Below are 56,310 nucleotides of genomic sequence, written 5' to 3' on the forward strand. Positions count from 1 at the left end.
GTGTGGGGGGTCGTCCCTCCACGGGGAGCAGGGATGAGCGAAGCGAACCGGGGGGTGTGGGGGGTCGTCCCTCCACGGGGAGCAGGGATGAGCGAAGCGAACCGGGGGGTGTGGGGGGTCGTCCCTCCACGGGGAGACAGGGATGAGCGAAGCGAACCGGGGGTGTGGGGGCGTCCTCCACATGAACTCTTGTAAGCAAGCGCTTGTATGGGCATGGTGGAGCGGGCAGGCCAACGCTCCGCAAGGGAGTCATGATGTCTTACGTCCTCCTCGCCATGGGCCTCCTGTTCGCCCTGACGGCCGCCAACGCGTACGCCCCGCGGCGCAGCCCCGTCCTCCTGGCGGCGAGCTTCTTCGTGGGCTGGCTCACGATCGAGCTGGCGCCGCACGTCCTGGTCGCCTGGGCCGCCGCCACGGCCCTGCTCGCGGCCTTCGGGGGACTGGACGGCTGGGCGGGCTGGACCGGGCTCGTCCTGGCGGTCCTCGGCATCGCGGGCGTCGCGGCCACCCTCGCTGCCTCCCGCCGGACGGTGGTCACCCTGCGCGACAGCGGCGCTCCCCTCGAACTGGACCCGGAGGGCGCGCCGCGCTACCCGCTCGGGCACCTGATCGTTCCCCCGCTGTGCCTGGTGCCCCGCAAGGGCGTGCGGGTCGAACGCAACGTCGTGTACCGGCAGGAGGGCCGCCTGCGCCTGAAACTGGACGTCTTCCGGCCCGCCGGCGAACGCGCGGACGGGGAGCTGCGCCCGGGGCTCATGCAGATCCACGGCGGAGCCTGGGTGATCGGCGACAAGCGCGAGCAGGGGCTGCCGCTGCTCAACCACATGGCCGTCCAGGGATGGGCCGGCTTCAACGTCAACTACCGGCTCAGCCCGCGCGCCACCTGGCCGGAGCACCTGATCGACCTGAAACACTTCGTCGCCTGGTACAAGGAGCACGCCGAGGAGTACGGGGCGGACCCCGACTTCCTCTGCGTGACCGGCGGTTCGGCCGGCGGGCACCTCACCGCGATGGTGGCGCTGACCGCGAACGTCCCCGAGTTCCAGCCGGGCTTCGAGGACGCGGACACCACCGTCCAGGGCGCGGTCCCGTTCTACGGCTTCTACAACTTCTTCGAGCCGGGCACCTTTCCCCGCCCGTTCGGCACCACCCGCCTCATGGAACGGATGGTCGTCAAGCAGCCCTTCGCGGAGAACCAGGAGACGTACGCCAAGGCGTCCCCGGTCACCTACCTCCGCGAGGACGCACCCCCCTTCTTCGTCATCCACGGCAGCCGCGACTCGCTCATCCCCGCGGTCGAGGCCCGCCGGTTCGTCGAGCGGCTCCGGGAGGTCTCCGGCTCGCCCGTCCTCTACGCCGAGATGCAGGGCGCCCAGCACGGGTTCGACGTCTTCCCCTCCTACCGGACCGCCCGGGTCATCGAAGGCGTCGAACGGTACCTGACGGGCCTGCACCGCCAGTACCGCCAGGGCCGCACCCCCGAGGTCCCCGACGAGGTGACGCGGTCCTTGGGAGAGCCATCCGTCGGATAGCGTGGGACACGTGCGGCTAACACTCTTCTGGGATCGGATGAACCAGCAGTTCGGCGAGCACTACGCCGAGAGCGTGGCCAAGGACTACGTCATGGCCGAACTCGGCGGCCGCACCATCGACCAGGCCCTCGCCGACGGCGAATCCGCCAAGCAGGTCTGGCAGGCCGTCGTCGCCACCTTCGACGTCCCCGCGACCCTGCAGTAGGGGTCCCGCTACATCGGGATGCGGTGCGGGACGAAGGACGACGTGTCGTCGGTGATGAGTCCGGACGTCTCCCTGATGCCGATCCCGGCGGCCCCGTCGTGGACCACCCACGCGCCGAGCACGGGGTGCTCGCCGTCGAACTCCGGTAGCGCGCAGAACTCCTGGAAGACGTACCCCTCCGCGCCGTAGTCGCCCTGGGTCCGCTGCTCGGAACCGTCCGGCGTGACGATGCGCATGCTCGCGCCCTCCCGCCCGAGCAACGGCTTCTGCACATAGGACGTCAGGTTCGACGGGGTGTTCAGGTAGGTGGGCAGCAGATTGGGGTGGCCCGGGAACAGCTCCCAGAGCAGGACGAGCAGCGCCTTGTTGGAGAGCACCATCTTCCAGATCGGCTCTATCCAGGACGTGGGCGTCCCCGGGATGCTGCGCCCGAACGGCTCGGCGACGATCCACTCCCAGGGGTAGAGCTTGCAGAGCGTCCCGATCTCCCGCTCGTCGAGGTCGACGAACCGCCCGCGCGCGGCGTCCCAGCCGATGTCCTCCATGGCGATCGCCACACCCGGCAGGCCCGCCTCCTCGGCGGTCTCCTGCATGTAGGCGATCGTCATGACCTCCTCGCCGGTCTCGTCACCGGTCGTCCAGGCGAAGTGGACGGGCCCGCCGTCCACGGTGGGCGCCATCTCCTTCCAGCGCGCCACGAACCGCTCATGGATGGAGTTCCACTGGTCGTCCTCAGGATGGGTGTCCTGGAGCCAGTACCACTGGACGACGGCGCTCTCCACCAGCGCGGTCGGCGTATCGGCGTTGTACTCCAGGAGCTTGGCGGGCCCCTGGCCGTCGTAGCGCAGGTCGAACCGCCCGTACAGGTGCGGGTCGCCGCGTCGCCACGACTCCTCGATCAGGGGCGCCACCCAGTCGGGGATGCCGAGGACGTGGTAGCGACCGGTGGACACGACGTGCTCCACCACGTCCAGGCACATCCGGTGCAGTTCCTCGACGACGCCTTCGAGGGCCAGTACCTCGTCCATGTCGAAGACGTAGTGCACCGACTCGTCCCAGTACGGCCGGGTCAGATGCTCGGGGTGCGCGGTGCGGTGGAAGGCCAGGCCGTGCGCCTCGACCTTCTCCGCCCAGCCCTCACGCGGTGTGGAACGGACACGGCGCACGGGTCAGCTCCCGCCCCGGCCGCCGCCGCCGAACCCGCCCCGGCTCAGCGTCCGCCCGCCACTCGACTTGATCTTCCCCTCGGGCCGGTACTGGCTGCCGCCGGACACGAAGCCGGACCGGCTCTTCCCGCCGTAGTACCAGAAGTAGCGGCCGTAGGAGGTGGAGGACCCGCCGTCGATGTCGCCGGTGTCGCAGTTGCCGTCCGAGACGACCTTGTACCCGCCCTTGCCTTTGGCGGGCGCGTTACGGTCCACGCATCTCGCCGTCGTCGAACCGGAACCGCAGGCGACGAGTGTCAACGACAGGGCGCTCACCATCCCCACCTTCACGGCGCGGGAGCTGAGCCGGCGAGTGGGCTCCTGAGGGGGCAAGAGAGCACGTCCTTCTCACGCAGGGATCGATCGGCGGCCGGGGGCCACAGATCATGAGACGGTGAAGACCCCGATCCGGTTCGATCACACCACATCCCCCGTGCGGACGTTATTCCGGCACGGGGAGATGCGCGTAGAGGTCCATCGCGTCCACCGACGTCGGCAGGTCGCTGACCTGGCCGTCGCCGACCTCCACGACACGCCAGGCGCCGTCCGTGCGGCGGGCCAGGTCGGTGGTGATGAACCGGCAGCCCAGCGCGCGGACGGCGGGAGCCACCGCGCCCAGATCCGGATCGAGCTCCACGCCGGGGCTGTCAGGGTGCGGGCCGACCAGCGCGGGTTCGCCGTCCACCCACCACACGCGCGCCTCGCCCTCCTCGTCGTACTGCTCGAACTCCCGTACGACGAGACCGCCGGCCAGGTGGTCGTCGCGCAGCGCGACCATCTTCGCCGCGATGTCGTGCAGCTGCGCGAGGTTCTTCAGGTCGGGGACGAAGCACGCCTCCTCCCACTCGTGCTTGCACGACTTCACGTAGTCCTTGACCACGCCGGGCCCGCCGCGCAGCGGCTTGACGAGCTCGCCCAGCTCGCTCAGGGGGCCGGGATCCTGGCCGGTGCCGAGAGACCGCCACACGCTGTGCGGGGTCAGCCCGGCGAACGTGTCGTGCCATCCCGGCAGCTCGTGCGCGCGGCGGTAGTCGTCCGGGTGCGTCAGGAGCACCGTTCCGCGCCGCTTCAGGGCGGCGGCCATCGCGCCGTACTCCTCCGCCGAGAGCATCCATCCGCGGTACCAGACCGGGCCCAGGTCGGAGGGCGCCGCGTCGACCGCGTCCTCGACGTCCCCGCGGCGCAGCGCGTCGTGGTCGATCAGGGCGATCTCGCCGTAGTGGTCCCGCACGGCGGCCGCCTCGCGGGCGAAGTGGGGGTCAACGCGCCGGGGATGGAGCGGATCGACGCAGAAGAGGACGGTCAGCGTCATGATTGGAACCCTCCGTCAACTCCGCCAGGTTACGGGGTCGGGACCATCGATCGCACGGAGATTCCACCGCAAATCGGTGGGCGGGACGATGATCGAACGAATGTTCGGTAAGCTGGCCCCGCCCCGCGGCGACGTCCTCGGACCGCGCCGGGGGTGAAAGTGTCGGTGGCCCGCCGTAACGTCGCCCTCGACATCGCAAGCAGCGGCCGAGAGCCGACACATCTCAACGAGAAGGACATCTCAATGGCAGCGAACGACCGGGAGAAGGCTCTCGAGACCGCACTGGCCCAGATCGAGCGGCAGTTCGGCAAGGGATCGGTCATGCGGATGGGCGAGGAGGCGCGGGCCCCCGTCGAGGTGGTCCCCACCGGCGCGATCTCCCTCGACATCGCCCTCGGCATCGGCGGCCTGCCGCGCGGCCGCGTCGTCGAGGTGTACGGCCCCGAGGGGTCCGGCAAGACCTCCATCGCGCTCCACGCCGTCGCCAGCGTCCAGAAGCAGGGCGGCATCGCCGCCTTCGTCGACGCCGAGCACGCCCTCGACCCCGAGTACGCCACCAAGCTCGGCGTCGACATCGACGCCCTGCTGGTCTCGCAACCCGACACCGGCGAGCAGGCCCTGGAGATCACCGACATGCTGATCCGCTCCGGCGCGATCGACATCGTCGTCATCGACTCCGTCGCCGCGCTGGTGCCCCGCGCCGAGATCGAGGGCGAGATGGGCGACAGCCACGTCGGCCTCCAGGCCCGCCTCATGTCGCAGGCCCTGCGCAAGCTCACCGGGGCGATCAACCAGACCAAGACCACCGTCCTGTTCATCAACCAGCTCCGCGAGAAGGTCGGCGTCATGTTCGGCTCGCCGGAGACCACCACCGGCGGCCGCGCGCTGAAGTTCTACGCCTCCGTCCGCCTCGACGTCCGCCGCATCGAGACGCTCAAGGACGGCACCGAGGCCGTCGGCAACCGCGTCCGCGTCAAGGTCGTCAAGAACAAGATGGCCCCGCCGTTCCGCGTCGCCGACTTCGACCTCCTCTACGGCCAGGGCATCAGCCGCGAGGGCGGCCTGATCGACCTCGGCGTGGAGCACGGCTTCGTCCGCAAGTCCGGCGCCTGGTACACCTACGACGGCGACCAGCTCGGCCAGGGCAAGGAGAACGCCCGCAACTTCCTCAAGGCCAACCCCGACCTGGCCGACGGCATCGAGAAGAAGATCAAGGAGAAGCTCGGCATCGGCCCGAAGGTCGACAAGGAGGCCGAGCCCGCCGCCGCTCCGGGCGCCGCGCCCGAGCCCTCCGCCCCCGCCCCGGTCAAGGCCCCCGCCGCGAAGCGGGGTGCCAAGGCCGCCAAGGCAGGTGACTCCTGACAAGGAATCTCCTGAGACGGGTGACTCTCGACGAAGAGTGAGCGATGATCTCGTATGCAGGGCGGCGGCGCCCTACCCGGCACCGCACGACCGGTGCCCGGAACTTCCCCGACGGCGCCGCCGCTCCCACGGCTCCCGCCCCCGCGCGGGCCGGCTCCCCATGACGGCCGCGCGCGAGAGCGACCCTGAGGCGAGGGCCCGCGAGATCTGCCTGCGCCTCCTGTCCTCCTCCCCCCGCACGCGGGCCCAACTGGCGGACGCCCTGCGGCGCAAGCACATCCCCGAGGACGTCGCCGAACGCGTGCTGAGCCGCTTCACCGACGTCGGCCTCATCGACGACGAGGCCTTCGCCCAGGCATGGGTCCAGTCCAGGCACGCTGGCCGAGGCCTGGCCAAGCGGGCCCTGGCCGCCGAACTCCGCCGCCGCGGCGTCCCCGGCGAGACCGTCAACGACGCGGTGGAGACCCTGGACCCCGGCCAGGAGGAACAGACGGCCCGCGCCCTGGTCACCCGCAAGCTCCCCGCCACCCGAGGCGTCGACCCCGCCAAACGCATGCGCCGCCTGGTCGGCATGCTCGCCCGCAAGGGCTACTCGCCCTCCCTGTCCTACCGGGTGGTCAAGGAGGCCCTGGCCGAAGAGGGCGCCGACCCGGGAGACCTCCCCGCTCTGCTCGACTGACCGGCACGCCCCGTCCCACCGGTGGTCAGGAGTCCTTGGCCGAGAGGCACCGACCTGAGGCCATCCCGTCCCCTCGACAGAACCGCCGCGTTCGAAACGGGAAGCGGCGCCGGGGGCCGGATCGGTGGGGTAGCAGCTGGGGGGTGGGGTGGCAATGTGGCGTTGTCGTGAGAGACGGGTGGCGACACGCCGGAGTCGCGGGGACGGCGACCGGCGGGCGGTCGGGTCCGCGCTGTGGCGGGGGCGTGATGGTGCAGGTCGGAGCAGGGTCCGGGGGTCAGGGGAGGCGGTAAGGAAGGAGTCACGTCGACGTTCGGTTAGTCCGGAATGCCGGTCGTTTGCTTGCTCATTACCTCTGTGCCGCTTACCGTTACGGCAGTGAGGAGTTACTCCGCGTCTCGCGGATTGCCATACGACCGAGCACGTTCCAGCAGCTGAGAGGCATAAAGGACACGTTCGTCGACCGGATTCGGCCGGGTCGCCGGGGGCGCGCCGCTGCGCGGTCCCGCGATGTCGTGCATCCGCGCGCGAGTAAATCCTCGCTAGGCAGGGCCCCGTACTCCGGACGGGCCCGCGGCGAGGAAGGATCTGCCTCATGGAGAGCGTCCTGCTGGGTGCAGCGCTGCTGGTGACCCTGGTCGCTCTCGTGATCGTCCTGGTACGGCGTCCCGGCACGCCCGGCAGGGCCGCGGCCGAGATGGCCCGGGCGCAGGGCGAGGCGGACGAGATCAGGGCGAAGGCCGCGAAGGACGCGCGGGCCGCCCTGGACAAGGCCGAGCGGGAGGCGCAGCAGGCCACCGCCACTGGACGCGCGGAGCTCGACGAGGAAGGCCGGACCCTGCGGGACGACCTCCGCACCGTCCGGGAGGACCTGGAGCGCCGGGAGGCGCGCCTCGCGGAGCGGGAGCAGCGGCTGGACGCCGAGGTGCGCCGCCTGGAGGAGTGGCAGGGACGGCTCGCCGAGACCAAGAAGGAGCTGGAGGCCCGCGGGCGGGAGCTCGACGGCGTCGCCGACGAGCGGCGCAAGGTCCTGGAGCAGGCGGCCGGGCTGACCGCCGAGCAGGCCAAGGGCGAACTGGTCGCGGCGATCGAGAACCAGGCGAAACGGGAGTCCATCCCGATCGTGCGGGAGATCGAGAACGCGGCGAAGGCGGAGGGCGACAAGCGCGCCCGCAAGATCGTGACACTGGCGATCCAGCGGGTCGCCAGCGAGCAGACGGCCGAGTCGGTGGTGTCGGTCCTGCACCTGCCGAGCGACGAGATGAAGGGCCGCATCATCGGCCGCGAGGGGCGCAACATCCGCGCCTTCGAGACGACCACGGGCGTGAACCTCATCATCGACGACACGCCCGAGGCGGTGCTGCTGAGCTGCTTCGATCCCGTGCGGCGCGAGGTCGGGCGGCTGACGCTGGAGAAGCTCGTCCTGGACGGCCGGATCCACCCCCAGCGGATCGAGGAGATCTACGAGCGCAGCCGCAGCGACGTCGAGCAGCTGTGCGTCCGCGCCGGCGAGGACGCCCTGGTCGAGGTCGGCATCGCCGACATGCACCCGGAGCTCATCGCGCTGCTCGGGCAGCTGCGGTACCGGACGTCCTACGGGCAGAACGTGCTCAAGCACCTGATCGAGTCCGCGCACATCGCGGGCATCATGGCGGGCGAGCTGCGGCTGCCGGTGGAGGTCGCCAAGCGGTGCACGCTGCTGCACGACATCGGCAAGGCGCTCACGCACGAGGTGGAGGGCAGCCACGCGCTGATCGGCGCCGAGATCGCCCGCCGCTACGGCGAGCACGAGGACGTCGTCCACGCGATCGAGGCGCACCACAACGAGGTCGAGGTCCGGACCGTGGAGGCCGTGCTCACCCAGGCCGCCGACGCGGTGAGCGGCAGCCGGCCGGGGGCGCGCCGCGAGTCGCTGGAGGCCTACGTCAAGCGGCTGGAACGGCTGGAGGAGATCGCCCGCGACAGGCACGAGGGCGTGGAGAAGGTCTTCGCGATGCAGGCGGGCCGCGAGATCCGGGTGATGGTGAAGCCCGACGCGGTCGACGACATCCAGGCACAGGTGATCGCCCGCGACATCGCCAAGCAGGTCGAGGACGAGCTGACCTATCCCGGCCAGATCCGGGTCACCGTCGTCCGGGAGTCCCGGGCGATCGAGTTCGCCCGCTGACCGGCGCGAACGAGCGACCGAGCGGTTTGTTGGGGTTCGGGGGAAATTAAGCGGTTGGTCTGGTGTTCGCAAGCTTCCGCGGTGATGATCAAGTCATTTCCAGGCGGGAGGATCTCGTGAACAGGATCGCCATGATCGGGTGCGGGGCCGTGCTGGCGGCCGTCGCCTTCGCGGGCAGCGCCCAGGCCGCGCCGCAGGCCGCGGGGAAGCGGACGCACGCGGTGATCGTCGGGCATCGCGGGTCGCCGGGGCAGGCCCCCGAGGAGACGCTCGCGTCCTACCGCGACGGGGTCCGCGACCGGGCCGACGTGCTGGAAGGCGACGTGCAGCTCACGGCCGACAAACAGATCGTGCTCCTGCACGACGACACGCTCGCCCGGACCACCGACGTGGAGCAGGTCTTCCCCGACCGGGCGCCGTGGAGGGTGGGCCAGTTCACGCTGGCCGAGATCAAGAGGCTGGACGCCGGGTCCTGGTTCGACGCCCGGTACGCGGGCCAGCGGGTGCCCACCTTGAAGGAGCTGCTCGCCGCCAGGGACAGGGGGACCGGGCTCAGCCTGGAACTGAAGGCGCCCGCCAACAGCCCCGGGATCGCCACGCTCCTCGCCGAGGAGCTGAACGCGGCCGGCGTCACCGACGGCGGGACGCTCAAGTCGGGGGCCTACCGGGTGCAGGTCCACTCGCGCGACCAGGCGGCGCTCAAGGAGTTCCACGCGTCCGCGCCCAAGGTCCAGCTCTCCTACCTGACCGGGGGCGCGATGCTCTCCGACGACGAGCTGGCCGGGCTGGCGGGCTGGACGGTCAGCGTGTACGCGCATCCCAGGGCGACCAGTGCCGGCGATGTCAGGCGTGCGCACGACAAGGGGCTGAAGGTGTTCAGCGACCCGGTGGACAGCCCGGCCGAGGTGTCCATGGGGGCGAACCAGGGCTACGACTGGCTCGCGACGAACTTCCCCGCCACGACGCGGCGGATCCTGGACGGCCGGACGCCCTTCCCCGGCGCGAACGGCGTCGTCATCGACAGCGTCTTCCCCGACCCGGGCGGCGACGACGCCCAGCCGGAGAAGAGCGAGCACGTGGTGCTGCGGAACACGACGTCCAGGCCGGTCGACGTGAGCGGCGGCTACCTGCGCGACCAGGCGAGCAACCTGATGCGGATCGGCTCTGGATACGTGATCCCGCCGGGAAGCCTGCTGCGCGTCTACGTCGGCCCAGGCACGAACCGTCCCGACGCCTTCTACAACGGCCTGACGGCCGGCTTCCTGAACAACACCTCAGGAGACACGGTGTCGTTCTTCCGAGCCGACCACACGCTGCTCGACATCTCCTCCTACATCGTCCCCTGATCAGCCGATCGTGAGGTTGACGGGTTCGACGCCGCGCGGCTCGAACCCGAGGGTCTGGCCGTAGAACGCCAGCTCCGCCTCCAGGCAGCGGATGACCGTGTCGGCCTTGCGGAAGCCGTGCGACTCGCCCTCGAAGGTGAGGTAGGCGTACGGCATCTTCTTCTCGGCCAGCGCCTGCGCGAACCGCTCGGACTGGTCCGGCGGCACGATCGGGTCGCTCAGACCCTGCAGGAGCAGGACGGGGCAGGCCGTCCGGTCGGCGCGGTTGATCGGCGAGCGCTCCTCGTAGGCGCGCTCGAACCCGGGGAGGGGGCCGATGAGGCCGAACAGGTAGTGGGACTCGAAGTCGTGGGTGCTCTCGGCGAAGCGCTGCAGGTCGCTGATCCCGAAGTAGGACGTGGCGGCCTTGAACACGTCGGTCTGCGTGATCGCCGCGAGCGTCGTCCAGCCGCCGGCCGAGCCGCCGCGGATCGCCAGCCGCGCCGGGTCGGCGATGCCGCCGTCGACGAGGGCACGGGCGGCGGCGACGGCGTCCTCGACGTCGACCACGCCCCACTGGCGGCGCAGCCGCTCCCGGTAGGCGCGGCCGTAGCCGGCCGATCCGCCGTAGTTGACGTCGATCACGCCGATGCCGCGGCTGGTGAAGTACGCGCGCTCCATGTCGAGGACCGTGGACACCCGTCCGGTGGGCCCGCCGTGCACGAACACGACGTAGGGCGGCAGCTCGTCGTCCGGCCCGGCCGCCTCAGGGTTGGTCGGCGGGAACACGTAGGCGTGGACGGGACGCCCGAACGGCCCCTCCAGCTGCTCGGCGCGCGGCCTGGACAGGTACGCGACGTCGGGCAGCTCGGCCCGCTCCCGGCGCAGCCCCTCGACGCGCCCGGTCGTGGTGTCGACGCGCACCACCGACGCCGGCAGGTCCGGGCCGCCGGCGATCCCCACGATCGTCGTGCCGTCCGTGGACAGCTGCGGCGCCCAGTGCTCGTAGGGGACCTCCAGGTCGACGAGGTCGAGGGTGTCGGTGTCGTAGACGCCGAGCCGCATGTCGCCCTCGCCGTGCAGGACGGCGAGGCGCCCGTCGCCGAGCAGCGCGTACGGCATGCCGCCGAGCTGCCACAGCGGCGCGGCGAACTCCTCCTCGGCCGGGTAGAGCGCCTGGGCGGACTCCCCGTGCAGGCCGACCTGGTAGATGTTCCACCAGCCGGGCCAGTCGGAGATCACGTACAGGGACTCGTCGTCGCGCCACAACGGCGCCAGGGCGGACTCGGTGAGGCCGCCCTTGACCGTGCGGGGAGCGACCACCTCGCCGTCCTCGATCGCCGCCACGCGCACCTCGGTGCCGTCCCACGGCATGCGGGGGTGGTTCCACTGGACCCACGCCAGGTGCCCTCCGCCAGGGGACGCCACAGGGCCCGCGTAGAACTGCGCGCCCGACACCAGCTCGCGGATCGCGCCGGCGTCCCCTGCGGCGCTGCCGTCCAGAGGGATGGCGACAATGGCGCGCCGGATGCCCGTGGCGGGCTGCTCGTCCGCGCTCTGCTCATCCTCGGGGCCCGCAGGCTCGGCGATGTGGCCCTCGCAGACGCACCAGACCTCAGTCCCGTCCGGGGAAAGGACGTAGTCGGCGTACCGCAATCCCGCCGGGACGGCCGGCTCGGGCGTCAGCGGGTACGGCTTCGGGTCGCCCTCGTCGAGGCGGTGCAGCCGCTGGTCCTCGTAGTTGGAGAACACGACCGACCAGCCCGCCCCGGTGCGGATCGGCAGGTACGACCGCCCGCCGTACTCGTGGACGCGGGTACGCGCATCCCACGGCGCCTGCAGCAGCTCGGTGCGATGACCGTCCTTCAGATGGATGACCGTGGCCCGTCCGCCCTCCTCGGGTCGCGTCTCCTGCCACCACACGTCGTCGCCCATGACGGTGGGGAAGCTGAGGCGCAGCCGGGCGCGGGCGACATCGGCCGCAGAGATGGGTGAAGGCCATGAGCCGTAGGGAAGGGTCGCACGAGCGGTCATAACAGGAATCGTCCCGCATACGGGGATCGGTTGGGGCCATGACGGGCCGTTTGAGGTCGGAAAGATACAAGCTCTTGGCCTGGAAACCCACCGGTAACACAGGGGTTCGCCCCTGGCGGGGACGGCGAAGGGCGCCGCCGGAACCGGCGGCGCCCTTCGCGGACGAGCGGACCGTCAGATGGTCTGCTGGGTCACCCCGACCCCGGCCACGGGGGGCGGGCCGCCCGAGCCCATGGTCTTGGCCTCGGTCTTGCGGCTGCGGCGGCTGCGCCCCTCCAGCCAGGTGGCCACACGGCTCAGCGACATGTTGATCGCGATGTAGATGACCGCGACGACGATGCCGGCCTGCAGCACGTTGTTGCTGTAGTTCGCCGGCACCTGCTTGAAGCCGGCCTGCAGGAACTCGCCGTAGGCGATGATGAACCCGAGCGCGGTGTCCTTGAGCAGGACGACGATCTGGCTCACGATCGCCGGCATCATCACCGTGATGGCCTGCGGCAGCAGCACCAGCCGCATGACGCCGTTCTTGCGGAGCCCGATGGAGTAGGCGGCCTCCGACTGCCCCTTCGGGATCGACAGGACGCCCGCGCGCACCACCTCGGCGAGCACGGAGCCGTTGTACATCGTCAGGCCGAACACGACCGCGGCGAACGCGGGCACGGTGACCACACCGGCGTTGATCTCCACCCCGAAGATCGAGAAGAAGTAGTCCACCGACACCCGCTGCAGGGTGCCGAACTGCGACTCGGCGATGGCGGGGCTGATCTTGTTGGGGACGAAGAACGCCAGGAAGATCAGGATCAGCAGCGGGATGCCGCGGAAGAACTCCACCACGGCGCCGGCCGGGACGCGGACCCACCAGTGGTCCGACAGCCGTGCCAGCCCGAACACGACGCCGAACAGCAGGGCCAGCACCGTGGCGAGGGCGGCGGCCTTCAGCGTGTTGATCAGGCCGGGCAGGAGCAGGTGCCTCCAGACCGTCCACTTCAGGAACGGCGTCCAGAGCTTCTCCTCGAACTGGCCCTTGTCGCTGAGGCGCCAGATCAGCGCGGCCAGGACGGCGGCGAGCAGGATCGACACGACGGCGGTCAGGAGCGCGTTGCGCGCCCTGGCCCGGGGGCCGGGGATGTCGAAGAGAACGGTCGCTTCCTTGCTCATCGCGCCACCGCCATCCGCTTGGCGAGCCAGCCGAAGAAGTATCCGGTCGGCAGGGTGAGGATCAGGAAGCCGATCGACACGCCGAGGAAGAGGGGGATGACCCCGTTGGCGAACGTGGGCTTGTCGATGATGGTCTTGGTGACCAGCGCGACCTCGGCGTAGCTCGCGGCCGCGGCCACCGTCGTGTTCTTGATCATCGCGATCAGCACGCTGCCCAGCGGGGCGATGATCGCCCGGAACGCCTGCGGCAGGATGATCATGCGGAGGGACTGGGTGAAGGTCAGCCCGATCGAACGGGCGGCCTCGGCCTGGCCCAGCGGGACGGTGTTGATGCCCGAGCGCAGGGTCTCGCACACGAAGGCCCCGGTGTAGGCCGACAGGCCGAGGACCGCCCACCAGTAGTAGGTCGTCGAGGAGTTCTCGGAGAACTTCAGCGCGAGGATGTCGTTCAGGCCCAGGCTGCACATCAGCAGTACCAGGGTGAGGGGCGTGTTGCGCACGATGTTGACGTAGCCCGTGCCGAACGCGCGGAGCACCGGAACCGGCGAGACCCGGAAGCTCGCCAGAAAGGTCCCGATGATCAGGGAGAGCACCGCCGCGGCGGCCGCGAGGCGCAGGGTCGCCCAGAATCCCTGGAGGATCTCGTCGAAGTTGTCGAAGAACGGGCTGAAGTCAAACATTGCTCAGCTGTTTCATCACGTTCCAGCGGGTGTCAGGCCATGCCGGCGCGCCCCCGGGCGATGTCTGTCGGGGACGCGCCGGCGTGACGGGCGTCAGTCGAGGCCCTGGGTCAGGCGCAGCCTTCCATCTGCGGGGCGGTCGTGACGAGCTTGAGCCCGGTGCCCGCGAAGTGCTTCTCCAGCAGGGTCTTGGCCGTGCCGTCGGAGTACATCTGGCTGACGGCCTTGTTGACGGCCTCGCAGGTCTCGGTGTCGCCCTTCTTGAGGCCGACGCCGTACTTCTCGTCGGTGAAGGGGTCGTTGATGACCTTGAAGGCGCCCTTCTGCTGGTTGGCGAAGCCGGCCAGGATCAGGTCGTCGGTGCTGACCGCGTCCAGGGCGCCGGACTTCAGCTTGCTCACGCACTCGGAGTAGCTGGAGGCGTCCACGAGCGTGACGCCCTTGATGTTCAGCTTGCCGTCCGGCGGGCCCTCGGTGATGCGGCGGAAGGAGTTGGACCCGGCCGCCTTGCAGAGCTTCTTGCCCTTGAGGTCGGTGGCCTTCTTGATGCTGCCGTTGTCGGCCTTGACCATCGTGTCCTGGTGGGCGACGTAGTACGGCCCGCCGAAGGTCACCTGCGACTTGCGCGCGTCGGTGATGGAGTAGGTGGCGACCACGAGGTCGACCTGCCCGCCGCCGAGGAACGACTCGCGGTTGGCGGAGGTCGTCTCCTTGAACGTGATGCCGTTCTCGGGGACGCCGAGCGACTTGGCGATGTACTTGGCGACGTCGACGTCGAAACCGTCGAAGCTGCCGTCGGGCTTCTTCAGCCCGAGCGCCGGCTGGTCGAACTTGATGCCGATGGTCAGCTTCTTGTCGTCCTTGGCCTTCTGGACGACCGTCTTGGCCTCGGTCTTCTCGGTGTCACTGCCGCACGCGCTGAGCGCCAGCGACAGCGCCATCCCCGCCCCGATGAGGGCGCCGAAACGACGTACTCGCATTCTCGTCCTACCTCTGCTCTCTGCCGGAGCCCCGCGGCTCAGTGCGTGAGGATCTTGGAAAGGAAGTCCTTCGCGCGCTCGGTCCGCGCGTTGGTGAAGAACTCGTCGGGGGTGTTCTCCTCGACGATCTGGCCGTCCGCCATGAACACGACCTTCTGCGCGGCCCGGCGGGCGAAGCCCATCTCGTGCGTGACGACGATCATCGTCATGCCCTCGCGGGCCAGCCCCGTCATGACGTCCAGGACCTCGTTGACCATCTCCGGGTCCAGCGCCGACGTGGGCTCGTCGAAGAGCATCACCTTGGGCCGCATCGCGAGGGAGCGCGCGATCGCCGCGCGCTGCTGCTGCCCGCCGGACAGCTGCGCGGGGTACTTGTGCGCCTGGTTGGCGATGCCGACCCGGTCGAGCAGTTCCATCGCGTGCTTCTGCGACTCCTGCTTGCCCTGCCTGCGGACCTTCACCGGCCCGAGCATGACGTTCTCGAGGATCGTCTTGTGGGCGAACAGGTTGAACGACTGGAACACCATGCCCACGTCGGCGCGGAGCTTCGCCAGATCCTTGCCCTCTTTGGGCAGCTCCTTGCCGTCCACGAGGATCGTGCCGTCGTCGATCGGCTCCAGCCGGTTGATCGACCGGCACAGGGTCGACTTCCCGCCGCCGGACGGGCCGATGACGACGACCACCTCGCCGGAGTTCACGGTGAGGTTGATGTCCTTGAGGACGTGCAGCTCGCCGAAGTGCTTGTTGACGTGCTCGACTACGACGAGCGGCCGGTCACCTGCGGCGGCCGGCTCCGGGGTGGAGTCCTCCGGCCCGGTCTCGGTGATCTCGGGCTCGCTTTCGCTGTCCGTCATGGGCACGGACTTTATGTCATCGCCGGTACTGACCGAGTTGCCGGGCGGTACCGATACGATCACGAATACCCACGTCGGACGGGGTTCGGTCGTGGCGGAGAGTGATCATAAAAGGCGGTGGCGGGGTGCGCCGCCCGTTCCGCCATGTCACGCCGGGCCCGTAACCTGGATGACTGTCATGAGTGCGCCAATGGAGACGGCTCCCCGTACGTACGAGATCCGTACCTACGGGTGCCAGATGAACGTCCATGACTCCGAGCGGCTGTCGGGGCTGCTGGAGTCGGCCGGGTACGTCCGCGCGGTGGAGGCCGAGCCCGACATCGTGGTGTTCAACACCTGCGCGGTGCGGGAGAACGCCGACAACCGCCTCTACGGCAACCTCGGCCATCTGCGGCCCGTCAAGGACGGCCATCCCGGCATGCAGATCGCCGTCGGCGGCTGCCTGGCCCAGAAGGACCGCGACACCATCGTCAAGCGCGCCCCCTGGGTGGACGTGGTGTTCGGCACGCACAACATCGGGTCGCTGCCCGCGCTGCTCGAACGCGCACGCGTCCGGAGCGAGGCGCAGGTCGAGATCGAAGAGTCCCTGGTGACCTTCCCCTCGACGCTGCCGACGCGCCGCGAGTCGCCCTACGCCGCCTGGGTGTCGATCTCCGTGGGGTGCAACAACACCTGCACGTTCTGCATCGTCCCGTCCCTGCGCGGCAAGGAGCGCGACCGCCGGCCGGGGGAGATCCTCGCCGAGGTCGAGGCGCTGGTCGCCGAGGGCGCCCTGGAGATCACGCTGCTCGGGCAGAACGTCAACGCCTACGGCTCGGGCTTCGGCGCCCTGTCCGGCGCGCCGGAGGAGGTCCGCGCGATGACCGGGGACGGGCAGTCGGCGTTCGCGGGGCTGCTGCGGGCCTGCGGCGGCGTCGAGGGCCTGGAGCGGGTCCGGTTCACCTCGCCGCACCCCAAGGACTTCACCGACGACGTGATCGCCGCGATGGCTGAGACGCCGAACGTGATGCCCTCCCTGCACATGCCGCTGCAGTCCGGGTCGGACGCGGTGCTGCGCGCGATGCGCCGGTCGTACCGGCAGGCGCGCTACCTCGGCATCATCGAGAAGGTCCGGGCCGCGATCCCGGACGCGGCGATCACCACCGACATCATCGTCGGCTTCCCCGGCGAGACCGAGGCCGACTTCGAGGAGACCCTGCACGTGGTGCGGGAGGCCCGGTTCGCGTCGGCGTTCACGTTCCAGTACTCCAAACGCCCGGGCACCCCGGCGGCGACCATGGACGGCCAGCTGCCGAAGGAGGTCGTCCAGGAGCGGTACGAGCGGCTCATCGCGCTCCAGGAGGAGATCTCCTGGGCGGAGAACCGCCGGCAGCTCGGCCGGACGCTGGAGGTGCTCGTCGCCGAGGGCGAGGGCCGCAAGGACGAGGCGACGCGCCGGCTCTCGGGCCGGGCGCCCGACAACCGCCTGGTCCACTTCGGCGTGCCGCAGGAGCCGGTCCGCCCCGGCGACATGGTCACCGTCGAGATCACCTACGCCGCGCCGCACCACCTGGTCGCCGACAAGCCCGCACTGGGCGTCCGCCGGACGCGCGCGGGCGACGCGTGGGAGGCCCGGCAGGGCGGGGACGGCGAAGCCCGGGGCGTGTCGCTGGGCATGCCGTCGATCGGGCGCCCGGCCCAGCCCGCCGCGGCCGCGCCGGGCTGCTCGACCTGCCCCTGAACCCCGCATGATCGGGCCTGCCGCTTCGGCCGGCCCGCCCTCAAGGAGGCAGCGTGCTCGTATCGGCGGCGGTGTGCCCGCATCCGCCTCTCCTCGTCCCGGAGACGGCGGGGGAGGCGGCGCCGGAACTGGACGCGCTCCGGGCGGCCTGTGACCGGGCCGTCCGCCGCCTGGAGGGGAACGACGCCCTGGTCGTTGTCGGGGGCGGGCCGGAGACCCGCGAGTACAGGGAGGACGCCTACGCGACGCTCCGCCCGTACGGTCTCGACTGGACGATCCCCGGCGACGTCAGGGGCGCCGCCGAGGCGCTGCCGCTCTCACTCACCATGGGTTTCTGGCTGCTGGAGCGGCAGGGGCTCGGTACAGGGGCGCGCTACCAGGCCGTCGCTTTCGACGACCCGCCTGAGCGCTGCCTGACGCTGGGACGGGAACTCGCCGTGTCGGCCGAGCGGGTCGCGCTTCTGGTGATGGGGGACGGGTCGGCCCGCCGCTCGGAGAAGCCCCCCGGCCACCTCGACGAGCGCGCGGCCCCCTACGACGAGGGCGTGGCCGGCGCGCTCGGGCGGGCCGACGCCTGTGCCCTGGCCGGCCTGGATCCGGGGCTCTCCCGGGACGTCCAGGCCGCCGGGCGCGCGGCATGGCAGGTACTCGCAGGCGCGGCCGCTCAGGGCGGCGGCGCCGCGGCACTCACGGCCGAACTCCTCGCCGACGAGGCGCCGTACGGTGTCGGCTACCTCGTGGCGAGCTGGTCACGGGCCGGCGGGCCCGCCTAGGACGGCGGGCCGCCCGTCCCGCCGGGCTGGCCTCCCGCGCCGCCGGGCTGGCCGCCCGGTCCCTCGGCCTGGCCGCCTGCGCCGCCGGGCCGGCCGCTCTCGCGGTCGATGTAGCTTCCGGCCTGGTCCTGGACCCGGTCGACCTTGTCGGCGTGCTTGCCCCCGGTGCGCTGGTCGAACATGTCCCCGGCCTTCTCGACGCCTTGCTTGGCCTTGTCGGAGTGCTGCCCGAGCATCTGCTTGACCTTGTCGACGATGGACATCGAATCCCCCCGGATCCCTCGGCTCGTTCGGCGCCGCGGGCACGGCGCGGCACCCGTTCATTCCGGCCATACCCGTTCTGTTGCCACAATCAATCCCGTGACCTCACCCAATGCCCCGCATGTGATCGCGGTCGTCGGCGCCACGGCGGCCGGCAAGTCCGACCTCGCCGTCGAGCTGGCCCTCCGGCTGGCCGGCGAGGCGGTCAACGCCGACTCGATGCAGCTGTACCGCGGCATGGACATCGGCACCGCGAAACTGTCCGCGGCCGAGATGCGCGGGGTCCCGCACCATCTGCTGGACGTCTGGGACGTGACGGTCGCCGCGAGCGTCGCCGAGTACCAGCGGCTCAGCGCCGACGCCATCGCCGGGATCAGGGGCCGGGGACGGCTGCCGGTGCTGGTCGGCGGGTCCGGGCTGTACGTGCGCGCCGCGCTCGACCGCCTGGAGTTCCCGGGGACGGACCCGGCCGTCCGGGGGCGCCTGGAGGAGGAGCTGGCGCGGGTCGGCCCCGGCCCGCTGCACGACCGGCTGCGCGGCCTGGACCCCGCGGCGGCGGAGGCGATCCTGCCGAGCAACGGCCGCCGGATCGTGCGCGCCCTGGAGGTCATCGAGATCTCGGGCCGCCCGTTCACCGCGACCCTGCCCGAGCACCGGTACCGCTACGACCACGTCGTGCAGATCGGGCTGAGCGTGCCCCGCGAGGTGCTGGACGAGCGCATCGCCCTGCGGGTGGACCGGATGTGGGAGGCGGGCCTGGTCGACGAGGTCCGGGAGCTGGAGAAGCGGGGCCTGCGGGACGGCCTGACCGCCGGGCGCGCCCTCGGGTACGCGCAGGTGCTGCGGTTCCTCGCGGGGGAGTGGACGGAGGAGCAGGCCAGGGAGGACACCGTCCGGACGACGCGGCGTTTCGCCCGCCGCCAGGAGTCGTGGTTCCGCCGCGACCCGCGCGTGCGATGGCTGCCCCACGATGCCCCGGACCTGGTCGATCGCGCTCTCGCCCTGGTGAGCCTGGGGACGCCGGGCCCCATATGATCGGGGGCATGCGGTTCGTCAAAGGGCACGGCACCGAGAACGACTTCGTGATCCTCCCCGATCCGGACGGTGTCCTGGACCTCACCCCGGAGGCCGTCGCGCGGCTCTGCGACCGGCGGGCGGGCATCGGCGCCGACGGCGTCCTGCGCGCGGTCCGGACGAAGGCCACCGAGTTCGACGCCGACGCCGAGTGGTTCATGGACTACCGCAACGCCGACGGCGGCATCGCCGAGATGTGCGGCAACGGGGTGCGCGTCTTCGCCCGCTACCTGGTCGACGCGGGCCTGGCCCCGCCCGGGGAGTGGGACCTGGCCACCCGCGCGGGCCTGCGCCGCGTGACGCTCGGCCCGTCCGGGGACGTCAGCGTGGAGATGGGCCTGCCGGAGCTTCTCGGCCCGGGGGAGGCGTCCCTGGCGGGCGCGAGCTTCGCGGGCGAGCGGGTCAGCGTCGGCAATCCCCACCTGGCGTGCCGCGTCACCGAGCCGGTCGCCGCCCTGGACCTGTCGCACGCCCCGGACTTCGACCCGGCGGTCTTCCCCGCGGGGGTGAACGTCGAGTTCTACCGCAGCGTGGGGGAGCGGCACGTCGAGATGCGGGTGTACGAGCGCGGCTCCGGCGAGACCCGGTCGTGCGGCACCGGTACCGTCGCGGTGGCCGCCGCGGCGGCTCGCGGCACGGCCGACGGCGCCGAATGGACCGTGGACGTCCCCGGCGGCAGGGTGACCGTCGTCCTGGACGGCGAGACCAGTTTCCTGAGGGGGCCGGCCGTCCTGGTGGCCGAGGGCGAGACGCGGCCCGGCTGGGTCTAGCGGACCGTCCGTCTTACCTGGGCGTGCGCCGGTCCCGGGGCGGTCCCGGCACAGACGGGACAACTGTCCCTCTCCGGCGGGACCTTCCACCGCATAACTTCTCTCTTGCACACCCTCTGGTGAATGGCCCGTATGGACCGGGATGGGAGCCCCGGGCCCGTACGGAGCCCGAGGGCCGGTGGCGACCTTCTTGGCGGGGGGCGGTCACCGGCCCTCCCACCGGGGAGGGCGGCGTCTCAGGGGGAGACGCCGTTGACCGGCAGCCTGGCGCGGACCAGGGTCCCGCCCTTGGGGCCGGGCCCCACCGTGCAGGACCCGCCCAGCTCGGCCGCACGCTCGCGCATGGAGGACATGCCGATGCCGGAACGCACCTGGTCGGGCAGTCCCACACCGTCGTCGTCGACGGTCACGTGCAGATCACCGTTCAGATGCAGCCGCACCTCGGCGCAGCCGGCCTCGGCGTGCCGGTGGACGTTCGTCAGCGCCTCCTGGACGATCCGGTACGCCGCGACCTCGGCGGCGGCAGGCAGGCCCTTCAGATCGCCCTCGACGCGCACGTCCACCCGCGGGCCGTCCCCGGCGGCGACGACGCCGCCGAGCGCCTGGATCGCGCCCTCCAGCCCGAGGTCGTCCAGGGCGGGCGGCCGCAGGCCGTACACGAGCTCCCTGATGTCGCCGATGGTGCGCCCCATGGTGCTGCGCAGCTCCTCCAGCAGCCCGTCGACCGCCTCCGGGTCGGTCCTCAGCGTGATGCGCGCGGCGTCCACCGTCATGGCGAGGCTGGCCAGCGTCGGCCCGAGCCCGTCGTGCAGGTCGCGGCGCAGCCGCCGCCGCTCCTCCTCCCGCGTGCGCAGGATGTGCTCCCGGGAGCGCTGGACGTCCGCGGAGAGCCGCGCCGCGTTCGCCAGTTCGGCGAGGTTGCGGGCGAGGACGTTCGACAGGCGGGCGTCCGGGGTGCGGGTGACGCCGAACAGCAGGCGCCCCACCGGCTCGCCGTGCCACACCAGCGGGATGAGCTGCGGGCGCTCGCCGAGCACTCCGTCCTCCGCCGAGACCGTCCGGCCGTCGCGGTCCAGCACCTCGATTGTGACGCCGGTCGCGTGCAGGGCCGAACGCGCCACCTCGGCGGCGACGGCGAGCGCGGCGCCCGGGTTCGCGGCGGTCTGCAGCCGCCGGTTCAGCCGGTCGGCGATCCGGTACGGATCGCGTTCACCGTGGATGAACCCGTCCACCGTGCGCTGCAGCCGCCGCCGGACGGGTTCGAACACCGCGCCTGCGACGATCGCGCCGGCGAGCCCGGCGAGGGTGCCCCGGCCGTGCGCCAGCAGGCTCGCGCTGCCGACGAGCGCGAAGTACACGCCGGTGATGACGACGACGAGGCCCGCGTACACCAGCGTCCGGCTGACCACGAGGTCGATGTCGTACAGCCGGTAGCGGGTGATCGCGATCGCGATGCAGATGGGGACGGCGACGATGGTGAGGTCGCGCAGCGGGTCGCCGATCGGGCTGTTCTCGCCGGCGAAGATGATCGCCTCGGCGAGGATGCCCGGATAGACCACCCAGGCGATCTGCCGCCGGACATCCGGCGGCGCCTGCACGAACCGCACGGCCACCGAGAACAGGCCCGCCGCCAGGGCGGTGACGATGACCGCGCTGATCGGGAGCGGGATCGTCTCGAACGGGTACACCGAGACCCCGTTGTGCCAGCGGCGCACGTCCGGGTCGATCGTCAGGTGCGCGCAGACGACGACCGGGACGAGGCAGGCGAGCGCGAGGGCGGGCCGGAACCACCGCGACACCAGCCGGCCGTCCGGGAAGATCAACGGCAGCACGAGTGTCAGGGCGTAGGTGTCAACGGCCCACAGCCAGACGGCGAGCCACTGGACGAACCCGGCTCCGGGCCGGTGGTGGAGTTCCAACCAGGGGCCGAGGTTGAGTGACAGCACGTACAGCGAGGCACTGAAACCCGCGCCGACCATGAGCCAGGCGACCGTCAGCCCCGGGCGGTGCCGCAGGAGGACGGCGCCTGCGGGCGTCCAGGCCAGGGCGACCAGGATCTCCGGATGCCACCACACCATCCGCAGTTCGGACGGCACGCGGGCGCCGATGGTCAGTGACGCGGCGACGGACACGACCGCGGTCAGCGCGAGGAGGGCGCCCACGCGCCCCGCTCCGCGGTCGTGCTCTTCCGTCCCCATGCACACTCCCCGCCCAAAAGTAATGGAATGTTAAAACGCGCAGCTCCCTGTCCTGCAGTCCAAATCGCGTCCGCCTCAGGACACCGCTCGACCGGTTCGGCGGAGAACTCCCCGGGCGAGGTGCATGCGGGCGTGCCGTGATGGTAGCCGCGAAATCGGGCGAAATAAACGAAAGGCGCAGGTCAGCGCCCTCTCGTGGCCACGCCGCCCGGCGAGGTGGGCCGGAGGCGGGCGCGGGTCAGGCCGTCAAGGTCAACATGCTTTCGCGTGTCAGCGCCTTCAGCCCGCGCCTCATGTCCTCGGGGCCGAAGTCCTTGAGCAGCAGGCGCTGGATGAGGAATCCGGGGAAGAGGGCGAACAGCGTCTTTCCGGCGGCCACGACGTCGGTCTCGGCGGGAAGCAGACCCGCGTCGACCAGCCGCCGGATGTAGAGGGTCCAGGTGTCCCGCAGGTCGGTGACGTTGTCGGCGACGTACGCGGCGATCTCGGGATCGTGCATGGCGAGGGCCCAGGCCTGGGGCGCGAGCCGGAGCGGGCCGTTCTCGCCGGACAGGGTGACGACGTGGGAGGCGAGCCGCTCGACGACCTCGTCGACCGGGAGCAGCGGGTCGCCGTCGGCGAGCGCGGTGAAGAACGTGCGCAGGTCGCCGATCACGGTCGCGATGTTCGCCTCGATGATCTCGTTCTTGCTCTTGAAGTACCGGTAGACGGCACCGGCGGAGAGTCCGGCCTCGGTGAAGATGTCCTGCATGGACGTCGCGTGGATGCCCTTGCGGATGAAGCAGGTGCGCGCCGCTTCCAGGATCTGGCGGCGGCGGCGCTCCAGGTGCTCCTCGCTGACTCTCGGCATGGTGCCAATCTAAAACGAACGTTCATTTCTTGACAAGCTCCGGAGAGGGTGCAAGGCTACGGCGCCAAAGAGAACGGACATTCGTTTTTGGAGGAGACCGTGCGGCCATCGCCCGTCGCGCGCACCGTCGGCGTGGCCGTCGGTGTCGCGTTGCTGCAGCTCATCATGATCGTCGCCTTCTCGTGGCCCGCCGCGCGGACGGCGCCGCGTGACGTCCCGATCGTCGTGACCGGCCCGCAGGCCGCCGTCGTCGCCGACCTGCTCGACCGCGGGCGGCCGGGGGCCTTCGACGTCCGGACCCGTCCGGACGAGGCCGCCGCGCGCGCCGCGATCGCGAATCGCGAGGCGTACGGCGCCGTCGTGACGTCGCCGTCCGGCCCGAAGGTGCTCACCGCTTCGGCCGCCTCGCCGCTGGTCGCCCAGCAACTCGCCGCCATGGCGACGCGTCTCGAGCCGGGGGGCGCCCCGGCGCCCCCGCCCGTCCAGGACGTGGTCGCCGCGGACTCCGACGATCCCCGCGGGGCCGGTTTCGGCGCTCTCGCGCTCCCGCTGACCATGTCCGGGCTCGCGGCCGCGGTGCTGCTGACGTTCGCCATCCCGTCCCTCGCCTGGCGCACCGCCGGCACGGTGATCTTCGCCGGACTGGGCGGGCTGGGCATCGCGTGGATCGCGCAAGGCTGGCTGTCACTGCTCCCCGGCTCCTACATCACGCTCGCAGGTGCCATGGCGCTGTCCGTCCTCGCCGTGACCGGCACCGTGGTCGGCTTGGCCGCCGCCCTGGGCCGCGCCGGGTTCGGACTCGGAGCGCTCACGCTGCTGCTGCTCGGCAATCCTCTGTCGGCGGCCACGTCGGCGCCCGAACTGCTGCCGCAGCCGTGGGGCGCGATCGGCCAGTACCTGCCACCGGGCGCGGCGGCCACCCTCCTCCGGTCGGTGGCGTTCTTCGACGGCGCCGGGGACACCGGCCCGCTCACCGTCCTGACCGCCTGGGCCGCCGCCGGTTTCGCGCTCGTGGTCCTCGGCGGTCTGCGGAGGCGTTCGGAGGGGGAGGCCGTGCCCGACCGCGAACCGGTGCTCGCGTGACCTTCACGGCATGAGTCCTGGCAATCCTCTGCGCTTTCCGTACTCACTCAATAACATTCGGTGACCCTCGGGTGGTGAGAAGGGAACACGGTGGCGACGTTCGTGGTCCGGCGGCTGGCGAGCCATGCGGCGCTTGCCGTGCTCGCCGCCGGCCTCGGCTACCTGCTCGCCGCCGCGGCACTCGATCCGCGGGCCGTCCTCGAAGACCGCGCGCCCCGTCCGCCGGAGGCCGTCGTCGACGCGCGGCTCGGCGCGCTCAATCTCGATGACCGGACGCCCTTGGCCGAGCGCTACCTCACCTGGGCCGGGGGCGTCGCGCACGGCGACTTCGGCCGTACATGGGACGGCGAGCCGGTCAACGCCGAGCTGTGGCGCCGGCTCGGCGTGAGCCTGCGCCTGGTCGCTCCAGGTGCGGTCCTGGGGGGCGCCTCGGGGGTCGCCCTCGGCGCCTACGCCGCCGTCCGGCGCGGCCGGGCGGCCGACCGGCTGATCTCCAGCGGCGCCTATCTGCTGCCGGCCGTCCCCGTGTTCGTCCTGGCCGTGCTCTTACAGATCATGGCCGGTGAAGCCAACGACGCCATGGGGATGCGTGTGTTCGTCTGGGTGGGGGAGTCCACACCGGGGGCGTCCCACGGCGCGCTCTGGGATCTTGCGGACCGGGGACGCCGCCTGCTGCTGCCGACGGCCACGATCGCCCTCTGCCAGCTCGCCCTCTACGCCCGCTACCAGCGGGGCCTGATGCTGGACGTGCTCCACGCCGATCACGTGCGGGCCGCGCGGGCCAGGGGGCTCCGGCGGCGCGACGCGCTGCTGCGGCACGGGCTGCGGACCGCGATGGTCCCGATGACGACCTACTTCGCCTACACGTCCGGTCTGGTGCTCCTCGGCGGGGTGTTCACCGAGACGGCCTTCGGGCGCCACGGGCTGGGGGAGTGGCTCGTCGCGTCCATCTCCCGCGGCGATGTCAACGCGGTCGCCGCCATCGAATGCCTCGCCGCCTGCGCCGTCGTCCTGGCCTCCCTCGCGTCCGACGCGCTGGCCGCGGCGCTGGACCCCCGCGTCCGCGCGGGAGGCGCGCCGTGACCGCCGGCCGTCGCACGGCGGCCGGGGCGGTCCTGCTCGTGCTGGTGTTCCTCCTGGCCTTCGTCGGGCCGCTCGTCTCGCCGTACGGATGGGACGAGACCGACTTCGCGGCGTTCCGGCAGGGGCCGTCCGGCGGCCACTGGCTTGGCACGACCCAGAGCGGACGCGACGTCTTCGCGTTCACCCTGCGCGGTGCGCAGCACTCGCTCCTGGTCGGCCTGAGCGCCGCCCTGCTGTCGACCGGTCTCTCCGCCGCCGTCGGTACCGCGGCCGGGTTCCTGGGCGGGCGGGTCGACCGGCTGCTGATGTGGGGGGTCGATCTGCTCCTGGTGCTCCCGTCCTTCCTGATCGTGATCGTCCTGGCGCCCCGGATCGCCGGAGGGTGGCCGGTGCTCGCGGCGGTGCTGGCCGCGTTCATGTGGATGGTCACCGCCCGTGCGGTGCGGGCCGCGACGCTCTCCCTGCGGGACCGCGATCACGTGCTGGCCGCGCGGTTCCTCGGCGTGGGCACGCCGCGGCTGGTCATGCGGCACGTGGCGCCCGGGCTGGCGTCGCTGCTGGCCGTGGACGCGAGCCTGAACGTGAGCGTCGCGATCGTCGCCGAGAGCGGGCTGTCCTACCTCGGGTTCGGGGCGCGGCCGCCGGACGTCTCCCTCGGCACGGTCATCGCCGACGGCCAGGGCGGGACGACCGCGCGTCCGGGGGCGTTCGGGTTCGCCGCCGGGCTGCTCATGCTGATCGTCGTCGCGGTGAACCTGCTCGGGGACGGGTTGCGGGACGCTCTCGACCCGGAGGCCGGGCGTTGACGGTTCTGCGGGTCGCCGACCTGGTGGTCGGTTACACGGCGGGCACGCGTGCCCTTCGCGGTGTGACCTTCTCGGTGGAGGCCGGGGAGGCGCTCGGGATCGTCGGCGAGTCGGGAGCCGGCAAGACCGCGCTCGCTCTCGCGCTGATGGGGTTGCTGCCAGAGGGAGCGCGTGTGACCGGCTCTGTCCGGTTGCGTGGCCGGGAACTGCTGGGACGAAGCGACGCGGAACTCTCGCGGGTGCGCGGCAAGGACCTGGCGATGGTCTTCCAGGATCCGTCGTCGGCGCTTTCGCCCGTCCACAGGGTGGGCGACCAGATCGCAGAAGCCGTCCGGATCCACTCGGCGGTGAGCCGTGCGGCGGCGCGCGCGCGTGCTGTGGAGTTGCTCGAACTCGTCGGCATGCCGGACGCGGCACGACGGGCCCGGGCCTATCCGCACGAGATGTCCGGCGGGATGCGGCAGCGCGTGATGATCGCCATGGCCATCGCCAACGACCCGGTCGCGATCGTGGCGGACGAGCCCACCTCGGCCCTCGACGTCACCGTTCAGGCACAGGTGCTGGACGTTCTGCGCGTCGCCCGGGAGGCGAGCGGCGCCGCGATCGTGCTGATCACTCACGATCTGGGGGTCGTCGCGGGCTTCGCGGACCGCGTGATGGTGATGCGGGAGGGACGGGTGGTGGAGACGGGCACGGTGGAGCAGGTCCTCCTCCAACCCCGGGTTCCCCATACGAGCCGCCTGCTGCGCTCGTGGCCGCGTGCGGGCGACGCGCCGGTTCCCCGTGCTCGGCCTGGGCGTCCGGTGGTCCTACAAGTGGACGGCCTGGTCCATCGCCACCCCCTCTTCAAAGGGACGCTTCTGCGGCGGCGGGCCGGGGAGATGCGTGCCCTGGACGGCGTGAGCTTCGACGTCCGTGAGGGCGAGACGCTCGCGCTGGTGGGGGAGTCGGGGTCCGGCAAGACCACGACACTGATGGAGATTCTGCGGTTGTCCCGTCCCCAGGAGGGCCGCGTCACCGTCCTGGGCCAGGACGCGGCCGCCTTACGCGCCGCCGGCCGCAAGGCCCTGCGCAAGGACGTCCAAGTCGTGTTCCAGGACCCGTACGCCTCGCTGAACCCGCGTATGCGGGTGGCCGACATCATCGCCGAACCGCTCATCACGCACCGCATGCCGGTCGGCGGTCGTGTGGAGGAACTTCTCGCGCTGGTGGGTATGGAACCCGGCCATGCACGGCGCTTCCCGCATGCGCTCTCCGGCGGGCAAAGGCAGCGCGTAGCCCTGGCCAGAGCGCTCGCCTTGGAACCCCGCCTCCTGCTCTTGGACGAGCCTGTGTCCGCACTGGACGCCACCGTGCAGGCGGGCGTCATGGACCTGCTGGAAGGGCTCCGGGTGCGGCTCGGCCTGGCGTGCCTCTTCGTCACCCACGACCTCGCGCTGGTGCGGGGCTTCGCCGATCGGGTCGCCGTGATGCACATGGGCCGCGTCGTTGAGATCGGGCCGGTCGCCGACGTGTACGGGGCTCCAGCCCATCCCTACACGCGGGCGCTACTGGACGCGATTCCTTCGCCCCGCCCAGAGCGAGACCGACCTCGCCCCTTTCTTCTGCACGGTGACCCATCCGGCCCCATGACCGGGCTCTTGGAGTGCCGTTTCCGTGCTCGCTGCCAGCACTACGCCACGCTCACCCCCGACGACAGGCTCCGATGCGAAGGCCACGACCCAATGCCGCATGCCATGGCGGCGGACCACTCCGTCGCCTGCCACCACCCCCTCGTCTCGGCGACGGCCGAACGATGAAACAGGTCCTCGCCGTCGCCCTCCTCGGGGTCGTGCTCATGACCGGTGCCGGGTGCCGCGCCCCGGAGGCGTCGCCGTCCAGCGCGCCGGGGGCGCTGCCCGCGGCGGATATGAACCCGACTCCGCGCGACCGCGTCGTGAACGGCGGGACGCTCCGCTGGCCGCTGCCCGAGCTCCCGTCCCAGTGGAACACCAACCACGTCAACGGCGCCAAGGGTGCGGTCGAGCAGGTCGTCCAGGGCGTCCTGCCGTACCTGATGCGTGCCGATGAGAAGGCCGTCCCGCGTCCCGTCCCGGAGTATCTGGAGTCGGCCACGGTGAAGCGGACCCGGCACGGCCAGACCGTGACCTACAGGCTCAACCCGCGCGCCAGGTGGTCCGACGGCCGGCCCATCGGTTACGCCGACTTTCTGGCGCAGGCCCGTGCCCTGTCGGGACGTGACCCGCGCTACGAGGTCTCGACCGTCACCGGATACCAGCAGATCGAGCGAGTCGAACGCGGCGCCGATGAACATGTGGTCGAGGTGACGTTCGCCCATACGTACGCGGACTGGCCCAGCCTGTTCAGCCCCCTGTATCCGGCTGCCGCCTACGCCGGCCCGCGCGCGTTCAACCGAGCCTGGACGGGCCGCGTGCCCGTCACGGCCGGACCGTTCAGATTCCAGCGGATCGACCGGACGGCCAAGACGGTGACCCTGGTGCGAGACGCGGCCTGGTGGGGCGCGCCGGCCAAGCTCGACCGGATCGTGTACCGCGCCATGGACACCAGCGCGATGCCCGGCGCGTTCGCCAACGACGAGATCGACCTGATGGACATCGGCCTCGACGCCGATGCGCTGCAGCGCGTCCAGGGCGTTTCGGGCGCCGCCGTCCGCAGAGCGGGCGGGCCGGACTGGCGGAACTTCACGCTCAACGCGGCAGGACCCATCCTCTCCGACGCCAGGGTGCGTCGGGCGGTCATGCTCGGCATCGACCGGCGCGTCATCGCACGGTCCGACCTGTCAGGCCTCGGCGTACCGGTCCGGACGCTCGGCAACCACTTCTACGTCAACACGCAGGCCGGCTACCAGGACAATTCCAGCGGGCTCGGTGGGTACGACCCCGCGCGGGCCAGACGGCTCCTGGACGAGGCGGGCTGGAGACCGCGGGGCAGGTACCGCGCCAAGGCAGGACGCACGCTCGCACTGCGGTTCGTTGTGCCGTCAGGGGTCCCCATCAGCAGGCGGGAAGGAGAACTGACGCGTGCGCTACTCGAACGCATAGGCGTCCGAGTGGACATCCAGGTCGTCCCCGCGGACGACGTCTTCGAGCGGTACGTCACGCCCGGGAACATGGACATCGTTCCGTTCTCCTGGCTCGGCACCTCGTTCCCCGTCTCACAGATGAAAGCGGTGTTCGCGCGACCGCAGGGGCGGAACGTCCAGCAGAACTACTCGCGGATCGGTAGCGCCGCCATCGACGCGGCGATGGACCAGGCGATCGCGGAGATCGCGCCAGAGAGAGCTCACGCCCTGGTGAACCGAACCGACCGGCTCATCTGGCACCAGGCGTCGGTCTTGCCGCTGTACCAGCGTCCCCAGCTGGTCGCAGTGCGCGCGGACCTCGCCAACGTGGGGGCCGGCGGCTTCCTGAAGCCCACCTATCAGGACATCGGTTTCACCGGCCGGTGAAGCTCACGGGAAGGCGAGCCGGACGCCCTTGCGGTCGCTGGTGAAGCGGGCGTTCCACACGTACAGGCGCAGGTCGTCGGCGGAGAGGTCCTCCTCGACCGGGAGGTCGGAGGCGACGCGGACCACGTAGGAGGCGCCGGCCGGCATCATCGTGTCGCCGCCGTCCTCGACCGGCGCCTTCGCCCCGTCGATCCGGCCAGTGATCTTGCTGTGGTTGGGGAGGGTGCACATGTCGTCCGGGATGCCCGCCTGCGGCATGCACCGCTCCTGCGCCGACGACGGGATCTGCGACTTCGGCATGAACAGGTCGGCGGGGAAGTCCAGCAGAACGGGCCGCCGCCGGCTGTTGGTGAGGACGTAGTCGGCGTAGGCGTAGGTCGTCCCGGACGGCGGGGCCTGCGTGGCGCCGAGCGGCTGCCGCGACGTCCCCGCCATGACCGCGGCGAGGCTGTAGCCGTAGCCCTCCGGGGTCGTGAAGCCGATCGGCGGGCCGGCCTTCGGAGCGGGCACGGACGCGCCCGCCGCGCCGCCCTGGCTGGCGAGGCTGGGCGGCGAGGAACCCCCGCCGTCGCCCGTGCCGGGCCGCAGGACCACGATCGCTCCGGCCACCGCCGCGATCCCGACCGCACCGGTCAGTGCGCCGGCGAGTCCGAGCCTTCCCGCGTGGCTCTTCTTCCTGCGGCGGTGCGAGCGGTACGGCTGGTGGCTGTTGGACATGGTCGTCGGTGCTCCCTCGGGCCCTCTCCGGCTCGGTCGGCGTGTCCCTGCCCACGGCGGGCAGGCCACGATACCGGACGGCCGGATCGGCGGCGGCCCCGGTCTGCGGGCTACGAACCGCGTGCGATAAGGGCGTCGCGGCCGAGCCCCCGCAGGGATGCGTCCAGCACCTGCGCGGTGTGCGCGACCGCGATGGCGGCCCCGCGCCGGCGCAGCGCCGTGGCGATCTGCATCGAGCAGCCGGGGTTGGCGGCGACCAGCAGTTCGGCTCCGGTGGCGTCCACGCTCACCGCCTTGCGGTCGCCGAGTTCTCCGGCGGCCTCCGGCTGGAACAGGTTATAGGTCCCGGCCGAACCGCAGCAGATGTCCGGTTCGGCGATCTCGCGGACGGTCAGCCGGGGGATCGCGGCGAGCAGGTCGCGGGGCTGGCTCCGGATGCCCTGCGCGTGGGCGAGGTGGCAGGCGTCGTGGTAGGCGATCGTGACCGGAACCGGCCGCCGCTCCGCCCGCGGCCCGAGTTCCACCAGGTACTCGGCCAGGTCCCGCGTCCTGGCCGAGAGCGCCTCCGCCCGCCCGGACCATTCCGGGTCGTCGGCGAGCAGTGCCCGGTACTCCTTCATCGCGGACCCGCAGCCCGCGGAGTTCACCACGATCACGTCGACGGACTCGAAGGTCTCGACCGTCCGGCGGGCGAAGGCGCGGGCCTCCTCCTCCCGCCCGGAGTGCATGGACAGCGCGCCGCAGCACCCCTGGCCCTTGGGGATGACGACGTCGCAGCCCTCCATCGCCAGCACCCGGGCCGTGGCGGCGTTGACGTCCGGGAAGAACTCGCCCTGGACGCATCCGGTCAGCATCCCGACCGTGGCGCGGCGCTCGCCGCGCGCGGCGACCCGCTCGGGCAGCCTCGGCGCCTTCCCGAGGGGCGGCGCGAGCCGCTCCATCGCCGCCAGGGACGGTGAAACGCGTTCCAGAAGGCCGCTGAACCGCACGAGCCGTTCCAGACCTGACTTCTGGTAGGCGCGGAGGGGCCCTCGCAGGGCTCGGAGCCTCCGCTTGTACGGGAACAGCTGGAAGACCAACTCCCGTAGGGCGCGTTCTTTCAGGGAGCGTGGGTGCTCGCGTTCGACGTCCGCGCGCGTCATCTCGATGAGCCGGTCGTACTGAACACCGGACGGGCAGGACGTCACGCACGCCATGCATCCCAGGCAGCGGTCGAAGTGCTCGACCATCGGGCCGCCGAGCGGCTCGCCTTCCGCGTGCTGCTGCATCAGATGGATGCGGCCCCGGGGAGAGTCCATCTCCTCGCCCCACAGCACGTAGGTGGGGCACGTCGGAAGGCAGAACCCGCAGTGCACGCAGTCGTTGAGCAGGTCCGGGAGGTCGTCTTGGGCGCTCATCAGATCCCTCCCACGAAACGGCCCGGGGACAGCCGGTGATCCGGGTCGAACTGGTCCTTCACCCGCCGCATCAGTGCCAGCGCCGGAACCGGCCCCCACAGGTCGATCTCGCCGCGCACCTCTTGCGGCGCATAGCGGACGACGGCGTGACCGCGGTGCCTCCTCAGCACGTCCCGTAGACGGCCGAGGACATCGGCCACCTCGTTCGGGCCGAGTCCGGCTGGAAGCCCCACGTGACCGTGCCCGCCGGCGCTCCAGGCGGCGGCGACGTCCGGGCCGAGCACGGTGATGACGTCGCGGAGCGAGGACGGCGGGGCTCCGATGTCGATGAGCGTGGTGCCGCCCGGGTAGAGACCCCAGCCGTCCGGTGCGGTATCGGAGATCTCGGCCTTCTCGCCGAGGAGCTCTGCGGTCTGCCGAGCGCGCGCGGCGACGCCATCGGGCACGCCTTCCAGGAAGACCGCGACCGTCCCTGGGCTGATGTACTCGACCGCGCTCGGGGCGACAGGGGAGTGGAGGACGGTCTGGACCGCGTCGTGCGTGTCCTCCGGCCCGTCAACGGCGCACGTCACGTACGCGGTCGCCTCCGGGATCGGGTGCAGGCGGAACGTGGCGTCCACGATCAGGCCGAGCGTTCCGTAGGAGCCGCAGAAGAGGCGTCCCAGGTCGTACCCGGCGACGTTCTTGACGACCTTGCCGCCCGAGTGCGCGACCTGGCCGTCTGCCCGGACGACCGTGAGCCCGATGACCAGGTTCCTGGGCGTCCCGTAGAGCGTGCGCAGGGGACCGGCCGCGCTCGTGGCGATCGTCCCGCCGACCGTCGAACCCGGCAGTGGTACGTCGAGCGCGAGCCGCTGCCCCCGTTCCGCCAGTTTCCCGGTGAGCTCCTCCATCGCGAGCCCGGCCTCCGCCTTGGCGACGAGGTCCCCGGCGGTGTGCTCGACGAGCCTGTTGAGGCGATGGGTGTCGATGAGCAGATCGCAGCGTTCCGGTGGCTCGCCCCAGTCCAGCCGGGTCTCGGCCCCGCGCGGAACGACGGCGAGTCCCTTCTCGGCGGCCACGCGCATGACGTCGGCGGCCTCGGCCAGGTCCTTCGGCGCCGCGACGAGCGCGGGCTCCACGCCGAGCACGCCTTCCGCGGGCTCACCGGGCCGCACATCGCCGCAGACCTTCGCCAGGGCGTCCAGGGGCCGCATCAGAAGATGTCCGCCTTTCCCTCGTACGGGTGCGGGCCCTTGCGCTTGCCGGGCACCTCCCCGCACAGCCGCGGCGTGGGGAAGACCTTGCCCGGATTGCACAGCCCCGCGGGATCGAAGCCGCAGCGGACCATCTGCATCGTGTCCAGATCGGCGTCGGTGAACATGCGCGGCATGTAGCGCGCCTTGTCGACGCCGACCCCGTGCTCGCCCGTGATGGAGCCGCCGTGCTCGATGCACAGGTCGAGGATCGCGCCCGACACCTCCTCGGCGCGCTCCTCCGCGCCCGGCTCGGCGTCGTCGAACAGCACCAGCGGATGCAGGTTGCCGTCCCCCGCGTGGAACACGTTGGCGACCCGGACGCCCGACTTGGCCGACAGCGCGTCGATCCTGGCCAGGACGTCCGGGAGCACCGTCCGGGGGATGACGCCGTCCTGGACGAGATAGGCCGGGCTGATCCGGCCCACGGCCGCGAACGCCGACTTGCGCCCCTTCCAGATCAGCGCCCGCTGGGCGTCGTCGGCGGCGATGCGGATCTCGAAGGCGCCCGCGTCCCGGCACATCCGCTCCACCTCGGTGAACTGGGCGGCGACCTCGGCCTCCGGGCCGTCCAGCTCCACGATCAGCACCGCGCCGGCGCCCGGCGGGTACTCGCAGCGCACCGCCGCCTCGGCCGCCTCGATCGCCAGGGCGTCCATCATCTCGATCGCCGCCGGGAGAACGCCCGCGCCGATGATCGCCGACACCGCGGCGCCGCCCGCCTCGATCGAGCCGAACGCGGCCAGCAGCGTCTGCACGGTCTCGGGGACCCGCGTCAGCCGGACCGTGATCTTGGTGGCGATGCCGAGCGTGCCCTCCGCCCCGACGAACACCCCGAGCAGGTCGTAGCCGGGCCCGTCCGCCGTCAGCTCCACTAGCTCGCCGTCGGGCGTGACGACCTCGCAGGCCAGCACGTGGTGGGCGGTGAACCCGTACTTCAGGCAGTGGGCGCCGCCCGAGTTCTCCGCGACGTTCCCGCCCACCGAGCAGATCTGCTGGCTGGACGGGTCGGGCGCGAAGTAGTACCCGTGCGGGCGGACGGCCCGCGTCACGTCCAGGTTGATCACGCCGGGCTCCACCACGGCCCGCTGCCCCGGGACGTCGACCTCCAGGATCCGGTTCATCCGGGAGGTGACGATCAGCACGCCGTCCGTGCGGGGGAGCGCGCCGCCCGACAGGCCCGTGCCCGATCCGCGCGCGACGTAGGGGACCCCGGCCGCCGCGCACTCCCGCACGATCGCGGCGATCTGCTCGGCGGTGTCGGGCAGCACCACGACGCCGGGCGTGGACCGGTGGTTGGTGAGGCCGTCGCACTCGTAGGTGCGCAGCCGCACCGGATCGGTGATCACCCGGTCGGTCCCGAGCAGCGCCTCCAGCCGGGGCCCGAGCGTCGTGAGCATGGTCTCCATCCCCTCCACGATCCCTCGCCCGGCGACCTGCCGCAAGGCCCTGCGGGCCGTCCGGAACACCTCTCCCGGACGGCCCGCACAACGCCGCCGGAGCCGGGCTCCCTACGGGAACTGCTGGTAGGCCGGGGTGGTGAGGAACTCGGAGTACTCGTCGGCCAGCGTGACCTCCTTGAAGAGCTCCACGGCCTGGCCGTAGCGGGGCTCGTTGTACGCCTGGCCCAGCTCTTCGCGGATCTTGCCCAGCTCCTCGTCCAGGAGCCGCTCCACCCAGTCCTTGGTGATCTTCTGGCCCTCCGCGGTGGAGATGCCGTTGTAGATCCACTGCCACACCTGGGAGCGGGAGATCTCCGCGGTGGCCGCGTCCTCCATCAGGTTGTGGATCGCGACCGCGCCGGCGCCGTCCAGCCAGGTGGCCAGGTAGCGCAGCGCGACGTCGATGTTGTTGCGCAGGCCCGCCTCGGTGATCTCACCGGGGGTGGCCCTGACGTTGAGCAGGTCGGCGGCGGAGACGTGCACGTCCTCGCGGAGCCGGTCGCGCTGGTTCGGCCTGTCGCCGAGGACGCCGTCGAACACCTCGCGGCAGACCGGGACGAGGTCGGGGTGGGCGACCCAGGAGCCGTCGAAGCCGTCGCCGGACTCGCGGGTCTTGTCGGCGCGGACCTTCTCCAGCGCGACCCGGTTGACCTCCTCGTCGCGGCGGGACGGGATGAACGCCGCCATGCCGCCGATCGCGTGCGCGCCCCGCTTGTGGCACGTCCGGACGAGCAGCTCGGTGTAGGCCCGCATGAACGGCGCGGTCATCGTGATCGCGTTGCGCTCGGGGAGCACGAAGTCGGTGCCCCGGTCCCGGAACTTCTTGATCACCGAGAAGAGGTAGTCCCAGCGGCCCGCGTTCAGGCCGGCGGAGTGGTCGCGCAGCTCGTAGAGGATCTCCTCCATCTCGAACGCGGCCGGGATCGTCTCGATCAGCACGGTCGCGCGGATGGTGCCGCGCGGGACCTCCAGGGCGTCCTGGGCGAGGTTGAACGCGTCGTTCCAGAGCCGCGCCTCAAGGTGGCTCTCCATCTTCGGCAGGTAGAAGTAGGGGCCCTTGCCCTTGTCCAGCTGCCTGCGGCCGCAGTGGAAGAAGTAGAGGCCGAAGTCGAACAGCGACCCGGACATGGGCTCGCCGTCGACGAGCAGGTGCTTCTCCTCCATGTGCCAGCCGCGCGGCCGGACGACGACCGTCGCGAGCTCCCCGTCGTCCTTCAGCGCGTAGGACTTGCCGCTCTTGGCGTCGGTGAAGTCGATGGTGCGGTCGAGGGCGTCCCGCAGGTTGAGCTGCCCCTCGACCATGTTGTTCCACAGCGGGGTGTTCGCGTCCTCGAAGTCGGCCAGCCACACCTTGGCGCCCGAGTTCAGCGCGTTGATCGTCATCTTCCGGTCGGTCGGGCCGGTGATCTCGACGCGGCGGTCCTCCAGGCCGGGCGCCGGCGCGGCGACGCGCCAGGAGTCGTCGCCGCGGACGCCGGCGGTCTCGGGCAGGAAGTCGAGGGTCCCGCCCGCGGACAGCTTGCGCTGGCGTTCCGCGCGCGCCTCCAGCAGCTCCTTGCGGCGGGCGCCCAACTCGCGCTGCAGGGCGGCGAGCAGGCCGAGCGCCTCGGGGGTCAGGATCTCCTCGTACCGCTCGCCGAGGGGTCCGGTGACCTCGATGCCTTCCAGTCCAGCCATCTGCCTGCCCTTTCGTATAGCGAAATTCGACTTCTGTTACGTGGAGAACCGTACTCGCCGGTTCGGAGGCCGGTCAAAGCGGGGTTCCCTGCAGACCTCCCCGCGCGCGCTTGCGTCAACCCAAGGGGAAACTGGGTGATAACCAGGTGACCACTGGGGACGGTGCGTGAGACGATCGCGGGAAGATACGGCCGCGAAGCGGCGTTCTACGAGGACATATGACTCAACCTTTCTCTGCAGACCAGACCCAGACCCAGACTCCTGACGAGATCGAGTACGAGCCCCTGACGGGCGAGCTCGACCTGGAAGACCGGAAGGCACTGCGCCGCGTCGCGGGCCTGTCCACCGAACTGACCGACGTAACCGAGGTCGAGTACCGCTCCCTCCGGCTGGAGCGGGTCGTGCTCGTGGGCGTCTGGACGGAGGGGACGGCCGCGGAGGCCGAGAACTCCCTGCGCGAGCTGGCGCTGCTCGCCGAGACCGCGGGCTCCCAGGTGCTCGAAGGGCTCGTCCAGCGCCGGTCCCGCCCCGACCCGGCGACCTACATCGGCTCCGGCAAGGCCGCGGAGCTGCGCGACATCGTGATCTCCACCGGCGCGGACACCGTCATCTGCGACGGCGAGCTGGCGCCGAGCCAGCTGCGGCACCTGGAGGAGACCGTCCAGGTCAAGGTGATCGACCGGACGGCGCTGATCCTGGACATCTTCGCCCAGCACGCCAAGAGCCGCGAGGGCAAGGCGCAGGTGGAGCTCGCGCAGCTCGACTACCTGATGCCGCGGCTGCGCGGCTGGGGCGGCAACCTGTCCCGGCAGGTCGGCGGACGCGCCGCGGGCGGCGTCGGCATCGGCGGCCGCGGTCCCGGCGAGACCAAGATCGAGCTGGACCGGCGGCGGATCCGCACCCGGATGGCCAAACTGCGCCGGCAGATCGCCGAGATGTCCAAGGCGCGCGACACCAAGCGCGGCGAGCGGCGCCGCCACCAGGTGCCCGCCGTGGCCATCGCCGGCTACACCAACGCGGGCAAGTCGTCCCTGCTCAACCGGCTCACCGGCGCCGGGGTCCTGGTGGAGAACGCGCTGTTCGCCACCCTCGACCCCACCGTCCGGCGGGCCGAGACGCCGGGCGGCCGCGCCTACACCCTGGCCGACACCGTCGGGTTCGTCCGGCACCTGCCGCACCAGCTCGTCGAGGCGTTCCGCTCGACGCTGGAGGAGGTCACCGACGCCGGGCTGGTCCTGCACGTCGTCGACGGCTCCGACGCCGATCCCGAGGCGCAGATCGACGCCGTCCGCGAGGTGCTGCGCGAGATCGGCGCCGACCGCATCCCCGAGATCATCGTGATCAACAAGGCGGACGCCGCCGACGAGCTCGCGATCGCGCGCCTGCAGCGCCGCGAGCCGCACAACGTCGTCGTGTCCGCCCGCACCGGGTTCGGCATCGAGGAGCTGCGTGCGGCGATCGAGGCCGACCTGCCCGGCCTGGAGAGCGAACTGCACGTCCTGGTGCCCTACGAGCGCGGCGGCCTCGTCGCGCGCGTGCACGAGCGCGGAGAGGTCCTCAAGCAGGAGCACGTCGCCGACGGGACCGTCCTGCACGCCCGCGTTCCCGCCGACCTCGCGGGTGAACTGGCCCAGTACGAGACTGTCTCGCCTACCGCGTAATCCCTGACCCACCGGGCCCCTCCGCGGAGGGGCCCGGTGGGTTTTGGGACGGGTCGAGCAGCCAGTTCGAGGACGTCCAAAGGCCCCTACTGGCCGCCGAACGGTGACAGCTTGTCCAATCCGCTTGACGGTGCGGTTGAAATCCGTACCGTCGTAGAGCCAAGGGGCGGGGTGATGGGTGTCGATGCGCTGCGATCAGAGGTTGTCGGACGGACGTTCAGTGCACTACCGTGACGAAACCGATATCTCCGGTCTCGTTGCCAGCGGCGGCCTCCCGGCCGCCCGACCCTCCAACGGTGGAGTCGCCGGCACCCAGTCGGCGTTTCGGATCGAGAGCAGGTGGCCCAACCATGGCAGGTCCGAACGCTCCAACGAGGGACCGCGGCCCGCACCGTCGCCCCACGGCATCCTGCACCGCGCTCACGTGCGCATGGCCCCATCCAGGTCGGTGAACCTATGACGGTACGGCTGTTGACGAACATCGGCAGGCTCTGGACGGGCACCGACGTCTGCAGCAACGCCGCGGTGCTCATCCACGACGACCGGGTCGTCTGGGCCGGGCCCGCCTCCGACCTCCCGCAGAGCGTCCCCGGCATCATCGACGACATCGTCGACGTCGACCACGTCGAGAACCTGGGCGGCGGCCTCGTCACCCCCGGCCTCATCGACGCCCACTCCCACCCCGTCTACGCGGGCAACCGCTGGGCCGAGCTCGCCATGCGCACCAGCGGCTCGTCCCACTCGGCCATCACCGCGGCGGGCGGCGGCGTCAACTCCACCGTGACCGTCACCCGGGGCACCGACCCCTGGACGCTCTGCAACGGCGTCCGCGAACGGCTCCGCCAGTGGATCCTCGCCGGCACCACCACCGTCGAGGCCAAGACCGGCTACCACCTCACCCGCGACGGCGAGCTCGCCGACATCCGGATGCTGCGGTCGCTGGAGGGCGAGCCCTCCATGCCCCGCATCCACGCCACGTTCCTCGCCGCGCACATCCTGCCGCCCGAGTTCTTCGGACGCCGCCGCGACTACATCGAGGCCGTCCGCCTGTGGGCCGGCGACGCCGCCGTCGCCGGCGCCGACTCGATCGACGTCTACTGCGACGAGGGCCACTTCACCGCCGAGGAGGCCCGCGCCCTCCTGCTCACCGGCAAGCGCGCCGGCCTGAAGGCCCGCATGCACGCCTGCGCCAACGAGCGCATGGGCGCCGCGCAGGTCGCCGCCGAGGTCGGCTGCGCGTCCGCCGACCTGCTCACCCAGGCCAACGACGACGACATCAAGGCCCTCGCCCACGCCGGCGTCACCGCCACCGTCTGCCCCGGCAGCTCCCTGAACAGCAGCCGCGCCCCCGCGCCCGTCCGGCAGATGCTCGACCGCGGCGTCACCGTCGCCCTCGGCACCGACCACAACCCCGGCCAGTGCGGCATCACCTCCATGCCCCTCGTCATCGGGCTGTCGGTCGCGATGTTCGGGCTCAGCGTGACCGAGGCGCTGCGCGCCGCCACCCTCGGCGGAGCCGCCGCGCTGCGCGTCGGCGACCGCGGCTCCCTCGCCCCGGGCATGCTCGCCGACATCGTCCTGTGGGACGCCGACCACGAGGGCGCCTTCGCCTGGGCGTTCGGGCTCCGCGCCCTGCGCGTCTGGCGCGGCGGCGTCCCCGTCCAGCCCTGACGGAGGCGCGCGGCGGCGGGTAGTGTCGCCGGCATGGGCAGCGCGGTCGTGGTCGTCACCGATTCCACCGCCTACCTTCCCCCCGGGCTCGCCGAACGGCACGGGCTGACCGTCGTCCCCCTGCAGATCGCCGTCGGCGGCACCACCCGGGACGAGGGCGACATCAACACCGCCGAAGCCGCTCGGGCGCTGAAGGAATGGCACCCCGTCACCACGTCCCGTCCCGCGCCCCAGCGGTTCGCCGACGCCTACAAGGCCGCAGCCGCCTCGGGCGCGCGTGAGGTGGTATCCGTGCACCTGGCCTCCGCCATGTCGGGGACGGTCGAGGCGGCGCGGCTCGCCGCCGAGGACGCCCCCGTGCCGGTGCGGGTCATCGACAGCGGGACCATCGGCATGGGCCTCGGATTCGCCGCCCTCTCCGCCGCGGCCGCCGCTCTGGCGGGCGGGTCCGCCGACGACGCCGTGTCCGCCGCCACCCGCCGGGCCGGGCTCACCCGCTCCCTCATCTACGTCGACACTCTGGAGCACCTGCGGCGGGGCGGCCGGATCGGCGCCGCCGCCAGCCTGTGGGGCTCCGCGCTGATGGTGAAGCCGCTCCTGGAGATCACCGGCGGCCGCATCGCGCCGCTGGAGAAGGTCCGCACGTCCTCGCGGGCGCTGGCCCGGCTGGAGGAACTGGCGGTGGCCGAGGCCCGCGACCGGCGCGTCGACCTCGGCATCCAGCACCTCGCCGCCGCCGCCCGCGCCGACACCCTCGCCGCCCGGCTGCGCGAACGCCTCCCGCACGTCCAGGACGTCTACGTCGGCGAGGTCGGCCCCGTCATCGGCGCCCACGTCGGCCCCGGCATGCTGGGCGTCGTCATCGCCCCCCAGCTCTGACACCGCGGGCGCCGGGAGACCCTCAGGAGCGCAGGAGGCGGCGGAGGACGGTCGGCGGGTGACCGGTCTCCGCCCTGATCGTCCGGGTCAGATGCGCGTGGTCGGCGAAGCCGAGATCGGCGGCGAGGCCCGACAGGTCCCGTTCGCCCTGCTCCAGGCGGTCCAGGGCGCGCCCGACCCGGATCCGGTTCCGGTAACGGGTGACGGACATGCCGGTCTCGCGGCGGAACGTCCGGCTCAGGTGGGAGGGGGAGACCTCCAGGAGGCGCGCCAGCGGGACGAGCCCGACCGCTTCCCGATGGCCGCTCGTGATGGCCTCGCGCGCTTCGTCGACCAGAGCGCGACGCTTCCCGCCCTGCTCGTCCACGGCGAGGTGGGCGAGCAGCACCATGAGCCGCTCGGCCGTCTCGAAGGCCACGTCGGGGCGGGGACGCAGGAGGAGGCGATGAGCGACGTCCGCGCGCGCGTTGACCCTGACCGGCCCGGACGGGCGTCGCCACAGGCCGGGGGAGAGCATGATGGCCGTGCACACGTCGCCGCCTGCGGGATGCGCGAACTGGCCCTCCTCATCGACGGTCTGGGTGTAGCCCATGGCGGGGTCGATGACGGCGCGTCCGTGGCGCGACCGCATGCGGAACCGTCCCGCCCGCACCAGGACGATCTGATCCCCGGTGAACGGCTCGGGCTCCGACCACCCGGGCCGGTGCCCCGTGCAGTGCACCGCGTGGACGGCGAAGCCGTCCGTCTCCGCCACGGTGGTCGACTCGCGCATGCCCGTCATCGTACGCAGGGCAAACATCTTCAAGCGCCGGTGCGCGGCCGCCCCGCACACTCGCGGAATGGTCAGACGATGGCTGCTGGTGGTGCTGCTCACGGGGCAGACGATGGTCTCGATGGACGGCTCCATCGTGGCGGTGGCGATGCCCGACATCGCGGAAGGGCTCCACGCGTCCGGCTCTCTGCTTCAACTCGTCACGGGCGGCTACATCTTCGCCTTGGCCGTCCTCGTGGTCACGGGCGCGCGACTGGGCGACGGCTACGGCCACCGCACGATGTTCTTCCTTGGGCTGTTCGGCTTCACAGCCTCGTCGTTGGTCTGCGGGCTGGCACCGACCGGTGCCGTTCTCGTCGCCGCACGGATCTGTCAGGGTGCTGCGGCCGCACTCCTGCTGCCACAGGTTCTGTCGTTGATCCAGCTGTCCTTCGAGGGGGCGGCCAGGGCGCGTGCACTGGGCCTGTACTCGATGGTCCTGGCGCTGGGGGTGGCCTTGGGCCAGATGGCGGGAGGCGTCATCGTGACCCTGGGCGGCAGCTGGCGGCCCATCTTCCTGGTCAACGTCCCTGTGGGAGCTGCGCTTCTCGCCATCGGGCCGCGTCTGATGCCGCCGGAACACAGGAAGGCCGTCCGCCTGGACCTGCCAGGCGTGGGGCTCCTCTCCTGCGGCATGGGCGCGCTCGTCATACCCCTGGTACTCGGCAGAGAACAGCATTGGCCGCTGTGGACGTGGCCGTCCATCGCGACGGGATGCGTCGTGCTCACCATCTTCTGCGTCTACGAGCTGAGGACGGCATCGCCGCTTCTGGACCTCTCCGTGCTGCGCAGACCCTTCATCAAGCCCGGCCTGTTCGCCTCATGCGCGGTGATGGGCGCCTACACCGGCTTCATCTTCACACTCGCGCTCTACCTGCAGAACGTGCTCGGCTTCTCGCCGCTCCACGCCGGGCTCACGTTCCTCCCGTACACGGCGGGCTTCGCGACGGCCGGCCTCGGATGGACACGCCTGCCCCTCCCGGTAAGAGCGAATCTGCCGACCTGGGGCCTGCTCACGTTCGCCGCCGCCGCGTCGGCACTGGCCTTCCTGACGCGGGACGGCTGGCCGGTGCTCCTGTCGATCCCGCTCCTGTACGCCGCCGGGTCGGGTCACGCCGCCGGCTTCAGCCCTCTGGTCGATCGGATCACCGGAGCCGTGGGACCGGACCAGGCCTCGTCCGTCTCCGCCCTGACGAACACGGGCGTGCTGCTGTCGAACGTCCTCGCGATCGCCGCCTTCGGCGGCCTCTACCTCTCCTCGCCCGGCACGTTGACCCACGTCACGGCGCTGCTGGCGGCGCTGCTCGTCGTCGCCGCCGCGGCGTCCCGGCACCGCTGACCCAGAGTTGTCCACACTTTCCGAACTTCGCGCACCTGTCCGCCCGGCCTCCTTAACGTCAGGCTCCATGAGACCTGACACCGAAGACCGCCTGCACACCCTCACGGGCCGGTGGAAGCCGTCCGCCGCCTCGACCGACCCGCCGCCGGCGGCCCGGTTACGCGCGACTCCCGACCGCTCCCACGTCCGCATGCTCGTCCTCGTCGGCGTGCTCGCCGCCCTGGTGGCCGTGGGATACCTCTGGCTCGCCCGGCCACGCCCGCAGCCGGCGGCCCCCGCGGCGACCGCCTCCCTGAGCGAACCGCGCCCCACCCTGTCGGCCGGCCCGGCGGCTGCGGCGTCCTCTCCCGTGGTGGTCCACGTCCTCGGCAAGGTCAAGCACCCCGGCGTGGTCACCCTGCCATCCGGATCCCGGGTCGCCGAGGCCATCAAGGCCGCGGGCGGAGTCCGTTCGGGCGCGAAGACCGGCACCCTCAACCTGGCCCGCCCCCTGGTGGACGGCGAGCAGATCCCGGTCGGCGTCCGCGCGCCGTCACCGTCCCCACCATCGCCCGGCGGCGCGACCCCGGCCGCCCCGGGCGCTCCCGGCGCCCCGCTCGACCTCAACGCGGCCACCCCCGACCAACTGGACGACCTCCCCGGCGTCGGTCCCGTCCTCGCCCAGCGCATCGTCGCCTACCGCACCCAGCACGGCGGCTTCCGCTCCGTCGAGCAACTCCAGGACGTCAGCGGCATCGGCGCCCACCGTTTCGCCGACCTGAAGACGATGGTCCGCGTATGACCCACGACCTCCGCCTCCTGGCCCCCGCCCTCGCCACCTGGCTCGCCGCCGCCGCGACCCTCGGGCTGCCCCAGCCCCTCATCTACGGCCTGGCGGCGACCGCCGCCGCCGCGTCCCTCTACCTCCTCTCCATCGCACGGCGGGCGGATGGCGGCGCCGCGCGGCGACCAGGCGATGCGTGGCGGCTTCTCGCCGGAGCGGCCCTGGCGTGTGCCGCGGCGTCGGCCTGCGGGGTGGCGCTGCGGACGACGGCCGTCGGCACGGGACCCGTGCGTGATCTGGCCCGGGCGGGCCGGTTCGCGACGGCCGAGGCCGTGGTGACCGGGGACCCGCAGGCGAAGCCCGGGAACGGACGACCGATGATCATCCTTCGCGCCCGTGCGGAGGCCGTGGAGCGAACGGAGGTCCGCGTCCCGGTGCTGCTGATCGCGGCGGATCCCCGCTGGCTCCGCTCGATCCCCGGCCAGCGCGTGCGGCTCCGCGGCCGTTTCGTGCCGCCCCGGGGTCGCGATCTGCTTGCCGCGGTCGTGATCGTGCGCGGGCCGCCGACCGTCCTCGGGCCGCCGTCCACGATCCAGCGCGCCGCGGAGCACGTGCGGGCGAAGCTGCGGGCGGCCGTGGCGCGGCTTCCGCCCGACAGGCGCGCGGTACTTCCGGGCATGGTCGTCGGCGACGCCTCGCGCCTCGACCCGGAGCTCGCGGAGGAGTTCCGGGTCGCCGGGCTCACCCACCTCCTCGTGGTCTCCGGCGCGAATCTGGCGATCGTCACGGGGGCGGTCCTCGGGCTGTGCCGACTCGCCGGGCTCGGACGGCGCCGGGCCCCACCCGTCGCCGTCCTCGCGGTGTGCGCCTTCGTGGTCGTCGCCCGCCCGGAGCCGAGCGTCCTCCGGGCGACCGTCATGGGCCTGATCAGCCTCCTGGCCCTGTTCACCGGACGGCAGCGCCAGGGCCTCCCGGCCCTGGCGGCGGCGGTGCTGCTTCTCGTGCTCATCGACCCGGAACTGGCGCGCTCCTACGGGTTCGCGCTGTCGGCCCTCGCGACGGCCGGCCTGCTCGTCCTCGCCCCGCCCTGGCGCGAGCGGCTCGCCCGCCGGATGCCGGGCCCGCTCGCGGCGGCCCTCGCCGTCGCGGCCGCCGCCCAGGTGGCCGTCGCGCCCGTCCTGGTGATGCTGTCCGGGGAGATCGGCGTCGTCTCCGTGTTCGCGAACCTGCTCGCGGCCCCCGCCGTCGCCCCGGCCACCCTCCTGGGCGCCCTCGCCACGGTCACCGCGCCCCTCTCCCTGCCGCTCGCCCGTGTGATCGTGTGGCCCGCCGGCCTGGCCGTCGGCTGGATCATCTGGGTCGCGCGGACCGCCGCGTCGCTGCCCTACGCGACGATCCCCTGGGCCAGTGGCGCCCTGGGCGCCACCACGCTTCTGCTGGGCGCCGGGGCGGCGGCCCTGGCCCTGCGCAGCCACCGCCTCCGCCTCATCGCCGCCGCGGCCGTGATCGGCGTCCTCGTCGGCGTCATCGCCCTGCGCGTCATCGCCCCCTCCTGGCCGCCACCCGGCTGGCAGATGGTCGCCTGCGACGTAGGCCAGGGCGATGCCCTGGCCCTGTCGGCCGGCCCCGGCCAGGCCGTCGTCGTGGACACGGGCCCCGACCCCTCCCCGGTGGACCGCTGCCTCCACCGCCTAGGCGTGACCGATGTCCCGCTCCTCGTCCTGACCCACCCGCACGCCGACCACATCAACGGCATCTCCGGCGTCCGACACGGCCGTACCGTCCGCGAGGTGCTGATCACGCCCCGCACCTCGGGCCGCGAGGCCCGCCACACCTCCGGCCTCCGGACCGGCCCGGCCGAGACCGGCCAGCAATGGCGCGTCGGAGACCTCACCCTGTCCGTCCTGGCCCCGCTGACCACCGCCCCCGCCCTGTCACCCGAGGACGACGGCACCACGATCAACAACGCGAGCGTGGTCCTCGTCGCCCGCAGACCGGGCTTCAGCGCCCTCCTGGCCGGCGACGTGGAACTGGAGGCACAACGCGCCCTGCAAGCAGGCGTCCCCCACGTCCAGGTACTGAAGGTCCCCCACCACGGCTCACGCAGCCAAGACCCCGCCTTCCTGGCCGCCGCCCACGCGTCCATCGCGCTGATCTCGGTCGGAGCGCACAACGACTACGGCCACCCGTCCGCCGCCACTCTCGCCCTCCTGCACCGTCTCCACATCCAGACCCACCGCACCGACAAGGAAGGCGACATAGCCATAGCCCGCACCCGATCCGGCCTCACGACCATCCCCCGCCACTGACCAGCGATCCGGCGCGCGAGGCCAGGCGGTACAGCCCACGGCAAGGAGGGCACTCACCAGTTGCGCCGGAGGGTTCCCGGTGGTTGGGCGCGGGGGCGGGTGGGGCGTGGCATGCTGCAGGGGTGTCGGTTGAGTCCATCATTCTGGTCGTCGGTGACGAAGAGCTGCTCGTGGAGCGGGCGATCGGGGACGTCGTCGCGTCCATGCGGGCGGGGGATCCGGAGATCGAGGTCATCGATCTGGCGCCCGGGGCGCTGGAGCCCGGGCGCATCTCGGAGCTGACGTCGCCGTCGCTGTTCGGCGGCGGGAAGGTGCTCGTCCTGCGGTCGGCGCAGGATCTGGGCAAGGACCTGACGGCCGAGGTGCTGAAGTACGCCAAGGCCCCCGCGGAGGACGTCGTGCTCGTCGCCGTCCATCCCGGCGGCGCCAAGGGAAAGGCGCTGGTGGACGGGCTGACCAAGCTCAAGGCGCGCAAGATCGCATGCCCGAAGGTCACCAAGGCCGGCGAGCGGATCGACTTCGTCCGCGGCGAGATCCGCAAGGCGGGCGGGAAGATCTCGGCGGACGGCGCGCGGGGGCTGATCGAGGCCGTCGGCAACGACCTGCGCGAGCTGGCCGCGGCCTGCAGCCAGCTCGTCTCCGACACCGGCGGAAAGATCGACGACGCGGCCATCGCCCGCTACTACCGGGGGCGTGCCGAGGTCAGCGGCTTCACCGTGGCGGACAAGGCGATCGAGGGGCAGCTCGCCGAGGCCCTTGAGCAGCTCCGCTGGGCCCTCGCGACGGGTGTGGCGCCCGTCCTGATCGTCAGCGCGCTCGCGCAGGGGATGCGCGGACTGGCGAAGGTCGGCGGCGCGCCCCGCGGCGCGCGGGGAGCGGCGCTGGCCAAGGATCTGGGCATGCCGCCGTGGAAGATCGATCGGGTGCAGAAGCAGCTGCGCGGCTGGTCGGGAGACGGGGTCGCGCGGGCGCTGACCGCCGTCGCCGAGGCCGACGCGGAGGTCAAGGGCGGCGCCGCCGACCCCGCGTACGCCTTGGAGAAGACCGTCGCCCTGATCGTCGCCGCCCGCGGCTGACCCGCCGCCCCCGGCGGCTGACCCGCCGCCGCCCGCGGCTGACCCGCCGGTCCCCTTCCGACGAACGAGGATCGCGCCGCAGGCGTGTAGTCAGGTGCGTGGTGGGGCGGTCAGGCGAGGGCGTGCATGATGGCCAGGGTGTTCTGGTATTCGCGCCACAGGGCCACCTTGCCGTCGCGCGCGGTGAGGACGGCGATGAAAGCGGCCGTGGACTGCTTGGCCGTCCGGGTGTTGGTGCCGGTCAGTTCGTACTCCACCACGATCGTGTCCGGGTCGCGGGTGTCGTGGACGGCGATGGTGCGGCAGGCGTCGAACCGCACGGGAAGAGCGGCCCGCTGCGGGTCCGCGAACGCCAGGAACCGCTGCCTGCCTTCGAATCGGGTCGGCCGGCCCGGCGGCGCGAACGGGGTCTCGACGACGGCGTCGTCGGTGAGGAGGCCCCCGATGAGGGCGGTCGGGTGGCTGAGCCAACACTCCTGCATCCGCTGGAACAGTTCGCGTGGTGTGGTCGGCATGGCGCCTCCTAAGATGAGCGATGACTCATGTAACGAACATAATGAGTCTGGACTCATCTTGTCCAGGGAGGAGGCAGGCTGATGCGCGCGGATGCGCGGCGCAACCGGGAGCGGATCCTCGCGGCGGCGGAGGAGGTGTTCGCAGGCGCCGGGCCGGCCGCGTCGACGGAGGAGGTGGCGCGGCGGGCAGGGGTGGCGATCGGTACCGTCTTCCGGCACTTTCCGACGAAATCCGATCTGTTGCGGGCCATGATGAAACGGTTGTTGCAGCAGGTCACGGACGATGCGGCGGAGCTCATCTCGCACGGGGACCCGGCCGGCGCGCTGTTCGAGTTCGTTGCGCGGCTCGTGGAACGGACGGCCGCGAACCGGGCGGTCGTGAGCCTGCTGGCGGCCGAGGGGATGGAGGTGCCGATCACGGGTCCGCTCGGCTCGCTCAGCGATGCGGTGGGAGAACTGCTGGTCCGCGGGCAGGAAGCGGGAGCCATCGCCGAGGGGATTCGCCTCGACGAGGTGATGGCGCTCCTGGTCAGCGCATGTCAGGGCGCCCTGCACGGGGGTTGGGACGCCGACCTGCGCCGGCGGACGCTCGGCCTCATGCTCGCCGGCCTCCGCCCAGGCGCCTGACGGTACTTCAGGGGGTTGGCTGCTGTTCGGCCTTGACCTTCAGGCCCTCCGCTTCCATGGTCACGTAGCGGCGGGTGAGGCGGCCGGCCAGGAGGGCGAAGAGGGGGGCCAGGGGGCCCTTCTGGTCGAGGGTGAGGCGGACGGTGGACCTGCCGTCGGCGGTGGGGACGATCTCGTGGGCCCCGGTCGTGGTGACGCCGGTGGAGCGGGACTCCCAGGTGAAGGTCCTGTTCTCGTCGAAGGCGGTGACGGTCCAGACGGTCGCGGGGAGTTTCGGCTGGTGGACGCGGGCCCGGCTGCCGAGGCCGAAGGGCTCGTCCAGGAGTTCGACGCGCTCCATCGAGGCGGTCATGTCGGGCCAGCGTTCGACGTCCTTCAGGAGGTTCCAGGCGGTCTCGGGCGGGGCGTCGATGTCGACGGAGGTCTCGAAGTGCACGGCGTGCTCCTCAGCGATGTGCGGACGGCGGCCAGGAGGTCGGTGACGAGGGGGTCGTCGGCCCTGCCCGGCAGGTGGAGAGCGTAGTAGGGGACGGCGGGCAGGTCGATGATCTCGCGCGCCGTCAGGCCCGGGGGAGGGGGGACGCAGCCGTTGACGACGGCGAGTCCGACGCCGAGGGACGCGAAGTGCAGCATCAGGGGCCAGCCGGCGGCCTCGACGGCCAGTGACCAGGGCACCTCGGCGGCGCGCAGGGCGCGTTCGAGGGTGATGCGGTGCGGGCCGTCGGGAGGCGGGACGACGAGGGAGGCGCCGGCGAGGTCGGTGAGGGTGAGGTGCGGCCTCGCGGTGAGGGGGTGGTCGTCCGGCATGACGAGCGTCTGGGGGTAGGACGCCAGCGGGACGGCGGTGATGTCGGCGGGCAGCACGTCGAGGACGGCGACGCCCAGGTCGGCGCGGCCGGTGCGGACGGCGGCGAGCGTGCGGGCGCGGTCGCCGTTGATCAGGCGGACGCCGGGGCGGACGACGCCGCCGAGGAGGTAGAGGTAGGCGCCCTCGCCGGCGGCCAGGGCCGGGACGCGGGAGGGGGACGTGCCGCGGACGTCCGCGAGGAACGCCGTCATGCGGGCGTCGAGGTCGCGGGCGAAGCGGGCGACCTGCTCGCCGGCAGGGGTGAGGGCCAGGCGGCGCCCGTGCCGCGTGTAGAGGGGACGCCCCAGGGTGTCGCCGAGTTTCTGCACCTTGACGTGGAGGGCGGGCTGGGAGATGTGGAGCGCCTCGGCGGCGCGGGTGAAGTTGAGGTGGTCGGCGAAGACCGCGAACGAGGCGAGCGCGTCCGTGGACAGGCGGCTCAGATCCATAGCTACGGACTATAGCTATGGAGGCGATTGATAGTTCTGCTTTAGGAGGTTCGGGCCGAGGGTGGGGACATGAACATCGAACCGCGGCTCGGCGTCGACTTCGGCCGGGTCATCCATGGCGGGCTCATGGCTCCCGGTGAGGACGACACCGTGTTCCTCGACGGGAGCTTCGAGGAAGCCCTCGCGTCCCCCGCGACGGACGGCGTCTACGAGGTGCTGCCCGGCCTGATCGAGGCGTTCGGGGGACGGGCGTGGATCATCTCCAAGTGCGGAGACCGGATCCGGGAAAGGACGCTGGCCTGGCTCGACCACCACGATTTCTACGGGCGGACGGGCCTTCCGCGGAGCAACGTGCGGTTCTGCCGGAAGCGGCAGGACAAGGCCCGGCACTGCGCGGAACTCGGGATCACCCACATGATCGACGACCGGCTGGACGTGCACCGCGCCATTCGCGAGATCGTCCCGCACCGGTACCTGTTCGGGCCGAAGGAGGGGCCCGAATGGGTCCGGCACGTCCCCGACTGGGCCGCCGCGGAGGTCATTCGCTCAGATATGCCGGCGGAACCGCGTCGACCAGCCACACGCCGTTCGCGCTGACGCGGAACGCGTGACCGTCGGCCGCCATCCGCCCGGCCTGGACGGTCAGCACGACGGGGGCGCCGCGCCGGGCGCCGACCCGCCGGGCCGTCTCGCGGTCGGGGGACAGGTGGACGTCGTGCCGCCCCATGGGCAGCAGCCCCTCCCGCAGGATGGGGTCGACGGAACGGCGCACGGTGCCGTGGAACAGCAGTTCCGGCGGCGGCGTCACCGGCAGGTTCAGTGCGACGGGGACCGAGTGGCCCTGGACGGCCCGGATCCGGTTCCCGGCGAGCTCGTAGCGCTTCTTGTCGTTGACCGCCACCACGTGTTCGAGTTCGGCGCGGGTGAGCGCGAACCCGTGGGCGGCGGCGGCCGAGAGCAGGGCGGTGACGTCCGCCCACCCCTCGGGATCGAGCGTGAGGCCGATCCGCTCGGGGCGGTGCCGCAGGTGCTTGGCGAGATACTTGGAGATCTTGACCGCGCGGCGCTCGTCCATGGACATGCGTCGGGGCCGGCGCGCGGCCGGCCCCGGGCGTGCGGCTCTTACTTGGCCTGCAGGGCGGCGGCCTGCTTGGCGATCGCCGACTTGCGGTTGGCGGCCTGGTTCTTGTGGATGACGCCCTTGCTGACGGCCTTGTCCAGCTTGCGTGCGGCGAACCGCTGCGCGGCGACGGCGTCGTCCACGTTGCCGGCCTCGGCGGCGACGCGGAACTTGCGGATCGCCGTCTTCAGCTCGGACTTGACGGCCTTGTTGCGCAGGCGAGCCTTCTCGTTCTGCTTGTTGCGCTTGATCTGGGACTTGATGTTAGCCACGTCGTAGAGCCTCAGCTTGGTCGCGATCCTGGGCCTGCGCGTATCGGCAGGCGCTGACGAAATGTCTGAACGGGGGCGGGACGGTGCCCCCGGGGCACGACGCTACGCCACACGCAGTCGCACAGCTTACCAATCTCCGGGCCCGGTCCCAAACCGGACCGTGCACGGAGCATCGCGCAGGACATGGGACCATGGAGGCACAGAACCCTGTCCACCTGTGAGCATTGCGAACGGACCCCGGTGCCAGCGCCCCAGCTCGACAAGACCGATCCCGCGATCATCCGCAACTTCTGCATCATCGCGCACATCGACCATGGCAAGTCGACCCTCGCGGACCGGATGCTGCAGCTGACCGGCGTGGTCGAGGAGCGCCAGATGCGCGCACAGTACCTCGACCGCATGGACATCGAGCGCGAGCGCGGCATCACGATCAAGAGCCAGGCGGTCCGGCTGCCCTGGACGGCCGGCGGCGTCGACCACGTCCTCAACCTGATCGACACCCCGGGCCACGTCGACTTCTCCTACGAGGTGTCGCGCTCGCTCGCGGCGTGCGAGGGCGCGGTCCTGCTGGTGGACGCGGCGCAGGGCATCGAGGCGCAGACGCTCGCCAACCTCTATCTGGCGCTCGAGGCCGACCTGCACCTGATCCCCGTTCTCAACAAGATCGACCTCCCGGCGGCGCAGCCGGAGAAGTACGCCGAGGAACTGGCCGGGATCATCGGGTGCGACCCCTCGGACGTGCTGCGCGTGTCCGGCAAGACGGGCGAGGGCGTCCGCGAGCTGCTCGACAAGATCGTCGATGAGGTGCCGGCGCCGGTCGGGGACCCCGACGGCCCCGCGCGGGCGCTGATCTTCGACTCGGTGTACGACACCTACCGGGGCGTCGTCACCTATGTCCGGATCATCGACGGGCGCCTGTCGCGGCGCGAGAAGAGCCTGATGATGTCGACCGGGGCCGCGCACGAGACCCTGGAGGTCGGCGTGATCTCCCCCGAGCCCAAGCCCGTGCAGGGCCTCGGCGTCGGCGAGGTCGGCTACCTGATCACCGGGGTGAAGGACGTCCGGCAGGCGCGCGTCGGCGACACCGTGACCGGCGCGTCCCGGCAGGCCCCCGAGTCGCTCGGCGGCTACCGCGACCCGAAGCCGATGGTGTTCTCCGGTCTCTACCCGATGGACGGCGACCAGTACCCCGAGCTGCGCGACGCGCTCGACAAGCTGCGGCTGAACGACGCCGCGCTGGTCTACGAGCCGGAGACGTCGGCGGCGCTCGGGTTCGGGTTCCGCTGCGGCTTCCTCGGCCTGCTGCACATGGAGATCGTCCGGGAGCGGCTGGAGCGCGAGTTCGGTCTGTCGCTGATCTCGACCGCGCCGAACGTGGTCTACCGGGTCGTGATGGAGGACGGGTCGGAGCACGTCGTCACCAACCCCAGCGAGTTCCCCGAGGGCAAGATCGGGGCGGTGTACGAGCCGGTGGTGAAGGCGACGCTGCTGTCCCCGTCCGAGCACATCGGCGCGATCATGGAGCTGTGCCAGGGCCGCCGCGGCGTGCTGCTCGGCATGGACTACCTGTCGGAGGACCGCGTCGAGATCCGCTACACGCTGCCGCTCGCCGAGATCATCTTCGACTTCTTCGACCAGCTGAAGTCGAGGACGCGCGGGTACGCCTCGCTCGACTACGAGCCCAGCGGCGAGCAGGAGTCCGACCTGGTGAAGGTCGACATCCTGCTGCAGGGCGAGTCGGTGGACGCCTTCAGCCAGATCGTGCACAAGGACAAGTCCCGCGAGTACGGCCTGATGATGACGGCCAAGCTCAAGGAGCTGATCCCGCGGCAGCAGTACGAGGTGCCGATCCAGGCCGCGGTCGGGGCCCGCATCATCGCCCGCGAGAACATCCGCGCCATCCGCAAGGACGTCCTCGCCAAGTGCTACGGCGGCGACATCTCCCGCAAGCGCAAGCTGCTGGAGAAGCAGAAGGAGGGCAAGAAGCGGATGAAGACCATCGGGCGGGTGGACGTCCCGCAGGAGGCCTTCGTCGCCGCCCTCTCGACCGGGGGCGGCGACGCCGACAAGGGCAAGAAGTAGCCGTTACTTCACAAGGGGCCAGGCCACCGCGGAGGGGACGCGCCGGAACTCGCCGCGGTTGGCGGCCCTGCCCGCGTACACCAGGAAGAACATCTCCACGGCCGTGAACAGCAGCGGCACCCAGATGAGGAAGTCGGCGACCAGCGACAGCAGGCCGAAGACGAACCACACGGCGATGGCGGCGACGCCCATGTTGAGGCCCTGCGCGGCGTGCCTGCGCACGAACGGCGAGCGGGCCTTGCCCAGGTAGACGACGGCCGGGGCGATCGCGCCGACGAGGAACTGCCCGACGTACGCCATCAGCGACCACGTCTTCTCGTCGTCGGTGACGGGGCCGAAATGGCCGGGTATCTGGGCGGTGTCGTGTCCGCCCTGGGGGTTGTCCCCGCCCGGGGGCTGCTGCTGCCAGCCCATGCCGCCCTGGGGTTGCTGTGGCTGCTGCCAGGCGTTGCCGGGCTGCTGCCAGGGGGTCTGTTGCTGCTGCCACTGGGGCTGCTGTCCCTGGCCGGGCGACGGGGGGTGCCCGTAGGCCATGGCGGACGTCCTCTCCGGGGTCGCTATGCGAGTTATTGGCGAAGTGTATGACTCCTTGGACGCGCGTGGAGTTCGCCCAGGTTCCCTATGAACAAGGGCCCGTGGCCGATTCGCGCCACGGGCCCGGCTGCGGTGCCTGGTGAGGTGTCAGGGACGCCAGAGGACGGCGGACGGGTTCGCCTGCGTGAGCGTGACCGAGCCCTTCCACTCGACCGACGAGGGTTGCGGCAGGAACGAGTCGTCCAGGAAGAACCCGCGGTTGATGGACGTCACCGTGGCCGGGGCGCCGTTGTCCCCGGTACCGGTGGGACGGCGAAGGGCCTCGATGCCCGCGATGTCGGAGACCCTCGTCCCCTCCGGCAGCTCGACGGTGGTGGCGACGGCGCCGTCACGGTCGATGGACCAGGTCGGCTCGTCGTGGTCGGAGCGGTACAGCCGGGACGGGTCGGACTTCAGCCGCACCCCGAGCGCGACCCCGGGCACCGACCCGGACCCGGTCGCGGCGCCCGTCGTCTTCGCGAACTCCACGAACAGGTACGTCCGCTGGTCGCCGACCTCGCGCGTCGCCGGATCGGACGGGTTCTCGATCTTCCTTTCGCGGACCATCTCCTGCGCCGCGATCCGGTAGGTCCACGGCTCGCGGTCCATGACGACCTCGCGGGCCCGGCCGTCCGGGCGCGTCCCGGCGGCGTCCAGCAGGAAGCGCAGCGGCGGGTCCGGCGAGATCACGTCGCACATGTTGTTGTTCTGCGTGCAGGTCTGCAGCAGGGGGTGGTCGCCCTCGTAGCGGCCCGTGAACTTCAGGGTCAGGTGCATCGGGGCCTGGTAGACGGCGGTGCCGTCCACGCGCCTGCCGGACGCGTCGACCTCGACCCGGTAGATCCACTCGATGTCGGTCGTCCGGCCCCAGCGGGCCATCAGCGCGGGCGTGTCGGTGCCGCCGTCCTCGTTGCTCCACACCACCGAGTACTCGATGATCTTGTGTCCGGGGGTGGCGGCGGGGCGGGTCTCGTGCCAGGCGACCAGGGGGGTGTCTGTGGTCGCGTTCTGGTAGGGGTCGCCGAACGGCCAGCCCGTCCGCCCGACGACGACGGGCGCATGGCGCAGGGCGAGCGCGTCCGCCTCCGGCATGCGGACCGCGGGGCGCCGGAGCGTGACGCGGCTTGCGGCGGGCGCGCTGCCCTCGGCGAACCGCAGCGTCACCTTATGGCGTCCCTTCCCGACGCGCCCGAGCCCGAGGCTGCGGGGGATCGGGTCGGAGGAGGGGACGACGAGGTCGGTCACATGGCGCCCGTCGACGGCGATCGACACGACGGCCGACTCGGCGCCCCCGCGGACCCAGGAGACGCCCGGGGCGGACGCGGTGAAGGAGATCACCGCCTCCCCGTCCCGGCGGGCGGTGAACGGCAGCGACCGGGCGGGGCCGCCGCGGTGGACGTTGATCGTGCCGGGAGACCCGGCGGAGCGGGTGGGGGAGGCGGCGTGGGCTGGGGAGGCGGTGAGGGCGAGGGGAGCGCCGGCGAGGACTGCACCGGTCACGGCGAGCACGGCATGGCGCGCGCGGCTTCTCATGATCGGGGAACCTAGGCGGCCGCGGTTGCGTTCCGGTGACGGCGCGGTCCCCCGTGGGTGTCGGCTCCGTGTGCGTCAGGGTTCAGGAACCGGCCCACAGCGGCGACAGCGCCGCCGGCACCCCCAGGGACACACCGGTGAACCGCTCCGCCTCGTCCGCCCCGTCGGGCGCGTGGAGGGTGAGCCCGGAGGCCGCCAGCCGGACGGAGCGGCCGCGCCTGACGATCTCGTGGTCGAGTTCCCGCAGCAGCGCGACGACGTCGCCGGCGGGCTCGTCGAGCAGGTCGACGCCGTCGAGCCGGAACCGCATCTCGGGGTTGCCGCTCCAGCCGGGCGCCCGCGTCCCGCAGATCTGCGCGAGCCGCTCGACGCCGTCCTCGCCCCGGCCGGTCGACAGCGCCAGCGACCCGCGCCCCACCCGGACGCTGCGGTGCCCGGCCCACCCGCACAGGAACGACGACTTCGGCGGGAGGGTGCCGCAGCGCTCCGCGACCGCGGCGAGGGTCGTCCAGGCGTCCGCGGCGCGGGTGGAGAACAGCAGGCTCGCGTCCGGCAGCAGCGCCCCGCGCCCCGGCTCCAGCGTGACCACGAACGGCGGCACCCGGCCGGGGAACCGCGCCGGGTCGGCCTCCCGGAGGGTGACGATGCCCTCCCACTCGACGGGCTCCGCGACCGCGAACCAGGTGATCGCGGCCTCGGTGCCGAACTCGCGGAACGTCGCGTCGGTCAGCCGCTCGGCGACCGCCTCCCGCAGCCCGTCGGCCGTCTCGGCGAGCCTGCGGCGCCACCACGCCGGCTCGGGGTCGGACCGGCCGCCCGCGGACCAGCGCGTCCCCGCGCCGGTGAAGTCCGAGCGCCGCTCGGCGCCCGCGTCGTCCACCAGCACCCAGTGCCAGCCGTCCGGCTCGCCGCGCAGCAGCACCCGGGCGGGCACTCGTCCCCGGCCGGTCGCACCCACATTTCGCATCCGGACGACCTTATCCGTATTCGTTGCGGCTCCTCAGGCGGTCGGCGGCCGAAGTCGCGCCGGTCGGCCGCGACACGGCGGCGGCTGCTCGGCGCGGGCGCCGGTGCCGGTACGGTCGGACGGGTACGGTGCCTTGATCTACCGAACCGGCCGACCTCGCGGAGGCAGCGTGACCCACCCCGAGCAGGTTCTGCGTTCCGAGAAGGAACGGGAGACGGTGAACGGCGCCGTGCGCGCGCTGCGTTCGGCCGCCCCCGCGGGCTGGCAGCGGCTCGACTTCGAGTTCCGCGCGACGGTCGGCATCGACAGCGCCTCCTTCGAGGTCGAGGGCCCCGACGGCGGGCGCCGCACGGCCCTGCCCCCGGGCCAGGCCGTCGGGAAGATGGACGAGCTGCGCCGCGTCATGTACCGGTCCGGCAAGGGCGCCTGGTTCACCGCGCGCCTCCAGGTCGAGCGCTCCGGCCACTTCAGCGCCGAGTTCGACTACGACGGCGAGCCCGACTTCACCCCGCCGCTGGCCTCGTCCGCCTACGTCCAGGACCTCGACCGCTTCCCCCGCTCGGCCGAGCACATCCCCGACTGGCTCCGCGACAAGCTCGGGGACGCCTGACCGGCCCGGTCGAAGCAGGCGGCGGAGCGGGGCAGACTTGGAAGGTGCCCTCGACCCTTCCTGATGGCGACCCCGTACCGGCCGACGGTGCGCTGCCCGGCAGTGCCCTGCACGGGCTCGGAAAGCGCCCGTTCGCGTTCTACGTGCACGTGCCCTTC

General features: G+C 71.9%; 52 protein-coding genes (1 of these 52 only partly in view). 27 read left to right on the forward strand and 25 right to left on the reverse strand.

From position 1 onward, the window contains the following. The first annotated feature begins 251 nt into the window (after positions 1-251). Both AB0H37_RS36325 and AB0H37_RS36330 read left to right on the forward strand, forming a co-directional pair. On the forward strand, positions 252-1,532 hold the full coding sequence (locus AB0H37_RS36325) for an alpha/beta hydrolase (protein ID WP_360617195.1): 1,281 nt from the start codon (positions 252-254) through the stop codon (positions 1,530-1,532). A gap of 10 nt (positions 1,533-1,542) precedes the next feature. After that, the gene (locus tag AB0H37_RS36330; RefSeq protein ID WP_179833519.1) at positions 1,543-1,737 is read left to right on the forward strand and encodes a DUF3046 domain-containing protein; all 195 of its coding nucleotides are present in this window, start codon (positions 1,543-1,545) and stop codon (positions 1,735-1,737) included. A gap of 8 nt (positions 1,738-1,745) precedes the next feature. On the opposite strand, the gene AB0H37_RS36335 is transcribed toward AB0H37_RS36330, so the two are convergent. From AB0H37_RS36335 to AB0H37_RS36345, 3 genes are all read right to left on the reverse strand, one after another. Next, positions 1,746-2,903 (reverse strand): glutathionylspermidine synthase family protein, encoded by a 1,158-nt coding sequence (locus tag AB0H37_RS36335; protein ID WP_329093722.1) that lies wholly within the window; start codon positions 2,901-2,903, stop codon positions 1,746-1,748. Between the two features lie 3 nt (positions 2,904-2,906). Next, a complete protein-coding gene (locus AB0H37_RS36340; RefSeq protein WP_360617196.1) occupies positions 2,907-3,158 on the reverse strand; it encodes a hypothetical protein in 252 nt (83 codons plus the stop codon). Between the two features lie 226 nt (positions 3,159-3,384). Then, on the reverse strand, positions 3,385-4,254 hold the full coding sequence (locus AB0H37_RS36345; RefSeq protein WP_179833521.1) for an ATP-grasp domain-containing protein: 870 nt from the start codon (positions 4,252-4,254) through the stop codon (positions 3,385-3,387). A 243-nt stretch (positions 4,255-4,497) separates the two neighbouring features. On the opposite strand from AB0H37_RS36345, the gene recA reads away from it, so the two are divergent. The 4 genes from recA (at position 4,498) to AB0H37_RS36365 (ending at position 9,808) form a co-directional block, all read left to right on the forward strand. Beyond that, positions 4,498-5,616: a recombinase RecA gene (gene recA / locus AB0H37_RS36350; RefSeq protein WP_179833522.1), complete on the forward strand. Its 1,119-nt coding sequence runs from the start codon at positions 4,498-4,500 to the stop codon at positions 5,614-5,616. A 37-nt stretch (positions 5,617-5,653) separates the two neighbouring features. Then, positions 5,654-6,295, forward strand: a complete 642-nt coding sequence (locus tag AB0H37_RS36355; RefSeq protein WP_360617197.1) for a regulatory protein RecX — start codon at positions 5,654-5,656, stop codon at positions 6,293-6,295. 595 nt (positions 6,296-6,890) lie between these two features. Next, on the forward strand, positions 6,891-8,462 hold the full coding sequence (gene rny, locus AB0H37_RS36360; protein ID WP_179833524.1) for a ribonuclease Y: 1,572 nt from the start codon (positions 6,891-6,893) through the stop codon (positions 8,460-8,462). A gap of 116 nt (positions 8,463-8,578) precedes the next feature. After that, positions 8,579-9,808 carry a glycerophosphodiester phosphodiesterase family protein gene (locus tag AB0H37_RS36365; protein ID WP_360617198.1) on the forward strand — a complete coding sequence of 410 codons (1,230 nt, stop codon included), beginning with the start codon at positions 8,579-8,581 and terminating at the stop codon, positions 9,806-9,808. Here the strand turns inward: AB0H37_RS36365 and AB0H37_RS36370 are convergent, their stop codons facing one another. From AB0H37_RS36370 to AB0H37_RS36390, 5 genes are all read right to left on the reverse strand, one after another. After that, positions 9,809-11,821: a prolyl oligopeptidase family serine peptidase gene (locus AB0H37_RS36370; protein ID WP_329093712.1), complete on the reverse strand. Its 2,013-nt coding sequence runs from the start codon at positions 11,819-11,821 to the stop codon at positions 9,809-9,811. It lies immediately after the preceding gene. 174 nt (positions 11,822-11,995) lie between these two features. Then, positions 11,996-12,979, reverse strand: coding sequence for an amino acid ABC transporter permease (locus AB0H37_RS36375; RefSeq protein ID WP_329093710.1), 984 nt, complete (start codon positions 12,977-12,979; stop codon positions 11,996-11,998). Further along, entirely contained in the window at positions 12,976-13,659 is a 684-nt protein-coding gene (locus AB0H37_RS36380) for an amino acid ABC transporter permease (RefSeq protein WP_179833528.1), read from the reverse strand. The genes AB0H37_RS36375 and AB0H37_RS36380 overlap by 4 nt, the downstream gene beginning before the upstream one ends. A gap of 110 nt (positions 13,660-13,769) precedes the next feature. Further along, positions 13,770-14,639 carry a glutamate ABC transporter substrate-binding protein gene (locus AB0H37_RS36385; protein WP_360617199.1) on the reverse strand — a complete coding sequence of 290 codons (870 nt, stop codon included), beginning with the start codon at positions 14,637-14,639 and terminating at the stop codon, positions 13,770-13,772. A gap of 38 nt (positions 14,640-14,677) precedes the next feature. Beyond that, a complete protein-coding gene (locus AB0H37_RS36390) occupies positions 14,678-15,493 on the reverse strand; it encodes an amino acid ABC transporter ATP-binding protein (protein WP_179833530.1) in 816 nt (271 codons plus the stop codon). A gap of 178 nt (positions 15,494-15,671) precedes the next feature. Here AB0H37_RS36390 and miaB point away from each other — a divergent pair, with 178 nt between their 5' ends. Continuing rightward, positions 15,672-17,213, forward strand: a complete 1,542-nt coding sequence (gene miaB / locus AB0H37_RS36395; RefSeq protein WP_218935045.1) for a tRNA (N6-isopentenyl adenosine(37)-C2)-methylthiotransferase MiaB — start codon at positions 15,672-15,674, stop codon at positions 17,211-17,213. A gap of 53 nt (positions 17,214-17,266) precedes the next feature. Further along, entirely contained in the window at positions 17,267-17,986 is a 720-nt protein-coding gene (locus AB0H37_RS36400) for a hypothetical protein (protein WP_360617201.1), read from the forward strand. On the opposite strand, the gene AB0H37_RS36405 is transcribed toward AB0H37_RS36400, so the two are convergent. Further along, entirely contained in the window at positions 17,983-18,249 is a 267-nt protein-coding gene (locus AB0H37_RS36405; RefSeq protein ID WP_329093697.1) for an antitoxin, read from the reverse strand. The two genes, AB0H37_RS36400 and AB0H37_RS36405, sit on opposite strands and share 4 nt — an antisense overlap. Positions 18,250-18,370: 121 nt before the next feature. On the opposite strand from AB0H37_RS36405, the gene miaA reads away from it, so the two are divergent. Continuing rightward, positions 18,371-19,282 (forward strand): tRNA (adenosine(37)-N6)-dimethylallyltransferase MiaA, encoded by a 912-nt coding sequence (gene miaA / locus AB0H37_RS36410; RefSeq protein ID WP_329098339.1) that lies wholly within the window; start codon positions 18,371-18,373, stop codon positions 19,280-19,282. A gap of 8 nt (positions 19,283-19,290) precedes the next feature. Further along, on the forward strand, positions 19,291-20,091 hold the full coding sequence (gene dapF / locus AB0H37_RS36415) for a diaminopimelate epimerase (RefSeq protein ID WP_360617203.1): 801 nt from the start codon (positions 19,291-19,293) through the stop codon (positions 20,089-20,091). Between the two features lie 236 nt (positions 20,092-20,327). Here dapF and AB0H37_RS36420 read toward each other — a convergent pair whose 3' ends face one another. Further along, the gene (locus AB0H37_RS36420) at positions 20,328-22,289 is read right to left on the reverse strand and encodes a histidine kinase (protein ID WP_360617204.1); all 1,962 of its coding nucleotides are present in this window, start codon (positions 22,287-22,289) and stop codon (positions 20,328-20,330) included. Between the two features lie 238 nt (positions 22,290-22,527). After that, positions 22,528-23,139, reverse strand: coding sequence for a TetR/AcrR family transcriptional regulator (locus tag AB0H37_RS36425; RefSeq protein WP_360617206.1), 612 nt, complete (start codon positions 23,137-23,139; stop codon positions 22,528-22,530). 99 nt (positions 23,140-23,238) lie between these two features. Here AB0H37_RS36425 and AB0H37_RS36430 point away from each other — a divergent pair, with 99 nt between their 5' ends. From AB0H37_RS36430 to AB0H37_RS36450, 5 genes are all read left to right on the forward strand, one after another. Then, positions 23,239-24,222, forward strand: coding sequence for a hypothetical protein (locus tag AB0H37_RS36430; protein WP_360617207.1), 984 nt, complete (start codon positions 23,239-23,241; stop codon positions 24,220-24,222). 90 nt (positions 24,223-24,312) lie between these two features. After that, positions 24,313-25,305, forward strand: a complete 993-nt coding sequence (locus AB0H37_RS36435; RefSeq protein WP_360617208.1) for an ABC transporter permease — start codon at positions 24,313-24,315, stop codon at positions 25,303-25,305. Next, a complete protein-coding gene (locus AB0H37_RS36440) occupies positions 25,302-26,111 on the forward strand; it encodes an ABC transporter permease (RefSeq protein WP_360617209.1) in 810 nt (269 codons plus the stop codon). The genes AB0H37_RS36435 and AB0H37_RS36440 overlap by 4 nt, the downstream gene beginning before the upstream one ends. Next, positions 26,108-27,910 (forward strand): ABC transporter ATP-binding protein, encoded by a 1,803-nt coding sequence (locus AB0H37_RS36445; RefSeq protein ID WP_360617211.1) that lies wholly within the window; start codon positions 26,108-26,110, stop codon positions 27,908-27,910. The genes AB0H37_RS36440 and AB0H37_RS36445 overlap by 4 nt, the downstream gene beginning before the upstream one ends. After that, the gene (locus tag AB0H37_RS36450) at positions 27,907-29,580 is read left to right on the forward strand and encodes an ABC transporter family substrate-binding protein (protein WP_360617212.1); all 1,674 of its coding nucleotides are present in this window, start codon (positions 27,907-27,909) and stop codon (positions 29,578-29,580) included. Before AB0H37_RS36445 ends, AB0H37_RS36450 begins: the two co-directional genes overlap by 4 nt. Before the next feature lie 3 nt (positions 29,581-29,583). On the opposite strand, the gene AB0H37_RS36455 is transcribed toward AB0H37_RS36450, so the two are convergent. The 5 genes from AB0H37_RS36455 to aceB form a co-directional block, all read right to left on the reverse strand. Further along, a complete protein-coding gene (locus AB0H37_RS36455; protein ID WP_360617213.1) occupies positions 29,584-30,297 on the reverse strand; it encodes a hypothetical protein in 714 nt (237 codons plus the stop codon). Positions 30,298-30,407: 110 nt separating this feature from the next. Further along, positions 30,408-31,694: a heterodisulfide reductase-related iron-sulfur binding cluster gene (locus AB0H37_RS36460; protein WP_329093677.1), complete on the reverse strand. Its 1,287-nt coding sequence runs from the start codon at positions 31,692-31,694 to the stop codon at positions 30,408-30,410. Continuing rightward, positions 31,694-32,890 carry an FAD-binding oxidoreductase gene (locus tag AB0H37_RS36465; protein ID WP_360617215.1) on the reverse strand — a complete coding sequence of 399 codons (1,197 nt, stop codon included), beginning with the start codon at positions 32,888-32,890 and terminating at the stop codon, positions 31,694-31,696. Before AB0H37_RS36465 ends, AB0H37_RS36460 begins: the two co-directional genes overlap by 1 nt. Beyond that, positions 32,890-34,338 (reverse strand): FAD-linked oxidase C-terminal domain-containing protein, encoded by a 1,449-nt coding sequence (locus AB0H37_RS36470; RefSeq protein ID WP_360617217.1) that lies wholly within the window; start codon positions 34,336-34,338, stop codon positions 32,890-32,892. The genes AB0H37_RS36465 and AB0H37_RS36470 overlap by 1 nt, the downstream gene beginning before the upstream one ends. Before the next feature lie 102 nt (positions 34,339-34,440). Further along, positions 34,441-36,048: a malate synthase A gene (gene aceB, locus AB0H37_RS36475; RefSeq protein ID WP_179833544.1), complete on the reverse strand. Its 1,608-nt coding sequence runs from the start codon at positions 36,046-36,048 to the stop codon at positions 34,441-34,443. Positions 36,049-36,266: 218 nt separating this feature from the next. Here aceB and hflX point away from each other — a divergent pair, with 218 nt between their 5' ends. From hflX to AB0H37_RS36490, 3 genes are all read left to right on the forward strand, one after another. Next, entirely contained in the window at positions 36,267-37,709 is a 1,443-nt protein-coding gene (gene hflX / locus AB0H37_RS36480) for a GTPase HflX (protein WP_360617220.1), read from the forward strand. Between the two features lie 456 nt (positions 37,710-38,165). Continuing rightward, positions 38,166-39,380, forward strand: coding sequence for an imidazolonepropionase (hutI, locus tag AB0H37_RS36485; protein WP_189269898.1), 1,215 nt, complete (start codon positions 38,166-38,168; stop codon positions 39,378-39,380). Between the two features lie 33 nt (positions 39,381-39,413). Next, positions 39,414-40,259 carry a DegV family protein gene (locus tag AB0H37_RS36490; protein WP_360617222.1) on the forward strand — a complete coding sequence of 282 codons (846 nt, stop codon included), beginning with the start codon at positions 39,414-39,416 and terminating at the stop codon, positions 40,257-40,259. Positions 40,260-40,281: 22 nt separating this feature from the next. On the opposite strand, the gene AB0H37_RS36495 is transcribed toward AB0H37_RS36490, so the two are convergent. Further along, positions 40,282-41,031, reverse strand: a complete 750-nt coding sequence (locus AB0H37_RS36495) for an AraC family transcriptional regulator (RefSeq protein ID WP_329093665.1) — start codon at positions 41,029-41,031, stop codon at positions 40,282-40,284. Positions 41,032-41,098: 67 nt separating this feature from the next. Here AB0H37_RS36495 and AB0H37_RS36500 point away from each other — a divergent pair, with 67 nt between their 5' ends. The 4 genes from AB0H37_RS36500 (at position 41,099) to holA (ending at position 46,557) form a co-directional block, all read left to right on the forward strand. Beyond that, complete coding sequence (locus tag AB0H37_RS36500) at positions 41,099-42,409, forward strand: MFS transporter (RefSeq protein WP_360617224.1); 1,311 nt, start codon at positions 41,099-41,101, stop codon at positions 42,407-42,409. 67 nt (positions 42,410-42,476) lie between these two features. Next, positions 42,477-43,190, forward strand: a complete 714-nt coding sequence (locus tag AB0H37_RS36505) for a ComEA family DNA-binding protein (RefSeq protein ID WP_360617225.1) — start codon at positions 42,477-42,479, stop codon at positions 43,188-43,190. Further along, on the forward strand, positions 43,187-45,481 hold the full coding sequence (locus tag AB0H37_RS36510) for a ComEC/Rec2 family competence protein (RefSeq protein WP_360617227.1): 2,295 nt from the start codon (positions 43,187-43,189) through the stop codon (positions 45,479-45,481). Before AB0H37_RS36505 ends, AB0H37_RS36510 begins: the two co-directional genes overlap by 4 nt. A gap of 122 nt (positions 45,482-45,603) precedes the next feature. Beyond that, positions 45,604-46,557, forward strand: a complete 954-nt coding sequence (holA, locus tag AB0H37_RS36515) for a DNA polymerase III subunit delta (RefSeq protein WP_179833551.1) — start codon at positions 45,604-45,606, stop codon at positions 46,555-46,557. 110 nt (positions 46,558-46,667) lie between these two features. Here the strand turns inward: holA and AB0H37_RS36520 are convergent, their stop codons facing one another. Continuing rightward, complete coding sequence (locus tag AB0H37_RS36520; protein ID WP_360617228.1) at positions 46,668-47,072, reverse strand: nuclear transport factor 2 family protein; 405 nt, start codon at positions 47,070-47,072, stop codon at positions 46,668-46,670. A gap of 81 nt (positions 47,073-47,153) precedes the next feature. Between AB0H37_RS36520 and AB0H37_RS36525 the strand changes: the two genes are divergently transcribed. Next, positions 47,154-47,699: a helix-turn-helix domain-containing protein gene (locus tag AB0H37_RS36525; RefSeq protein WP_360617229.1), complete on the forward strand. Its 546-nt coding sequence runs from the start codon at positions 47,154-47,156 to the stop codon at positions 47,697-47,699. A gap of 7 nt (positions 47,700-47,706) precedes the next feature. Here AB0H37_RS36525 and AB0H37_RS36530 read toward each other — a convergent pair whose 3' ends face one another. Next, positions 47,707-48,135 carry an SRPBCC family protein gene (locus AB0H37_RS36530; protein WP_360617231.1) on the reverse strand — a complete coding sequence of 143 codons (429 nt, stop codon included), beginning with the start codon at positions 48,133-48,135 and terminating at the stop codon, positions 47,707-47,709. Further along, positions 48,075-48,995 (reverse strand): LysR family transcriptional regulator, encoded by a 921-nt coding sequence (locus tag AB0H37_RS36535; RefSeq protein WP_329093648.1) that lies wholly within the window; start codon positions 48,993-48,995, stop codon positions 48,075-48,077. Before AB0H37_RS36535 ends, AB0H37_RS36530 begins: the two co-directional genes overlap by 61 nt. 69 nt (positions 48,996-49,064) lie before the next feature. Between AB0H37_RS36535 and AB0H37_RS36540 the strand changes: the two genes are divergently transcribed. Next, entirely contained in the window at positions 49,065-49,592 is a 528-nt protein-coding gene (locus AB0H37_RS36540; RefSeq protein ID WP_179833556.1) for a hypothetical protein, read from the forward strand. On the opposite strand, the gene AB0H37_RS36545 is transcribed toward AB0H37_RS36540, so the two are convergent. Then, positions 49,534-50,070 carry an RNA 2'-phosphotransferase gene (locus AB0H37_RS36545; RefSeq protein ID WP_329093646.1) on the reverse strand — a complete coding sequence of 179 codons (537 nt, stop codon included), beginning with the start codon at positions 50,068-50,070 and terminating at the stop codon, positions 49,534-49,536. The genes AB0H37_RS36540 and AB0H37_RS36545 overlap by 59 nt on opposite strands. A gap of 47 nt (positions 50,071-50,117) precedes the next feature. Then, on the reverse strand, positions 50,118-50,387 hold the full coding sequence (gene rpsT, locus AB0H37_RS36550; RefSeq protein ID WP_179833558.1) for a 30S ribosomal protein S20: 270 nt from the start codon (positions 50,385-50,387) through the stop codon (positions 50,118-50,120). 240 nt (positions 50,388-50,627) lie between these two features. Here rpsT and lepA point away from each other — a divergent pair, with 240 nt between their 5' ends. Further along, a complete protein-coding gene (gene lepA / locus AB0H37_RS36555) occupies positions 50,628-52,469 on the forward strand; it encodes a translation elongation factor 4 (RefSeq protein WP_360617233.1) in 1,842 nt (613 codons plus the stop codon). A gap of 3 nt (positions 52,470-52,472) precedes the next feature. Here lepA and AB0H37_RS36560 read toward each other — a convergent pair whose 3' ends face one another. The 3 genes from AB0H37_RS36560 to AB0H37_RS36570 all read right to left on the reverse strand — a co-directional run bounded on the left by AB0H37_RS36560 (position 52,473) and on the right by AB0H37_RS36570 (position 55,542). Beyond that, positions 52,473-53,003 (reverse strand): DUF4870 domain-containing protein, encoded by a 531-nt coding sequence (locus tag AB0H37_RS36560; protein ID WP_329093641.1) that lies wholly within the window; start codon positions 53,001-53,003, stop codon positions 52,473-52,475. A 147-nt stretch (positions 53,004-53,150) separates the two neighbouring features. Continuing rightward, entirely contained in the window at positions 53,151-54,575 is a 1,425-nt protein-coding gene (locus AB0H37_RS36565; RefSeq protein ID WP_360617234.1) for a hypothetical protein, read from the reverse strand. An 82-nt stretch (positions 54,576-54,657) separates the two neighbouring features. Beyond that, positions 54,658-55,542, reverse strand: coding sequence for a hypothetical protein (locus AB0H37_RS36570; protein ID WP_179833562.1), 885 nt, complete (start codon positions 55,540-55,542; stop codon positions 54,658-54,660). A gap of 169 nt (positions 55,543-55,711) precedes the next feature. Between AB0H37_RS36570 and AB0H37_RS36575 the strand changes: the two genes are divergently transcribed. Next, entirely contained in the window at positions 55,712-56,152 is a 441-nt protein-coding gene (locus AB0H37_RS36575) for a hypothetical protein (protein ID WP_329093637.1), read from the forward strand. 44 nt (positions 56,153-56,196) lie between these two features. After that, a protein-coding gene (hemW, locus tag AB0H37_RS36580) for a radical SAM family heme chaperone HemW (protein ID WP_360617236.1) crosses the window boundary here: on the forward strand, positions 56,197-56,310 show its start. 1,095 nt of this gene lie beyond the right edge of the window; only the first 114 of its 1,209 coding nucleotides appear in the window; it begins with the start codon at positions 56,197-56,199; its stop codon lies beyond the right edge, outside the window.

This window comes from Actinomadura sp. NPDC023710 (assembly GCF_040639875.1).
Taxonomy (GTDB): Bacteria; Actinomycetota; Actinomycetes; order Streptosporangiales; family Streptosporangiaceae; genus Spirillospora; species Spirillospora citrea.

What these genes read in the sequence shown, in the direction of transcription:
- AB0H37_RS36565 (WP_360617234.1), bottom strand. Translation starts at nt 54,575, where the DNA reads ATGAGAAGCCGCGCGCGCCATGCCGTGCTCGCCGTGACCGGTGCAGTC.
- AB0H37_RS36500 (WP_360617224.1), top strand. Translation starts at nt 41,099, where the DNA reads ATGGTCAGACGATGGCTGCTGGTGGTGCTGCTCACGGGGCAGACGATG.
- AB0H37_RS36450 (WP_360617212.1), top strand. Translation starts at nt 27,907, where the DNA reads ATGAAACAGGTCCTCGCCGTCGCCCTCCTCGGGGTCGTGCTCATGACC.
- miaB (WP_218935045.1), top strand. Translation starts at nt 15,672, where the DNA reads ATGAGTGCGCCAATGGAGACGGCTCCCCGTACGTACGAGATCCGTACC.
- AB0H37_RS36535 (WP_329093648.1), bottom strand. Translation starts at nt 48,995, where the DNA reads ATGGATCTGAGCCGCCTGTCCACGGACGCGCTCGCCTCGTTCGCGGTC.
- AB0H37_RS36520 (WP_360617228.1), bottom strand. Translation starts at nt 47,072, where the DNA reads ATGCCGACCACACCACGCGAACTGTTCCAGCGGATGCAGGAGTGTTGG.
- AB0H37_RS36470 (WP_360617217.1), bottom strand. Translation starts at nt 34,338, where the DNA reads ATGGAGACCATGCTCACGACGCTCGGGCCCCGGCTGGAGGCGCTGCTC.
- recA (WP_179833522.1), top strand. Translation starts at nt 4,498, where the DNA reads ATGGCAGCGAACGACCGGGAGAAGGCTCTCGAGACCGCACTGGCCCAG.
- AB0H37_RS36455 (WP_360617213.1), bottom strand. Translation starts at nt 30,297, where the DNA reads ATGTCCAACAGCCACCAGCCGTACCGCTCGCACCGCCGCAGGAAGAAG.
- rny (WP_179833524.1), top strand. Translation starts at nt 6,891, where the DNA reads ATGGAGAGCGTCCTGCTGGGTGCAGCGCTGCTGGTGACCCTGGTCGCT.
- aceB (WP_179833544.1), bottom strand. Translation starts at nt 36,048, where the DNA reads ATGGCTGGACTGGAAGGCATCGAGGTCACCGGACCCCTCGGCGAGCGG.
- AB0H37_RS36405 (WP_329093697.1), bottom strand. Translation starts at nt 18,249, where the DNA reads ATGTCCATCGTCGACAAGGTCAAGCAGATGCTCGGGCAGCACTCCGAC.
- AB0H37_RS36570 (WP_179833562.1), bottom strand. Translation starts at nt 55,542, where the DNA reads ATGCGAAATGTGGGTGCGACCGGCCGGGGACGAGTGCCCGCCCGGGTG.
- AB0H37_RS36460 (WP_329093677.1), bottom strand. Translation starts at nt 31,694, where the DNA reads ATGAGCGCCCAAGACGACCTCCCGGACCTGCTCAACGACTGCGTGCAC.
- AB0H37_RS36540 (WP_179833556.1), top strand. Translation starts at nt 49,065, where the DNA reads ATGAACATCGAACCGCGGCTCGGCGTCGACTTCGGCCGGGTCATCCAT.
- AB0H37_RS36495 (WP_329093665.1), bottom strand. Translation starts at nt 41,031, where the DNA reads ATGCGCGAGTCGACCACCGTGGCGGAGACGGACGGCTTCGCCGTCCAC.
- hutI (WP_189269898.1), top strand. Translation starts at nt 38,166, where the DNA reads ATGACGGTACGGCTGTTGACGAACATCGGCAGGCTCTGGACGGGCACC.
- AB0H37_RS36420 (WP_360617204.1), bottom strand. Translation starts at nt 22,289, where the DNA reads ATGGGGACGGAAGAGCACGACCGCGGAGCGGGGCGCGTGGGCGCCCTC.
- AB0H37_RS36465 (WP_360617215.1), bottom strand. Translation starts at nt 32,890, where the DNA reads ATGCGGCCCCTGGACGCCCTGGCGAAGGTCTGCGGCGATGTGCGGCCC.
- AB0H37_RS36390 (WP_179833530.1), bottom strand. Translation starts at nt 15,493, where the DNA reads ATGACGGACAGCGAAAGCGAGCCCGAGATCACCGAGACCGGGCCGGAG.
- AB0H37_RS36345 (WP_179833521.1), bottom strand. Translation starts at nt 4,254, where the DNA reads ATGACGCTGACCGTCCTCTTCTGCGTCGATCCGCTCCATCCCCGGCGC.
- AB0H37_RS36375 (WP_329093710.1), bottom strand. Translation starts at nt 12,979, where the DNA reads ATGAGCAAGGAAGCGACCGTTCTCTTCGACATCCCCGGCCCCCGGGCC.
- AB0H37_RS36380 (WP_179833528.1), bottom strand. Translation starts at nt 13,659, where the DNA reads ATGTTTGACTTCAGCCCGTTCTTCGACAACTTCGACGAGATCCTCCAG.
- AB0H37_RS36525 (WP_360617229.1), top strand. Translation starts at nt 47,154, where the DNA reads ATGCGCGCGGATGCGCGGCGCAACCGGGAGCGGATCCTCGCGGCGGCG.
- hflX (WP_360617220.1), top strand. Translation starts at nt 36,267, where the DNA reads ATGACTCAACCTTTCTCTGCAGACCAGACCCAGACCCAGACTCCTGAC.
- dapF (WP_360617203.1), top strand. Translation starts at nt 19,291, where the DNA reads ATGCGGTTCGTCAAAGGGCACGGCACCGAGAACGACTTCGTGATCCTC.
- AB0H37_RS36425 (WP_360617206.1), bottom strand. Translation starts at nt 23,139, where the DNA reads ATGCCGAGAGTCAGCGAGGAGCACCTGGAGCGCCGCCGCCGCCAGATC.
- AB0H37_RS36370 (WP_329093712.1), bottom strand. Translation starts at nt 11,821, where the DNA reads ATGACCGCTCGTGCGACCCTTCCCTACGGCTCATGGCCTTCACCCATC.
- AB0H37_RS36560 (WP_329093641.1), bottom strand. Translation starts at nt 53,003, where the DNA reads ATGGCCTACGGGCACCCCCCGTCGCCCGGCCAGGGACAGCAGCCCCAG.
- AB0H37_RS36385 (WP_360617199.1), bottom strand. Translation starts at nt 14,639, where the DNA reads ATGCGAGTACGTCGTTTCGGCGCCCTCATCGGGGCGGGGATGGCGCTG.
- AB0H37_RS36545 (WP_329093646.1), bottom strand. Translation starts at nt 50,070, where the DNA reads ATGGACGAGCGCCGCGCGGTCAAGATCTCCAAGTATCTCGCCAAGCAC.
- AB0H37_RS36490 (WP_360617222.1), top strand. Translation starts at nt 39,414, where the DNA reads ATGGGCAGCGCGGTCGTGGTCGTCACCGATTCCACCGCCTACCTTCCC.
- AB0H37_RS36510 (WP_360617227.1), top strand. Translation starts at nt 43,187, where the DNA reads ATGACCCACGACCTCCGCCTCCTGGCCCCCGCCCTCGCCACCTGGCTC.
- AB0H37_RS36505 (WP_360617225.1), top strand. Translation starts at nt 42,477, where the DNA reads ATGAGACCTGACACCGAAGACCGCCTGCACACCCTCACGGGCCGGTGG.
- AB0H37_RS36325 (WP_360617195.1), top strand. Translation starts at nt 252, where the DNA reads ATGATGTCTTACGTCCTCCTCGCCATGGGCCTCCTGTTCGCCCTGACG.